Origin of the sequence: Aquiflexum gelatinilyticum, assembly GCF_024813435.1 — a bacterium.
Lineage (GTDB): Bacteria > Bacteroidota > Bacteroidia > Cytophagales > Cyclobacteriaceae > Cognataquiflexum > Cognataquiflexum gelatinilyticum.
Genome location: NZ_JANAEZ010000003.1, coordinates 403700 through 461370, shown reverse-complemented (window position 1 = coordinate 461370; position 57671 = coordinate 403700). Strand labels below are relative to the sequence as shown.

The 57671-nt window shown below is 39.9% G+C and carries 42 protein-coding genes (1 of these 42 cut by a window edge); 24 read left to right on the top strand and 18 right to left on the bottom strand.

The annotated features are described in order from the left end of the window. Positions 1 to 191 precede the first annotated feature (191 nt). From NK987_RS09920 to NK987_RS09900, 5 genes are all read left to right on the top strand, one after another. Positions 192 to 1121, top strand: a complete 930-nt coding sequence (locus NK987_RS09920) for a bile acid:sodium symporter family protein (protein ID WP_258425231.1) — start codon at positions 192 to 194, stop codon at positions 1119 to 1121. Positions 1122 to 1139: 18 nt separating this feature from the next. Then, the gene (locus tag NK987_RS09915; RefSeq protein WP_259263705.1) at positions 1140 to 2147 is read left to right on the top strand and encodes a lysophospholipid acyltransferase family protein; all 1008 of its coding nucleotides are present in this window, start codon (positions 1140 to 1142) and stop codon (positions 2145 to 2147) included. Positions 2148 to 2413: 266 nt separating this feature from the next. Next, on the top strand, positions 2414 to 3508 hold the full coding sequence (gene hppD / locus NK987_RS09910; protein WP_259263704.1) for a 4-hydroxyphenylpyruvate dioxygenase: 1095 nt from the start codon (positions 2414 to 2416) through the stop codon (positions 3506 to 3508). Between the two features lie 184 nt (positions 3509 to 3692). Then, entirely contained in the window at positions 3693 to 5426 is a 1734-nt protein-coding gene (locus NK987_RS09905) for a phospho-sugar mutase (RefSeq protein ID WP_259263703.1), read from the top strand. A gap of 197 nt (positions 5427 to 5623) precedes the next feature. Then, complete coding sequence (locus NK987_RS09900) at positions 5624 to 6187, top strand: hypothetical protein (protein WP_259263702.1); 564 nt, start codon at positions 5624 to 5626, stop codon at positions 6185 to 6187. A gap of 76 nt (positions 6188 to 6263) precedes the next feature. On the opposite strand, the gene NK987_RS09895 is transcribed toward NK987_RS09900, so the two are convergent. After that, entirely contained in the window at positions 6264 to 7202 is a 939-nt protein-coding gene (locus NK987_RS09895; protein ID WP_258425226.1) for a succinylglutamate desuccinylase/aspartoacylase family protein, read from the bottom strand. A gap of 77 nt (positions 7203 to 7279) precedes the next feature. Here NK987_RS09895 and murB point away from each other — a divergent pair, with 77 nt between their 5' ends. Then, positions 7280 to 8293, top strand: a complete 1014-nt coding sequence (gene murB / locus NK987_RS09890; protein ID WP_259263701.1) for a UDP-N-acetylmuramate dehydrogenase — start codon at positions 7280 to 7282, stop codon at positions 8291 to 8293. On the opposite strand, the gene NK987_RS09885 is transcribed toward murB, so the two are convergent. After that, positions 8290 to 8781, bottom strand: coding sequence for a deoxycytidylate deaminase (locus tag NK987_RS09885; RefSeq protein WP_259263700.1), 492 nt, complete (start codon positions 8779 to 8781; stop codon positions 8290 to 8292). The genes murB and NK987_RS09885 overlap by 4 nt on opposite strands. Before the next feature lie 178 nt (positions 8782 to 8959). Here NK987_RS09885 and NK987_RS09880 point away from each other — a divergent pair, with 178 nt between their 5' ends. After that, complete coding sequence (locus NK987_RS09880) at positions 8960 to 9241, top strand: YidH family protein (protein WP_258425223.1); 282 nt, start codon at positions 8960 to 8962, stop codon at positions 9239 to 9241. 152 nt (positions 9242 to 9393) lie between these two features. Then, on the top strand, positions 9394 to 10278 hold the full coding sequence (locus NK987_RS09875) for a Ppx/GppA phosphatase family protein (protein ID WP_259263793.1): 885 nt from the start codon (positions 9394 to 9396) through the stop codon (positions 10276 to 10278). A gap of 43 nt (positions 10279 to 10321) precedes the next feature. On the opposite strand, the gene ppk1 is transcribed toward NK987_RS09875, so the two are convergent. Together ppk1 and gyrB are read right to left on the bottom strand one after the other, a co-directional pair. Then, positions 10322 to 12445, bottom strand: a complete 2124-nt coding sequence (gene ppk1 / locus NK987_RS09870) for a polyphosphate kinase 1 (protein ID WP_258425222.1) — start codon at positions 12443 to 12445, stop codon at positions 10322 to 10324. A gap of 124 nt (positions 12446 to 12569) precedes the next feature. After that, positions 12570 to 14528, bottom strand: a complete 1959-nt coding sequence (gene gyrB, locus NK987_RS09865; RefSeq protein ID WP_258425221.1) for a DNA topoisomerase (ATP-hydrolyzing) subunit B — start codon at positions 14526 to 14528, stop codon at positions 12570 to 12572. A 378-nt stretch (positions 14529 to 14906) separates the two neighbouring features. Between gyrB and NK987_RS09860 the strand changes: the two genes are divergently transcribed. The 3 genes from NK987_RS09860 (at position 14907) to NK987_RS09850 (ending at position 17739) form a co-directional block, all read left to right on the top strand. After that, positions 14907 to 15659: a bacteriorhodopsin-like gene (locus NK987_RS09860; protein ID WP_259263699.1), complete on the top strand. Its 753-nt coding sequence runs from the start codon at positions 14907 to 14909 to the stop codon at positions 15657 to 15659. Between the two features lie 63 nt (positions 15660 to 15722). Then, a complete protein-coding gene (locus NK987_RS09855; protein WP_259263698.1) occupies positions 15723 to 16874 on the top strand; it encodes a lycopene cyclase family protein in 1152 nt (383 codons plus the stop codon). After that, the gene (locus tag NK987_RS09850) at positions 16861 to 17739 is read left to right on the top strand and encodes a Brp/Blh family beta-carotene 15,15'-dioxygenase (protein WP_259263697.1); all 879 of its coding nucleotides are present in this window, start codon (positions 16861 to 16863) and stop codon (positions 17737 to 17739) included. The genes NK987_RS09855 and NK987_RS09850 overlap by 14 nt, the downstream gene beginning before the upstream one ends. Here the strand turns inward: NK987_RS09850 and NK987_RS09845 are convergent. Genes NK987_RS09845 through glsA form a run of 3 tightly spaced genes read right to left on the bottom strand, consistent with a single transcriptional unit; the run spans position 17730 to position 19881 of the window. Beyond that, positions 17730 to 18095, bottom strand: a complete 366-nt coding sequence (locus NK987_RS09845; RefSeq protein WP_259263696.1) for a CoA-binding protein — start codon at positions 18093 to 18095, stop codon at positions 17730 to 17732. The genes NK987_RS09850 and NK987_RS09845 overlap by 10 nt on opposite strands. Before the next feature lie 2 nt (positions 18096 to 18097). Continuing rightward, positions 18098 to 19054, bottom strand: a complete 957-nt coding sequence (gene glsB, locus NK987_RS09840) for a glycine N(alpha)-acyltransferase GlsB (protein ID WP_259263695.1) — start codon at positions 19052 to 19054, stop codon at positions 18098 to 18100. An 11-nt stretch (positions 19055 to 19065) separates the two neighbouring features. After that, positions 19066 to 19881 carry a lyso-glycine lipid O-acyltransferase GlsA gene (gene glsA, locus NK987_RS09835; RefSeq protein WP_259263694.1) on the bottom strand — a complete coding sequence of 272 codons (816 nt, stop codon included), beginning with the start codon at positions 19879 to 19881 and terminating at the stop codon, positions 19066 to 19068. A gap of 231 nt (positions 19882 to 20112) precedes the next feature. Here glsA and NK987_RS09830 point away from each other — a divergent pair, with 231 nt between their 5' ends. After that, a complete protein-coding gene (locus NK987_RS09830; protein WP_259263693.1) occupies positions 20113 to 20946 on the top strand; it encodes an SDR family NAD(P)-dependent oxidoreductase in 834 nt (277 codons plus the stop codon). Positions 20947 to 20995: 49 nt separating this feature from the next. Here NK987_RS09830 and surE read toward each other — a convergent pair whose 3' ends face one another. The 4 genes from surE to dnaG all read right to left on the bottom strand — a co-directional run bounded on the left by surE (position 20996) and on the right by dnaG (position 25776). Continuing rightward, the gene (surE, locus tag NK987_RS09825) at positions 20996 to 21778 is read right to left on the bottom strand and encodes a 5'/3'-nucleotidase SurE (protein ID WP_258425213.1); all 783 of its coding nucleotides are present in this window, start codon (positions 21776 to 21778) and stop codon (positions 20996 to 20998) included. A 5-nt stretch (positions 21779 to 21783) separates the two neighbouring features. Then, the gene (locus NK987_RS09820; RefSeq protein WP_259263692.1) at positions 21784 to 22419 is read right to left on the bottom strand and encodes a hypothetical protein; all 636 of its coding nucleotides are present in this window, start codon (positions 22417 to 22419) and stop codon (positions 21784 to 21786) included. A gap of 110 nt (positions 22420 to 22529) precedes the next feature. Then, positions 22530 to 23753 carry a bifunctional 3,4-dihydroxy-2-butanone-4-phosphate synthase/GTP cyclohydrolase II gene (locus NK987_RS09815; RefSeq protein ID WP_258425211.1) on the bottom strand — a complete coding sequence of 408 codons (1224 nt, stop codon included), beginning with the start codon at positions 23751 to 23753 and terminating at the stop codon, positions 22530 to 22532. An 85-nt stretch (positions 23754 to 23838) separates the two neighbouring features. Further along, positions 23839 to 25776: a DNA primase gene (dnaG, locus tag NK987_RS09810; protein WP_259263691.1), complete on the bottom strand. Its 1938-nt coding sequence runs from the start codon at positions 25774 to 25776 to the stop codon at positions 23839 to 23841. A gap of 187 nt (positions 25777 to 25963) precedes the next feature. Here dnaG and NK987_RS09805 point away from each other — a divergent pair, with 187 nt between their 5' ends. From NK987_RS09805 to NK987_RS09760, 10 genes are all read left to right on the top strand, one after another. Further along, positions 25964 to 27055: an Mrp/NBP35 family ATP-binding protein gene (locus NK987_RS09805; protein ID WP_258425209.1), complete on the top strand. Its 1092-nt coding sequence runs from the start codon at positions 25964 to 25966 to the stop codon at positions 27053 to 27055. An 8-nt stretch (positions 27056 to 27063) separates the two neighbouring features. Further along, the gene (locus NK987_RS09800) at positions 27064 to 27312 is read left to right on the top strand and encodes a NifU family protein (protein ID WP_258425208.1); all 249 of its coding nucleotides are present in this window, start codon (positions 27064 to 27066) and stop codon (positions 27310 to 27312) included. A 10-nt stretch (positions 27313 to 27322) separates the two neighbouring features. After that, a complete protein-coding gene (locus NK987_RS09795; protein WP_259263690.1) occupies positions 27323 to 30379 on the top strand; it encodes a M43 family zinc metalloprotease in 3057 nt (1018 codons plus the stop codon). Positions 30380 to 30630: 251 nt separating this feature from the next. Beyond that, a complete protein-coding gene (locus NK987_RS09790) occupies positions 30631 to 31407 on the top strand; it encodes a PASTA domain-containing protein (RefSeq protein ID WP_258425206.1) in 777 nt (258 codons plus the stop codon). Beyond that, positions 31408 to 33246, top strand: a complete 1839-nt coding sequence (locus NK987_RS09785; RefSeq protein ID WP_258425205.1) for a T9SS type A sorting domain-containing protein — start codon at positions 31408 to 31410, stop codon at positions 33244 to 33246. 7 nt (positions 33247 to 33253) lie between these two features. Then, on the top strand, positions 33254 to 33562 hold the full coding sequence (locus NK987_RS09780; RefSeq protein ID WP_258425204.1) for a rhodanese-like domain-containing protein: 309 nt from the start codon (positions 33254 to 33256) through the stop codon (positions 33560 to 33562). A gap of 188 nt (positions 33563 to 33750) precedes the next feature. After that, positions 33751 to 35229 (top strand): M28 family peptidase, encoded by a 1479-nt coding sequence (locus tag NK987_RS09775; RefSeq protein ID WP_259263689.1) that lies wholly within the window; start codon positions 33751 to 33753, stop codon positions 35227 to 35229. Between the two features lie 468 nt (positions 35230 to 35697). Further along, positions 35698 to 36675, top strand: a complete 978-nt coding sequence (locus NK987_RS09770) for a PorP/SprF family type IX secretion system membrane protein (RefSeq protein ID WP_259263688.1) — start codon at positions 35698 to 35700, stop codon at positions 36673 to 36675. A 586-nt stretch (positions 36676 to 37261) separates the two neighbouring features. Further along, positions 37262 to 47617 carry a DUF7507 domain-containing protein gene (locus tag NK987_RS09765; protein ID WP_259263687.1) on the top strand — a complete coding sequence of 3452 codons (10356 nt, stop codon included), beginning with the start codon at positions 37262 to 37264 and terminating at the stop codon, positions 47615 to 47617. Between the two features lie 51 nt (positions 47618 to 47668). Next, positions 47669 to 50014 (top strand): OmpA family protein, encoded by a 2346-nt coding sequence (locus NK987_RS09760; protein ID WP_259263686.1) that lies wholly within the window; start codon positions 47669 to 47671, stop codon positions 50012 to 50014. 219 nt (positions 50015 to 50233) lie between these two features. Here the strand turns inward: NK987_RS09760 and NK987_RS09755 are convergent, their stop codons facing one another. From NK987_RS09755 to NK987_RS09735, 5 genes are all read right to left on the bottom strand, one after another. Continuing rightward, positions 50234 to 50752, bottom strand: a complete 519-nt coding sequence (locus NK987_RS09755; RefSeq protein WP_259263685.1) for a pyridoxamine 5'-phosphate oxidase family protein — start codon at positions 50750 to 50752, stop codon at positions 50234 to 50236. Between the two features lie 19 nt (positions 50753 to 50771). Next, a complete protein-coding gene (locus NK987_RS09750) occupies positions 50772 to 51389 on the bottom strand; it encodes a DUF4142 domain-containing protein (protein ID WP_259263684.1) in 618 nt (205 codons plus the stop codon). A 74-nt stretch (positions 51390 to 51463) separates the two neighbouring features. Next, positions 51464 to 52027: a hypothetical protein gene (locus tag NK987_RS09745; RefSeq protein WP_259263683.1), complete on the bottom strand. Its 564-nt coding sequence runs from the start codon at positions 52025 to 52027 to the stop codon at positions 51464 to 51466. Between the two features lie 182 nt (positions 52028 to 52209). Next, a complete protein-coding gene (locus NK987_RS09740) occupies positions 52210 to 52785 on the bottom strand; it encodes a YciE/YciF ferroxidase family protein (RefSeq protein ID WP_259263682.1) in 576 nt (191 codons plus the stop codon). A 185-nt stretch (positions 52786 to 52970) separates the two neighbouring features. Next, entirely contained in the window at positions 52971 to 53174 is a 204-nt protein-coding gene (locus NK987_RS09735; protein WP_259263681.1) for a hypothetical protein, read from the bottom strand. A gap of 281 nt (positions 53175 to 53455) precedes the next feature. Here NK987_RS09735 and NK987_RS09730 point away from each other — a divergent pair, with 281 nt between their 5' ends. Then, positions 53456 to 55942, top strand: a complete 2487-nt coding sequence (locus NK987_RS09730) for a S9 family peptidase (RefSeq protein WP_259263680.1) — start codon at positions 53456 to 53458, stop codon at positions 55940 to 55942. A gap of 157 nt (positions 55943 to 56099) precedes the next feature. Continuing rightward, positions 56100 to 56510, top strand: a complete 411-nt coding sequence (locus NK987_RS09725) for an OsmC family protein (RefSeq protein WP_258425313.1) — start codon at positions 56100 to 56102, stop codon at positions 56508 to 56510. Positions 56511 to 56582: 72 nt separating this feature from the next. Here NK987_RS09725 and NK987_RS09720 read toward each other — a convergent pair whose 3' ends face one another. Both NK987_RS09720 and NK987_RS09715 read right to left on the bottom strand, forming a co-directional pair. Beyond that, a complete protein-coding gene (locus tag NK987_RS09720; RefSeq protein ID WP_258425314.1) occupies positions 56583 to 57266 on the bottom strand; it encodes a potassium channel family protein in 684 nt (227 codons plus the stop codon). A gap of 131 nt (positions 57267 to 57397) precedes the next feature. Continuing rightward, positions 57398 to 57671 carry the 3' portion of a phosphoenolpyruvate carboxylase gene (locus tag NK987_RS09715; protein WP_259263679.1) on the bottom strand. Its footprint extends 2282 nt past the window's final position, so the window shows 274 of its 2556 coding nt (coding positions 2283-2556); the start codon falls outside the window, past its right edge — the gene reads right to left on this strand; its stop codon occupies positions 57398 to 57400.

Genomic DNA, 57671 nt, shown 5'->3' with positions numbered 1-57671 from the left:
CAGAAACTTTAGCTATGAATGGGTTATGTATTCAAAAACAATTCATTCAAGTTATATTTTCTGCTAAATCATTGAAAAAATTCTCCGCTTAATCCAAAATCCGAAATTATCCAGATATTTAAAATTGATTTAACGGAGAATCACCCAAACATCTATTTGATTGTTTTCCCATAACCATCCGATTTCAAAAAATGATCGAAGCACTTGACAGCAGCACTTTAAATTTCAATCAGGATTCTCTTTTCCTGCTAAATATTTCACTTGCAATTATCATGTTTGGTGTTGCTTTAGAGCTAAGGATGGTTGACTTCAAGTACATCGCCAAAAACCCAAAGGCATTTTGGTTGGGCATCTTTTCACAATTCTTTTTCTTGCCTTTCCTGACCCTGTTGTTGGTTTATCTAATCAGCCCACCTCCTTCTGTAGCATTGGGAATGTTTTTGGTTGCGGCATGTCCTGGGGGAAATGTTTCCAATTTTCTCACCCACCTTGCAAAAGGAAACACTGCGCTATCCGTGTCACTGACCGCCTTTTCAACAGGATTTTCAATCTTTATCACTCCTTTCAATTTTGCGTTGTGGTCAAGCTTTTATGGCCCTACGGCTAACTTGCTTCAAGAAATCTCTCTTTCCTACTTTGATGTTTTCCAGACAGTTGCATTGATTCTGGGAATTCCCCTGATCTTGGGCATGCTGGTCAACAACAGGTTTCCAAATTGGTCAGCAAAAGCGACTAAAATTCTAAAGCCTGTCAGTATCCTGATTTTTGCTGCATTTGTTGTCATTGCATTTCTAGGGAATTATGATTTGTTTCTTAAGTTCATCGGATTGATTTTTCTTTGGGTTTTGGGACATAATTTTGTAGCCTTTTTTTCAGGTTATTCCATCGCAAAAATCGGCAGGTTGAACCTTGCCGATACCAAAACCTTGACCATTGAAACAGGAATCCAAAATTCAGGCTTGGCATTGGTTCTGATTTTTACCTATTTTGAAGGTTTGGGCGGTATGGCGATCATTGCCGCTTGGTGGGGAATATGGCATATCATTTCAGGAATGAGCTTAGCCATGTTTTGGAAAAGAATAAAAGAAACAAATCCAGTTCCGATTACGCAAAAAGGATAGCCAAGAAAAATCAGATTCATGAAAAACCTTTTCAATGCCGTCCTAAGGCTCATAGTCAAAGTAGCACTTCATGTTTATTTCTCTAAAATCACGGTACACGGAAAGGAAAACATTCCAAAAGGAAAGGCTGTCCTGATCGTATCCAACCATCAGAATGCCTTGATCGACCCGATCCTTATTGCTACTCACACCAACTTAAAGCCTCATTTTTTGACCAGAGCTTCTGTTTTCAAAAAGTCAATCGTTGCAAAATTGCTCGACTTCATCAGAATGATCCCTATCTATAGAGTGAGAGACGGTATCAACAACATGGAAAAAAACAATGAAACCTTTGACAAGAGCGTCAACATACTGTTGGAAAAAGGAAGCATTGTGATCTTTGCTGAAGGCAACCACAGCAACCAAAGGAACCTAAGGCCTTTGAAAAAAGGATTTGCTCGGATTGCCTATCAAACCTTGGAAAAAGAACCTGAACTCGATTTGGTCATCCTCCCAGTGGGAATTAATTACAGTAATCACCGTTATTCAGGTAGTAAGGTCAGCCTGGTATTTGGGAAAACCATCCAACCAAAGGATTACTTTCCCCTCTTTGAACCCCTGATGACATCTGCATTCAGGGCTTTGGAACCATTGGTAAGTTCAATTCCCGAAGAAAATTATGAAAAAGATTTAGAGGCAATCATCCAAAACCGGATTGACCTTACCAAACCAGATCAGGTAAGGGAATTTTTATCCACAAAAAATCACAAAAATCCTGACAAAACCTATTCAAAACCCTATTTTTCAAACAAAGTCATGAAGGTCCTCCATTTTCCTGTTTATTGGATTTGGTTATGGATTCAGCCAAAAATCAAGGATTTGGTCTTTTATGCCACTTTCAAATTTGTAATCGGTCTTGTTATGATTCCGCTTTGGTATGGCTTTCTAATTTTTGGGCTTCCCAAATTAGGCCTTACGCAATGGTCTCTCTCTTGGATATTTTTGGGTATCATTTACCTTTTGGCAAACAGTAACGGTCAGGAGTAGGAATTCGAAAATTGCAAAATTTGAAGAACAGAAAATGGGAAGATTGGAAAACAAATTCCTAAACGGTCTACTGTCAATCATGGATATCCTAATCTATTTTGACTCTTCAACCACAACCGTATCCTGATAACCGTTTCCTGCGACACACACTGTCAACTGATCATTGCCATCTGAAAACTGAAAACTGCTTTCTGAATCCTGCCCGAATTCCTCCCCATTTCCCTATATTTGAGTCAAGAAAAAATAAACCCAAAAACTCTTAGATTATGAACCAGGATTTTCTTCCCATCAACGGGACAGACTATGTTGAACTTTATGTCGGCAATGCAAAGCAATCTTCTCTTTTTTATCAGTATGCGTTTGGTTACGAGCTGATAGCCTATGCCGGGCCTGAGACTGGTATCAGAGACCGAGCCTCTTATGTCTTGAAGCAGGATAAAATAAGGCTCGTTTTGACAACCCCTTTGAAAGAAACACATCCTATCGCGAACCACATCAAAAAACATGGAGATGGTGTCAAGGTATTGGCCCTTTGGGTAGATGATGCTACAAAATCCTTCAACGAAACAGTGACTCGTGGCGCTATTCCGCATGAAGAACCAAAAGTACACAAAGATGAATTTGGCGAGGTAGTCACAGCTTCCATCAAAACTTACGGTGAGACAATCCATACTTTTGTCGAGCGAAAAAATTATAAGGGTGTCTTTTTACCCGGTTATAAACCAAGAACAAGTGAGTATCAAGCAACTCCCATTGGGCTGAAATACATTGACCATTGCGTAGGCAATGTTGGTTGGGGAGAAATGAACAAATGGGTGGATTTTTATGAAAAAGTAATGGGATTCGAATTGCTGATCACATTTGATGACAAAGATATTTCTACAGAATATTCTGCCCTGATGTCCAAGGTGGTCTCAAATGGAAATGGCTTTATCAAATTTCCTATCAACGAACCCGCTGAAGGCAAAAAGAAATCCCAGATTGAAGAATACCTTGACTTCTACAACGGTCCCGGTGTGCAGCACATGGCGATAGCGACAGATGACATCATCCATACAGTTTCAGAATTAAGGAAAAGAGGCGTGGAGTTTTTGGAAGTACCTGCCTCTTATTATGACGATTTATTGGATAGGGTCGGAAAGATTGAAGAAGAGCTGAAGCCGCTAAAGGACCTTAACATTTTGGTGGACAGGGATGAGGAAGGTTATCTCTTACAGATTTTTACAAAGCCTGTTCAAGATCGTCCTACCCTGTTCTTTGAAATCATCCAAAGAAAAGGCGCAAAGTCATTCGGAAAAGGGAATTTCAAGGCATTATTTGAAGCCATCGAAAGAGAACAGGAATTGAGGGGTAATCTTTAAGGGATGGATATTGGCATGACAGACTTATTTTGACTTGTCAGTTACAGCAAAGCAGAAAGTCCCAAGAGAATAGGGAGAGAAATTTTCCCCTTCTTTTTTTAATTAATTCCTGATTTTAACAGAAGGAATGCAGGTAATTTTATTGAAATATTTAAATTAGAAACTCATTCAAAATTTTTCCCAGATGACAACAGTAGATCCGATGATTCTAGCCAAAGCAAGCAGCTGGCTAAACAGTAACATTGACGAAAAGAGTAAAAAAGAAATACATGCTTTGCTTGATTCCCCTGACAAAACCGAATTGATTGATTCTTTTTACAGAGATCTTGAGTTTGGTACAGGAGGTTTGAGAGGCTTAATGGGTGTAGGTTCTAACAGAATGAATGTCTACACCGTAGCAATGGCTACCCAGGGTTTAGCAAATTACTTATTGAAATGCTTTCCAGGTGAAGATATCAAAGTGGCCATTACGCACGATTGCCGAATCAACAACACGCTTTTTGCAGAAACGACAGCCAATGTATTTACAGCCAATGGCATCAAAGTCAAATATTTCCGCGAAATGCGGCCCACCCCGATGCTTTCTTTTGCTATCCGCCATTTTGGATGTAAAAGTGGTGTAATGGTCACGGCATCTCATAATCCAAAGGAATACAACGGCTACAAAGCTTATTGGGATGACGGCGGACAGGTCGTAGCCCCACATGATAAAAATATCATTGATGAAGTTTTGAAAATAACTTCAATGGATGATGTAAACTGGAATAAAAATGACAGTCTTATCGAATATATTGAGGAAGATTTCGATAAAATCTACTTGGATCTGGTCAAAAAGCTAAGCCTTTCCAGAAATGAAATTCAGGCCCAGAAAAACATGCCCATCGTCTTCTCTCCTATTCATGGAGCTTCGGGCAAGATGGTTCCTGCTGCCTTGAAAGCCTTTGGATTTGAAAATGTTCATGTTGTCAAAGAACAGGAACAACCTGACGGAACTTTCCCAACCGTTATTTATCCTAACCCCGAAGAAGCTGAAGCCCTGACCATGGCTATTGATCTTGGCAAAAAAACCGGCGCTGAACTTGTATTGGCTTGCGATCCAGATGGGGACCGCTATGCAGCCTGTGTGCCGGATGGTAAGGGAGGTTATGATTTACTGAATGGAAACCAAACAGGTGCATTGCTGACCTATTATCTACTCAGCAAATGGAAAGAACTTGGAAAACTTGACGGAAACCAATTCATGGTAAATACCATAGTGACCACAGAACTCATAGATGAGATCTGTAAAGGTTTTGGGGTCACCTGCTTTTCGGTTCTTACAGGATTCAAAAACATTGCAGAAATCATCAGAAATCTGGAGGGTAAAAAACAATTTATCGGCGGTGGCGAAGAAAGCTACGGTTATCTCGTCGGCGATTTTGTGAGAGACAAAGACGGAGTTTCCGCCTGTGCAATGGTTTCTGAGATAGTGGCCTACTACAAATCCCAAGGTAAAACTGTCCAAAATGTATTGGCAGAGATATATACCCAGTTTGGCTTCTACAAGGAATCCCTGATCTCTGTTACCAAAAAAGGCAAAGATGGTGCTGAACAGATCCAACATCTAATGGCAGGATTCCGAACGAACAGACCTACCGAAATGAACGGTGTGAAAGTGGTAAAAGTAGTTGACGTCAAAGAAAGCAAAGTGTATGACATCGTCAATGGGACCGAATCGGCTTTAATAATGGATAAATCAAATGTTATCCAATTTTATCTGGCCGATGGAAGCAAGATTTCAGCAAGGCCTTCAGGGACAGAACCGAAGATCAAGTACTACTTCTCAGTAAATGAACCCCTTCCAAACAAAGAAGCTTACAAAGCAGTGGAAGGTTCTTTGGAAAGGAAAATCGAAGGACTTAAGAAGTTTTTTAGTTAAAAAATGAATAACAAAAATCAAATCAAGCCATTCCTGAATCAGGAGTGGCTTTTTTATTGGGATTTGTTTGATTAATGTTAAAAAACCCAATACGAAAATAATTAGGGTACATAAATTTAATTTTTACCTTATTTTTGTGCCTTGCAAAACATCCTCCCCACAAGAATTTCCGTTATTTCAAAAAAATAAACCTCATTATGAAAAATATTGGCTTATCCATCCTATTGCTAATTGCAGTGTTTTCATTTTCTTCCTGTGAAAAAGAAGAACCTAAACCCAATTATTTCTATAGCTTCAAAGTAAATGGTGTTCAGAAAGAATTCAAGGCCAACAACGATGCAGGAATCACCTTCCTTGAAGATGGGCCAAATAGATTTACGCTATTTAACATGGTTACTGGCGATAATTTAAGCAAAAATGCCATGATTATGTCTTTTAGAAATCAAGAACAAATCCAATTGGGACTGACTTATATTATGCAAAATCCAATCATGGTAAACGGAACATTAGCCCCTTCTATAGCCTTGGTCTATTTTGATGAAAATGGCAAGGAATATGGAGCAACTTTGCTACAGAGTTCAAATCCGGGAGCTGCTGATGATTGTTCTTTCAAAATTACAGACTTTACCACCGAAGGTTCGACAGGTGAATTTGAAGGTGTTTTGTTTGACCTGGCAGATCCGCGGCCTCTTGACCAGAGAATTCCACTATTGATCACTGAGGGTAAGTTTTTCTTACCAAATTTTGTTTCAAACCTATAATAATATCTGCCTAAAGGAAAGCCTGCAAATGGATTTTAATCATTTGCAGGCTTTTTTATTTTTAAAATTTATCATTTCAAACCCTGCCTACATGTACCAATGCATCTCCTGAATTGACGACAGGATTATTATTGAGGCCCACCACATGTCCATTATGGGTAGCTTTTACAGGAACTTTGACTTGCCCATATGGGTCTGTGATTTTTGCTAAAATCTGGCCTTTCTTTACTTCATCCCCTAGCTTGACAGTAGAGGTAAAAATCCCTGAAACTTTTGCCCTGACCCATGAGCTTTCAGATATCATAATGGTGGATTTTGGGGTAACATTACCCTCCATCATCCCAAGATGAATAAGCATTCGCTGTGTACCCAAAAGCGCTTCCTCCACAGCATATTCATCCAAACGCATAGACTCTCCCCCTTCATACACCAAAATATGTTTTCGACGCTTATAGGCTTCTTTTCTAAAAGATTTATCAATATGGGGCGAATTCAAGATATAATGGGTACCAAAAGCAGTGGCTAGTTCAAGCCCTTTTTTGTCTTTATAATCCACCCTGATCTGCGGATAGTTGGAAAGCATCCTTCCTCCTGTATGAAAATCAATGCCATAATCAATCAAAGGAATAATCTCATTGGACAAAATGAATGCAATCTGGGATGCCAAAGAACCCTTTTTATTTCCCGGGAAACTTCGGTTCAAATCCCTTCCGTCGGGAAAGGTCCTCGAACTGCTCAAAAAACCATAAACGTTTACCAAGGGCATAAAGATCACCGTCCCCTTCATCAGCGAAATTAGATTTTCCTCTAACATCTTCCTTACTGCCACAATGCCGTTGATCTCATCACCATGTACTCCACCTGATATCAAAACAACAGGCCCATCTTCTTTTGCACGGTTGATAAAAATCGGAAGATCGATCAAAGTATGTGTAGGGAGCCTCGCAATGGCGATGTCAATATTCATGGATTGGCCGGGTCTAACCTTGACCCCGTTGATGACCATTTCTTTCATAGGTGGTGATTCTAAAAGTGTCCAATTCTTTCTATTTGACCAAATTCTTGCTTAATTCGCAGCATCGGATCAGCACCATGAATATACAAGAAAACATTTCTCTATTGCCTTTCAACACTTTTGGAATTGATAAAAATGCAAGATTTTTTGCTATAGCTACCTCCACTGAAGATGTAAAACAACTTATCCAAAAATCGAAGGAAATGAATGTCCCACTCTTCATTCTGGGAGGGGGAAGCAATATTCTTTTGACAAAGAATCTCGAGGCTTTGGTGATTAAAATTGAGATCAAAGGTTTTGAATTGATAGAAGAAGATGAAAACGGGGTTTTGGTAAAAGTGGGTGCAGGAGAAAGCTGGCATGAATTCGTATTGTATTGCATCCAAAAAAACTGGGGCGGAGTGGAAAACCTGTCCTTGATCCCGGGCACAGTAGGCGCGTCTCCTATGCAAAATATCGGGGCTTATGGCATCGAGATCAAGGAAGTTTTTGACCACCTGGAAGCAATAAACAGGAATACCAATGAAGTCAGAAAATTCTACTCCGAGGAATGTAAGTTTGGGTACAGGGAAAGTGTTTTTAAGAATGATTTAAAAGAACAATATGTCATAACCCATGTTGTGTTTCGTCTTTCAAAATCCCCGGTCATCCATGCTGAATATGGGGCCATAAGACAGACTTTGAAAGAAAAAGGAATCGAATCACCTACCATAAAGGATATCAGTGATGCAGTCATTGATATCCGAAGGAGCAAATTGCCCGACCCTGCGCATATAGGCAATGCAGGAAGCTTTTTCAAAAATCCTACGGTTCCAGTTTCAATTTTTGAAAACATAAAATCAGAATTCCCCAATGTTCCGGGATTTCCAAATGAAGAAGGAGTAAAAATCCCTGCTGCCTGGCTCATAGAACAGACAGGATGGAAAGGCAAAAAATTTGAAAACATCGGTGTCCACCAATTTCAGCCTTTGGTTTTGGTAAATTACGGTGGAGGTGAAGGAAATGACATCAAAGAACTGAGCTTAAGGATCCAAGAATCAGTCCTGAATAAATTCAATGTGCCTCTCCAACCGGAAGTCAATTTTCTTTAAATCAGCGGGTCTTCAAAAATCACATCTTTGTCATATTTGAAAACCTCTACACCGAATTTTTTTAGAAATTCCAATCCCTCATCGAAAGGTAAACCTTTGTACTCTGCATAGGAATACATGTATACTACCTTGGCAATTCCCATCGAAAAAATAATCCGGGCACATGCAAGACATGGTGCCAAAGTCACATACAATGTTGATCCTTCCACCGAGGTGCTGTTTTTGACGGCATAAAGAATGGCATTTTGCTCGGCATGCAAAGCTAGTGTGCAGCTTCCTTTACTGTCTCTTGCACAGCCCGTATCCGGAAATTCTTCATCACAATTATGCGTGCCTGCAGGAGGTCCGTTGTATCCGATAGAAATAATTCTTGTGTCCTTGGTCAATACTGCGCCAACATGCTTTTTGATACAGTGAGATCTTTTGGCCAAATTGACCGCCAACTCCATATAAATATCATCAAAATGAGGCCTGTCTGGATTCTTCATTTAATTCTTGTTACCATGGCAATTTATGCCCTTTCTTGTCAATTTTCTTCAAAAGCCAAAAGTAATAAAACCTTGAAATAATTTTTGAAGAATCAATAAATACTGGGTTTGTGTGTAAAATCACGGATATATAAGCTGAAAATAGGCTTTCTTTGCACTCGGAATTATTTAATCAGCAATGGAAAAAGAAAATTTATCAGAACAGGACTTGATTGTAAGGGACTATTTGGCCAGACAAAGAACCTATCTTGCCAATGACCGGACTTTACTATCCTTTATCAGAACATCTCTGTATTTTTTGGTGAGTGGCACTGCCCTGATGGAAGTAAATGCACTGCAACATGTTAGAAATTTGGGATGGGTAGCTTTTGCTTTGAGTTTGGGAACCTTGATTTTGGGGATATACAGTTTTTTCAGAGTCAAGAAAAGGCTCAGGAAACATTATTATCAAAAAATGTGATTTATTCCAAAACCACTCAGATTTGTTTGAGTTCCTATGTATTCGGATAAAAACAAAGTCCCAAAAAATTGAATAGTTTGTAAACTGCCAAGAGTTTTTTGGGTAAATTAGTATTTCGATTCAGAGAGGAATTTGATTTAAGACAACAAGAATTGAGATTAGCAGCAGTTGATATAGGCTCCAATGCCATCAGATTACAAATCACCTACGTCACCCACTACGAAGGAATTGCGAATTTCAAAAAATTAGAATACCTGAGATTTCCGCTTCGATTGGGTCTTGATGTGTTCCATACCCAAAAAATTTCCGACAAAAACCGCCTGAAATTTATCAAATTGATGAAGGCTTTCAAGCTTCTCATTGACCTGTATGAAGTGGATGACTACATGGCCTGCGCAACCTCCGCAATGAGAGAATCCATGAATGGGCGGGAAATATGTGATGAAATAAAAGAGGATATTGGTATGAAAATCAATATCATCGATGGAAACCACGAAGCGGAGTTGATCAATATGGCGCTTGGTGGATCAATTGATGAAAAATCCTACCTGCATATAGATGTAGGAGGAGGAAGCACTGAATTGAATATTTATATCAATAAGGAAAAGATCGCAACCAAATCCTTTAAAATTGGCTCTGTTAGGGCTTTGGATGACAATATTCCAGTATCAGTATGGAAAAGCATGAATAAATTCATCACTGACCATGTGACCAAACAGGATAATATTACCTGTATCGGCACAGGTGGAAACATCAACAAAATACTGGAGCTCACCAATCCAAGGAAAAATGTGCGGAGCTTAGGCATAGAAAAAATCAAAGAAGTACAAGCCTTTCTTGAGTCCTATTCTTATGAAGATAGGATTAACAAACTCAACCTCAATCCTGACAGGGCAGACGTTATAATTCCTGCCACAAAAATCTACCTTGCTGCGATGTCAGCAGCCAATTCCAAAAAAATGATGGTACCTGATGTGGGACTCAAAGATGGGATGATGCAGGTCTTGTACAAAAAAAACAAAAACAAAAGGCTGTGAGCTAACCCACAGCCTTTTGTTTTTTGGAATAAGCAACAATCTGCTAATCGATCAATTTGACTTGTTTGATACTATCTGCATTTAAGTTGAAAAATTCCTTATGGACGTTGAATTCTTCTTCTCCTTCCTTGGGAACCTTTGGCAGGTAATTTCCATCTTCCTGCATGATATAGGCATTGACATTGTCCTTGAGGTTGAAAGAAATAATGTTCATCAACTGCTTTTCGAGGAAAGGATCCTGAATCCTGAATAGAGATTCCAATCTCTTATCAAAACTCCTCACCATCATATCGGCACTTCCGGCATAAGTTCTTGTCTGCCCGTTGTTATGAAAATGGTATATTCTTGAATGTTCAAGGAAATCACCTACCAATGATAAAACCTCAATGTTTTCGCTCAGACCTATCCTTCTTGGACGAAGGCAGCATATTCCCCTGATGATCAGTTTTACAGGTACACCTGACTGAGAAGCCCTGTACAAAGCATAAATAATCTCAGAGTCTTCAAGTGAATTGACTTTAATGAATATTCCTGAAGGAAGTCCTGCCCTTGCGTTATATGCTTCCTGCTCGATGAATTCGACGAGTTGATTCCTCATATCCCGTGGAGCCGTGATCAGATTTTGATAAGTAGAAGGCATAGAATGTCCCGTTATTACATTGAAAAACTCCGACACATCATTTGCCAATGTCTCATTGGTAGTCAATAAACCGATATCGGTATATAGCCTCGCGGTATCTTCATTGTAATTACCTGAACCAAGGTGTACAAAACGCATAACCCTATCCTCATCCTTTTTGACAATAAGCAAAAGTTTGGTATGGGTTTTTAGATTACTGATTCCATAGATCACAAAACAACCGGCTTTTTGGAGTTTTTTAGCTTCCCGGATGTTATTTTCCTCATCAAATCTCGCTTTGACTTCAAAAAGCACCGATACGTGCTTTCCGTTTTCAGCGGCTCTTAGTAGGGCTTTGGTGATTCTGCTTTCCTTTGCCAATCTATAAATGGTCATTTTAATGGCCATTACATTTGGGTCATCAACAGCTTTTTCTATTAATTCAAGTATTGGGTCAATATTATTATAAGGATGGTGCAAAAGAATATCTCTTTCCTTGAGTACCTGGAAAATATCCTCCGATCCTTCCTCAGGATAAGACAAGGGCGGAACAGGCGCCGGAATCTGGGGCAATTTATCCTTAAAACGTCTATTGCCAATCACTTGCCATAGTCCTGTGAAGTCGAGCATGCTGGCACGCTCTACCTTGAAAATACTGTCATCCCCTATATTCCATCGTTCTTTGAGCAAACTTACCATCCATCGGCTGTACCCCTCTTCTATCTCGATTCTTACAACCCTTCCTGTTTTCCGCTCATTGAGTTTTCTTTTGACTTCTTCAAGGAAGTTGGCGTCCATGTCCTCACTTTCTTCTAAAGTAAAGTCACCGTTTCTTGTAATCCTGAAAAGGTTTATGGATTCAATATTTACATTCCGAAATAAAGAAACGATATTTTCTCTTATAACTTCCTCGATGGGAATATAGACGACCATATCTTCTCTTTCGATCTCAAAAAACCTCGGGATGTTAGCCGGAATCTGTACGAAAGAGAGCTTTCTGTTTTCTTTTTTATCGCCGGGTGCCAAAGTGACCACCCCAAAAATCAAAAGCTTATTCATCAATATTGGAAAGGTCCGATAGCCATCAAAAACCATAGGGGTCAGCATCGGATAGACGGCTTTATTGAAATAAGACTTGATATATTCTTGTTCCTCGGACTCGAGATTTCTGACGTTACTGAGAATAAAACCATCCTCAGACATTTTAGGAAGAAGTTCCTTTAGAAAATGCTCTTGTTGACGCTTATGAAATTCCTGACATTCAAGCATCAGTTTCATCTTGAAAGGCTCTTCCCGCAAACCTGAATAGTCTACTCTTTCTTTATCATAATCCAGGTAATTGTATAACGATCCAACCCTGATCATAAAAAACTCATCCAAGTTGGAAGCTGTTATGGCCAAAAACTTCAATTTCTCAAAAATACACCTGCTTTTTTTCTTGGATTGGTCAAGAACACGGTCATTGAACTTCATCCAACTCAAATCTCTGCTGACCAGATCACTGCTCTCAATGATGCTTTCAAATTTATCTCTAGAAGTTACTCTCATGACTATTTGCTGTATGCTACAAATCTAATAATCTGTGGAAATCATTTTTCCCGAAGGGGTGAATAATTCATTAATTAACAAAAAAAAAGGGCTTTTGGCCCTTTTTTAAATGAAATTATCAAAATCACGAATCGATTTTGGCGTATTTGGCATTTTTTTCAATAAAATCCCTTCTTGGAGCAACTTCATCCCCCATCAACATGGAAAACAAATGGTCGGCTTCGGCTGCGGATTCTATTGTAACCTGTTTTAATGTCCTTGTATTTGGATCCATCGTAGTGCTCCAAAGTTGCTCAGGATTCATTTCTCCCAAACCTTTGTATCGCTGGATATTGACACTGTCCTCTTTTCCCTCACCTGCCATTTCACGGGTAAGTCTTTTTCTTTCTTCCTCATTCCAACAATACCTCTCGTCTTTGCCTTTTTTCAACAAATATAATGGGGGCTGGGCGATATAGACATATCCATTTTCAATCAATGGGCGCATGTACCTGAAAAACAATGTCAAAATCAAGGTCCTGATATGTGAACCGTCAATATCAGCATCCGTCATGATAACAATTTTATGGTATCTCAAAGATGACATGTCCAATTCTTTGTCATCATTCAAAGTTCCGAACCGGACACCCAATGCTGTCAAAATATTTTTTATCTCCTCATTGTCATAAATCTTATGTTCATGGGCTTTTTCGACATTTAGGATTTTTCCTTTCAAAGGAAGAATCGCCTGAAAATCTCTGTCTCTGCCTTGTTTGGCTGAGCCTCCAGCAGAGTCCCCTTCGACAAGGTAAAGTTCACAGACAGTTGGATCAGAATTGGCACAATCAGCAAGTTTGCCCGGAAGCCCACCGCCTCCAAGTACGTTTTTCCGCTGCACCATTTCACGGGCTTTGCGGGCTGCATGTCTAGCCTGTGCTGCCAATACGACTTTGCCTACAATAATCTTGGCCTCTTTTGGATGCTCTTCAAGCCAAGATTGTAAAACTTCAGAAACCGCACTGTTCACTGCTCCCTGAACATCAGAATTCCCAAGTTTTGTTTTAGTCTGTCCTTCAAATTGAGGCTCAGCAACTTTTACAGAAATTACTGCTGTCAATCCCTCTCTGAAATCGTCACCCGAAACCTCAAGTTTCAGCTTTTCAAGCATACCGGATTTATCGGCGTAGCTCTTTAGTGTCCTAGTCAACGCCATTCTGAAACCGGAAACGTGAGTCCCGCCTTCATAGGTATTAATGGTATTGACGTAAGATACAACATTTTCAGAATAAGAAGAATTATAGCTCATTGCCACCTGAACAGGCACATTTCCCTTTTCTGACTCTATGTAAATCGGATATTCTATGATCTTTTCTTTGGTTTCATCCAAGTATTGGACAAATTCCACCAATCCACCTTCTGAATAAAATTCATCAGTCCGAGGGGTACCGTCTTCTTCAAGCTCCCTGAAATCTTTCAAGAAAATCCTGATCCCGGCATTCAGAAAAGACATTTCCCTCAACCTAGTCGCAATTGTTTCATACTTAAACTCAGTATGGGTAAAGATTGAAGCATCCGGTTTGAAATGGATAATCGTCCCTCTTTTTTCTGTCACTCCTATTTCCCTAACAGGATATTGAGGAACACCTATTTTGTATTCCTGCTCAAAAACCTTCCCATTTCTATGGACTGTGGCCTTCAAATCAGTAGACAAGGCATTGACGCAAGACACCCCTACACCATGAAGACCTCCGGATACTTTGTAGGTATCCTTGTCAAATTTACCGCCTGCATGCAACACTGTCATCACGACCTCAAGAGCTGATTTTTTCTCTTTCAGGTGCATATCTGTCGGAATACCTCTTCCATTATCTTCTACTGTAACGGAGTTATCTTCGTTGATTGCCACATGAATAGTATCGCAATGACCTGCAAGCGCTTCGTCAATTGAGTTATCAACCACTTCCCAAATAAGGTGATGAAGTCCTTTGACTCCAATATCACCGATATACATAGCAGGTCTTTTTCTAACCGCTTCTAAACCTTCTAAAACCTGGATATTATCTGCTGAATAATCCTGATGATTTCCTTCTTTTTGTTCGCTCATACCTTGTTTAAAACGCCTTTTTTATGAAAAAAAAGAGATTTTTTCATTCTTTAATTAACCCGTAATTATACACAAAAAAATCGAGAGCACCTACCCTAATTTCACCTTAAAACCGCCCTTAATCATTCATTTTTAATCTATTTTTCAAATTCTTAAATCTTCAGAATTTTTTACTGAATTAATTCTAAAATACCGAATTATATAAATTTTTGAATCAGACATTTTACATCTGTTTAAACCTGTTTTTCAACACTTTATTTACAATTGTTTAATATTATATACCAATAATTAAACAAAATTTATTCTGTTTAGCTTATGTACACGAGGTCTCACCCAAATAATATTTCAAAAATCCATTTTAACTAAAATCATTAATCTATGAACACCCTATTGACAGCAGATTTGATTGGTCTTGACAAGATCATCAACAGTGATCCGGTAGCCATAACCTTCTTTATAGGTTATATGGCAATGTTCGCTTCAGCAGTTTTCTTTTTCGTAGAAAGAAGCTCTGTAAGCGACAAATGGAAAACTTCCCTTTTGGTATCCGGTCTGATCACCGGTATTGCCGCAGTACATTATTATTACATGAGAGATTTCTATTTGCAAACAGGTCAGAGCCCAACAGCCTTCAGGTATGTGGATTGGACTTTGACTGTGCCTTTGATGTGCGTAGAATTCTATCTGTTGACCAAGCCATTTGGTGCCAAAACAAGCACCCTAACCAAACTGATTCTTGCTTCCTTGCTGATGCTTGTTACCGGTTATATCGGTGAAACGTCGGGAATTGAGAATAACGTGATGTGGGGAATTATTTCTACAATAGGGTATCTCTACATTGTGTATGAAGTATTTGCAGGTGATGTTGCCAAATTGGCAAAAAGCTCTGACAGCCCTGCCTTGGGTAGAGCAATGTTCTTATTGAAAATATTCATCACATTAGGCTGGTCTATCTATCCTTTGGGTTACATGGTGTTGCCTGGAAACTTATTATCAGGTGCTTTTGAAGTTAGCAGCATTGATTTGTTCTACAATTTGGCTGATGCCATCAACAAAATCGGATTCGGTTTGGTAATTTATTCAGTTGCCATTTCTGAAACCAACAAAAACAAAAAAGTACAACACGCATAATTAAAATAGAAAAGGCCTCTCTTGGACAAGAGAGGCCTTTTTCTTAATTAACCCAAGAGACCCATGATAACCTACGATTACATTATCACAGGACTTGGATGTGCCGGTTTAAGTTTGGTTTATTATTTACTTGACAGCCCACTCAAGGATAAAAAAATCTTACTTATCGACAACTCATCCAAAACTGAAAATGACAGAACGTGGTGCTATTGGGCAGAAAAACCACTCGGAATACATCCAAAAAATACTCCTTTGGTTTATTGGGACTCAATCAGCATTACTGATTCCAAAAAATCGGTTTCAGCTGATCTTCAAAACCTGAAATACTTTCATGTCAAATCTTTAGATTTTTATAAGGAGATAATCGAAAAAATAAAGCTATTTCCCAATGTCTCAATTTTAAAAGACAGTGTGGAAAAAATTGAAAGCATTGTCGAAGGTCCAGTGCAAGTTTTGACTTCCAAATCAGGTGTTTTCAAGTCTAATTTTTTATTTAACAGCATTCCTTTTCCTTCACAAAGGAGCGAAACTCAAATTTTAAAGCAATCATTTGTCGGTTGGAAAGTTTCTTGCAAGAATGATTATTTTGATCCAAGTGCTGTATCCATGATGCATTTTGTCACCGATCAACAAAGCAAAACTGATTTCTTTTATATCCTTCCCTACAATAAGAAAGAGGCGCTCATTGAATACACCCTCTATACCAAAAGTGAGGTAGAAATGTCAGAAATGGAGAAAAAGCTTTCAAGTTATCTGGAACATGAACTTGGAGTGTCCGGCTATGACATCACTTTCAAAGAATCCGGTAGCATTCCGATGACTACACTTGAAATTCCACCTCACCAAGACCCAAAGATCATCCACCTTGGCACATTGGCCGGCTGTTCAAAACCATCTACAGGATATACTTTCTATGATATCCAAAGACACTGCATGTCCATTGTATCTGAATTGAATAAAAATGGAACTGTAAGCTCGAGAAAGTGGAACAGGAAATCAAGATTCAGATTTTATGACAATATCATTTTAAATATAGCTATCAAGTGGCCCGGTGCATTGCCTGATATTTTCAGACAGATGTTTTCAAAAAACCAAGCCAATCTAGTCCTGAAATTCCTTCATGAAGAAACAAGCATTTGGGAAGAAATAGGGCTTCTTTCCAGATTGAAGTTTTCAATTTTTCTTAAATCACTTATGAACTATGAGAGGCATTGAGACTGCGGGGAAAATTATTGGGGCAGCTTTGGGAATCAGCTACCTTTTGTTTTTCGAAGGAAATGAAATGTTTCAATGGATTTGTTTTGCCTTAATCCTGATATCCATCGGAATTCCCCATGGAGCGATTGACCATCTTTTGCTTAACCCTGTTGTAGGTAGAAAAAATCTAATCAGATTCATCTTTAAATATTTGTTAATCATCGCGGTCTATCTCGCAATTTGGCTTATTTTCCCTATTTTGGCTTTGGAAGCGTTTCTTATTATGTCTGCTTTCCACTTTGGACAAAGCCACTTTTTTAAAACCCGATTAAATAAATTTTCTAGCTTAACCTATATTTCTCTCGGATCTTTTATCCTAAGCACCATTTTATGGGGAGATTTTAATTATACCCAATCCATTTTGGCAAATATCATTGATGTAAGAGGTTTACCACAATATGGAATATTTGTAATTGCCTTTTTTTGGGGTCTTTCGGCAACTCTGATTGGAGTTAATTTAGGCGAGAAAGGATTGATTCTGGTTCTGGAGATAAGTTTACTTGGCTTGTTATTGTATCAACTTCCTCTTCTTCTTGGCTTCATCATTTACTTCGGATTTTGGCATTCTTTACCGAGCATGACCGAAGAATTTGAAGCATTGAAAGATTACCTTGAAAATCAAAAATTAAAAAATTTCATCAAAAAACTCTTACCTTTCACATCGATGAGTCTGATTGGGATTGCCCTTATCTTATTATTTTTTTACCAAATGATGGAATTCGACCAACTTACTTTGCTTTTTTTCATCTTGGTATCCTTGATCTCTGCTCCACATATTTGGTATATGAACCTTTTTTTGGAAGCAAGAAAAAATCAATATTGACCGGTACTCAGTAGTACCAAAGTGCAGGCTTCCCATGTTTCTATCCCATTTTTCTTAGCCAATTTTTCAAACTCAGGATTCTCTGTTCCAGGATTGAATATGATCCTTTTTGGCTTAAGTGAAAGAATATAATCATACCATTCAGGTTGATTCTGTGGCCCAAGGTAAAGTGTCACTGTGTCAACATCCTTCACTGCGGGTTTTTCTCTAATGTTCAAAATTTCATTGTCAAACACGACACCTGTTTTGATACCAACAGGCACTACCGGAATCTGACGTTCTGACAACATCTCTGCCGCCAGGTAGGCATACCTTGAAGGGTTGGTGGATGCTCCAATGATTACTGTTTTTTTCATAATTACCCTCTGCTTCCAAAAACCCTATCTCGCTCAAAAGTCTCGATATGCCTTTGTTTTTTACTTTCGAATATATCTTCCAAGGTGATCAAAATCCCTGTTTCCTCCACTGCACCAAACTCATCATTCATTGCCGTACCAAATGACTTCATCGTGGGTGATAAGTTCATATAGGTATTGATCAAGGGTGGAATATTTTCTCCTAAAGCTCTTACTCTACTGTTAAGAACCTTATATCCCTCTTTATAATCCAGCCCCTTAAACTGTTCAGAAAAAGTTGAAATATCGGTTTCGTAAGTTAGGAGCAATTCAGGATGTGGTGAGACTAATTTTTCATGATCAGGAAAATAGTATTGCATAAAATATAGCAAAAAATCCCTTGCTTCCCTGTTGTAATGAGGATACATTGTCACTTTACCAAAAAGATACTTGATGTCAGGATTAAGTTTGACCACAGCCCCCAGACCGTCCCAAAGGTTGTCTAATGAAAAAATACCTTTCCTGTTGTCAAGGCTTGGCTGGTATTGCGGTTGGACAAAAGAGCGTCCAAGCTCAATGGTGTAAGGAATATATTCTTGGATAAATTTATCAGAAAATGCAAATAAATGGGCCGTTGATAAGTTGATATTGCCATCTTTATCCATTCCTGCTTCTTTACATTTGATCAAGCGGTATCCTGCCACAATCTCCTCATCTTCAGGATTCCAAGTGATGAGTTGCTGGTAACAATTTGGAAGAATATCATTGTCATCAATGTCCACCTCAAGACCTGTACCTCCACCTGCATGTCTAAACGTCAATTCCCTCAAACGACCGATTTCCCTCATGGTATTTGGGGCATTGTGATGATTGACAAGATAGATTAAATTGTTTCCGTTGTTTGAATAACGCAAAAACCTTTCTGGAGTGAGTTCCTTTTTAATTGATTCTCTGTCTACTGCAGGGATTACTGCTTGCATAAATCTATCATTTAGGCCATTTTATATACAATCTGCTTTACTTCCTCGGCCCATTCACTTTCACTTTTTGACTTATCAAAATAACTGTAAGGAATCGGTTTTCCTATATGAATGATGACTTTTTTGCCTCTTTGAGAAAACATTTCATCGGGTAAATAAAACATTTCAATATTTGTTTTGATACCGATTCGCTTCCTAAGGTTGGCGAAGTTATAGAAGAAATTTGAATTTCTTCCCTCAATGTAGACTGGTACAATATCCTTTTGGTACTTTTTTGATTTGCTGATAAAACTTTTTTTCCATTCCAAATCTTTGATTCCAACAGGTTGCTTTCGTGACACCAACCCGGCAGGAAAAACCAAAACGGCATAATTTCCGGCATAGGTCTCCTCTATCAATTTGGATACATCACGGCTGTTTGACCCTAGCTTATTGACAGGTACAAACAGCGGCTCAAAGTTTTTGATGTTGGTCAGGATGTCATTTACCAAAAACCTGAGGTCGGTTCTGTATTTGCCTAATGCATACATAAATGCTATTCCATCCATTCCTCCCAAAGGGTGGTTGGAAGCAAAAATCACAGGCTTGTCCAAAGGGATATTTTCCGCTCCCGTCAAAGTCACTTCCACCCCAAATTCTCTGATGAGGGCATTAACAAATTCCATTCCCTGCAAATGGCCTATATTGGCCATGACTTTGTTAATTTCATTTTCATGGACAACTTTTTTGACATAATTGATAACGAATCCCGGAAGCCACCTATGTAGGTTGGGATTTTTGTTTTTGAAAACTTGATCTATGTCAATAAATGGCTTTTGTTGTTCCACTTTGTATCAGTGAGGTCGATCGATGAATAAGCAGGTTTCTTATAACTTCCTAGATACCAACGTGAACGGAAAATCATTGGCATTGAAAGTTTCTTTTTATGTAATTTTCTGAAAATCACATGGCTAAAAATACAAATTTTTTAATTTGTGAGGGTTAAAATTTAATATCAATAAAATTAGTTTTCTTGAACCATATGAGGTTTTAATTGTTTTAGAAAAAACAAGAAACAAATGAAACTTGCTATCACAGGGCCTACTTCAGGAATTGGAGAAGTTGCTTTCTCCAAGCTTACCCCCTATTTCAATGAAGTTTTTTTATTAGCCCGAAATGAATCGAAAGCCAATAAACTGATACAATCTCTATCATCCTCTGATCAAAAAAAGGTCAGATTTATCTATTGTGACCTTGCTGACATGGCCTCAGTGGTTGCGGCTGCAAAAAGTATCCTTGAAAAAACATCCACTTTGGATGTCTTGATCAATAATGCCGGTGGGATTTTTCAGAACAAAGAAGTAACGAAAGATGGATTTGAGTTGGGGCTTTCAACAAATCATTTAGGCCATTTTCTTTTGACCCATAATTTGATGCCAATCCTTTTAAATTCAAAAGGTGCGAAGGTAATCAATGTAAGTTCAGAAGGACACAGGGCCGCAAAGGTGGATTTTGATGACCTAAATTATGAAAAGAAAAAATTCAGTTCATTTGTTTCCTATGCCAATGTAAAACTTTTCAACATTTTGTTTACCAAATCTTTAGCTGATAAATATGGAGAAAAAGGTTTGAATGCCTATGCGCTACATCCCGGTGTGGTGAAAACCAATTTTGGAAAAGAAACTTCTGGAGTTTTTAGTTTCTTTTGGAAATTGGCCTCTCCTTTTATGATTACTGCCGAGGAAGGTGCCAAAACGACTATTTTTCTTGCAAAAACAAAAATAGATTCATTGAAAAATGGCTATTACTTTAAGAAAAGTAAACCTTTAAAACCATCTTCAGAAGCCAATTCGAAGAAAATGAGGGAAAGGTTATGGAAAGAAAGTGAAGCCTTGCTAAAAAGCTGGCTTTGAATTTAATCCGGTTATTAACAAAAAGGGAGGAAAATTATCCTCCCTTTTTTTATAATTCATCCCAATTCCATTCCTCGTTGATCTGACTCATCGCGTGATGCGCAGTCAAGTCATATTGGCAGGGGACAATTGAAACATAATTGTTTGCTATCGCCCATTCATCATTGTCTTCGCCTTTGTCAAAATTAACAAAGTTACCAGCCATCCAATAGTATTTCCTTCCATTAGGATCAAATCTTTCTGAAAACTCTTCCTGCCATTTGGCATGGGCCTGTCGACATACTTTTACCCCACGAATCGGTTCGTTTCTTTTTGGTGGGAAATTCACATTCAATGCCACTCCTTTTGAAATTCCATTTTCCAAAACTTGTTTGGAAATTTTATATACATATTCTTCGACATGGCTAAAATCAGCTTTTGAAGAATAATCACATAGACTAAATCCAATCGAGGGAAGGCCTTCCAATGCACCTTCAATGGCAGCAGACATTGTCCCAGAGTACAAAACGGATATTGAGGTATTGCTTCCATGGTTAATTCCGCTTACCACAAGATCCGGCTGCCGGTCTTTCATTACATGGTGTTTTGCAAGTTTGACACAATCTGCAGGTGTGCCACTGGATTTGTAAGCGATAACATCTTCAAAAATATCTTCTTCGTAAAGTCTCAGAGTCTCACCGATGGTGATGGCATGTCCCATTCCGGATTGGGGACTGTCAGGTGCCACCACGACTACATCCCCTAGTTTTTTCATTACATTTACCAATACCCTGATGCCTTTGGAAGTAATTCCATCATCATTGGAAACCAAAATCAATGGTTTTTTTGACATAAAAATTATTTTATTTGATTGTAGTAAGCTGTAATTCGCAGCAAATCACCGCGCTGGTCATGAGTAAGCCTGTTTTTTCTCATATAAAGTTCAACTTCATCAGACCTATCATCAAGAATGTCCAACAGTTCCTTTTTCTTTTGGGAATATTTCTGAATTGCTCCGTCTTTGAGAAAATAAAAGTTGAAAGCTAGTCTGTATGCACCTGACAAAGGTGGACCCCAAATCGGATTCATTACCATGGGAGAATACATTCCCATACCCCTATTGTCAGTAGTGATATATTCCCTGCATAATAACACAATGTTGTTACCTTCCGTCAAAATCTCAAAGAATATGGGAGATTCATAGTCGCCCGAAAGGGAATAAGGCAATGAATAGAAGGTCCTGATTCCGCCATATTGTTCATCAAAGATTTCAAACCTTTCCACATTCGACGCACTAAAAGTTTCGATCCCACTGTTTTGGAGTTGAACAAGGTTGTTTTCAAGGTCGTATTTCAAACTCCCCTGAAAAACCTGACCGTTTGTCGTTATGATCTGGCCTTTATGCCATAACTGAGATGGAAACTGACCGCTTTGAGCTTTTGCCGAAAGGTTAAATATTAATAAGAAGACCAATGTAAGTTGTATGTACCTCATCTCATTCAGTAATTGGGTTCAAGTCAATAACGAATCCTAAATTGAATTGGTTGATACAATTTATATTATGTTATGCAAAATATCGAATTTTAAGCCAACAATTGCTTCCACTACTTGACGTTTTTAAGAATGGTATGTCCCATCTTATCTCGTTTTGTGGTCAAATATTTTTCGTTATGAGGATTTGGCGCTATTTCAATGGGAATTTGCTCCACGATTTGTAAACCATATCCAAGAAGACCGACTCTTTTTGTTGGGTTATTGGAAATCAGCCTGATTTTGCTCACACCCAAATCCCTCAAAATCTGTGCACCGACACCGTAATCTCTTTTATCCATCGGTAATCCAAGCGCAAGATTGGCCTGAACGGTATCCATTCCCTGTTCTTGAAGTTTATAGGCCTTTAGTTTATTCAATAATCCGATTCCTCTCCCTTCCTGATTCATGTAAAGGACTATTCCTTTACCTTCTTTTTCCACCATTTCCATGGCTTTGTGAAGCTGGGGGCCACAATCACATCTGCAACTGCCAAAAATATCTCCGGTGATGCAAGAAGAATGTACCCTGACCATAATGGGCTCATCGATAGTCCAAGAGCCTTTTATCAATGCTAGATGAAGGTCATCTGTGTTGGTTTGTCTAAATGCAATCAGGTCAAAATCCCCCAAGCTAGTAGGCAAGTCAACACCTATCTCCCTTTTGATAAGGCTTTCGTTTTTCAACCTGTAGGCAATCAAATCTTTGATAGACACCAATTTGAGATTAAATCGCTTGGCTACTTCAACCAAGTCCGGCAATCTCGCCATGGTACCGTCTTCATTCATAATTTCGACAAGTACGCCCGCGGGAGACAATCCAGCCAATCTCGCAAAATCAATGGCAGCCTCAGTATGACCTGATCTTCTGAGGACTCCTCCCCTTTTTGCTTTCAAAGGAAAAATATGTCCAGGCTTACCCAATTCATCGGGATGAATACTGTCATCAATCAAGGCACGGATGGTTTTGGCTCGGTCGCTGGCAGAAATACCAGTGGTACAGCCATGACCAATCAGGTCAACAGATACGGTAAAGGGAGTTTCAAATGCTGCTGTATTATTTCCGACCATGAGCTGCAAGCCCAATTGGTCGCACCTGTCTTCAATAAGCGGTGCACAGATCAATCCACGGCCATGGGTAGCCATAAAGTTTATGATTTCGGGAGTTACTTTTTCTGCTGCACAGACAAAATCCCCTTCATTTTCCCTGTCTTCATCATCTACAACAATGATTACCTCACCGTTTTTTATTGCTAATACTGCCTCCTCTATTGAATCGAGTTGAATTGAATTTGACATGGTTGATTTTTGAATGCTGAATAATTTGGTGACAAAATTAGTACCCTTTGCTTTACAAAACAGGATTTCACCAATTAAAGTTTGGTCAATAACTGACGACTATTCCTAATTGTCTGTCGATTTCAACTTGGAACTTTTTGAGTTCCATGTAGATTTCTAGCCTTTGGCTAATTACTTCTACATCCAGTTTCTCCTCATCAGCTTCTTTGATTTTATGTTTTGCTTCTTCCAGCAATTTTTTTATTACTTTTTTCTTCAAATGCAAAACATTGTCATAAACAGTCTTGGCCAAGTCATCGGCTTCGTGATGTGTGAAAATCTGAAACCTTGTTTCCCAAAGTGTGGAAAGTTCATATTTTCTTGTAATCAGATGAATAACCTCGTTTTTTACCTCATGGTCACCGAAGTTCAAAAAATATTCAGGTTGGGGTAATATGCCTTCTGACAAAGCATTTTTATAAATAGTGAGAATTTTATTAAAAACTGCTGTCTCGAAGTTGAGTTCGGATGTCTCCTGAAGCAGGTATTCACAAACCCTTGTTTCCTCAGAAACCATTTCAAAACCGTAACTGACCAAAAGGCGCATCATTTCCCTTTCCTGAATATAAATAAGCGAAGAGGAAGACGCAGGCGTTTCTTTGGTGGGAAGTAAGTCTTCAAAATTGGTTTCTTGTTCCGAATCCCTTTGTTCACGGAAGTGTTTTTCCTTTTCAGTCTTGACAAAGATCTTATTCAATTCGGTCTGAATGATGTCTTCATCTATATCGAGAAGATTTGCAGACTGTTTGATATAGACAGACCTGATGATCGGATCCGGAATTTTCCCCAAGCTACTTACAACCTGTTTTATGAGATCTGCTTGCTTGATGGGATCTTTAGCAGCTTCCTCGGCATAAAGACCGATTTTGAAGGCAATAAAATCCTGTGCCTTTTCCTCAAGATATTCTTTGAAAATGTTTGATCCGACTTTTCTGGAATAACTGTCAGGATCTTCACCCTGCGGAAACACCACAGCTTTGACATTCAAGCCCCCTTCCAAAATCATATCAATCCCCCGGAGAGAAGCTTTGATGCCTGCAGCGTCTCCGTCATAGAGGACGGTGATGTTATCTGTAAACCGTTTGATCAGTTTGATCTGATTTTCGGTAAGGGAAGTACCTGAAGAAGCCACCACGTTTTCTATGCCTGCAAGATGCATCGAAACCACATCTGTGTAGCCTTCTACGAGGTAGCAGTTATCTTTTTCCCGGATGGATTTCTTGGCTTGGAAGATTCCGTAAAGGATATCACTTTTGTGGTAAACCTCTGTTTCAGGGGAATTGATGTATTTGGGTTGCTTTTTATCCTGCGTCAGGATTCTAGCGCCAAATCCGATCGGTTTTCCTCCAAGGTTGTGGATAGTAAAAGTCACCCTTCCTCTAAACCTGTCATAAAGTCTTTCAGGTTCTCCTTCTTTTTGAAGAATCAAACCCGCTTTCAGCAAGATATCTTCAGAATGGCCTGCTTCCTTAGCAGTTTTGAGCAAATTGTCCCATCCGTCCAAAGCATACCCCAAATCAAATTTTTCAATAATAGAAGGGTTGAATCCCCTTTCCTTGAAGTAACTCAGACCGATTGCTTTCCCCTCTTCCTTTTGAAGGTTTTGTACAAAAAATTCCTTGGCAAAATTCAAAGCAATATATAAGCTTTCCTTTTCATTAAATGCCTGAACAGCCTCTGGAGTAACTTGCTTGTCCTCCTCGATTTCTATACCGTATTTCTGCGCCAATTGCCGGATAGCCTCATTGAAACCTATTCCTTCAATATCCATTACAAATTGGATAGGATCCCCTGCCTTTCCGCAGCCAAAACATTTATATATCTGCTTGGCAGGTGAGACAGAGAATGAAGGAGTACTCTCATTATGAAAAGGACAACAAGCCCAAAGATTTTGCCCCTTTTTTTTCAATGGCACATAATCATTGACCACCTCCTCGATGTCCACCCTTTCCCTGACCTTGTCTGTGGTATTTCTGCTTATCACTTATTTTTAAATTTTGGGAATCAAAGATAAAAAGTATTCCATCAAAAACAGGACAGATTAAATACGAAACTTATTGCTAGGGAAGAAAGTTAATGATTTTGAAATATTTCGTGCTTGATGTATCATATAGGTTTTTCAATTGCTATAATTATAGCCTATTTTGCAGTCGGGTTTACCTCATTAAAAAATGAAAATAGAAAAAAACGACATTCTTAAAGCGCTTTCCAAGGTACAGGATCCTGATTTAAAAAAGGATTTGGTGACATTGGGAATGATTCAGAATCTTGATGTGGCAGAAAATAAAATCAGTTTTAAGGTAGTGCTCACTACCCCTGCTTGTCCGCTCAAAGAAGTTATCAAAAATAATTGCATAGAAGTCTTGGAAGAGACATTTGGAAGGAATATCGTTTTGGATATTCACATGACTTCCAATGTGACGAGCAGTAGGGCAAATGCTCCTTTGCTGCCACAGGTAAAAAACATAATTGCCATTGCCTCAGGCAAAGGTGGGGTCGGAAAATCCACTACTGCTTCTAATCTAGCGGTCGCACTTGCAAAAATGGGAGCTAAAGTTGGATTGATAGATGCTGACATTTCAGGTCCTTCGATCCCTATTATGTTCAATGTAGAAGCCGAGCAACCGTCAGTAAAACAGGTAGAAGGAAAAAACATCATCATACCCATAGAACAATATGGTGTCAAATTGATGTCCATTGGTTTCTTGACTCCTGCTGACTCAGCGGTGGTTTGGCGGGGACCAATGGCTAGTTCTGCCTTGAAGCAATTTATAGGCGATGTGGAATGGGGTGATTTGGATTACCTGCTTATCGATTTGCCACCGGGTACCTCTGACATTCACCTGACTATGGTCCAGACAGTTCCTGTCACCGGGGTGGTCATTGTCACTACTCCACAAAAAGTGGCTTTAGGGGATGCAACAAAAGGTTTGACTATGTTTAGACAGCCCCAAATAAACGTTCCCATCTTAGGTGTTGTGGAAAATATGGCCTATTTTTCGCCAGAGGAATTGCCTGAAAACAAGTATTACTTGTTTGGCAAAGAGGGAGGAAAAAGACTTGCAGAGAGATTTGATGTTCCTCTGCTTGGTGAAATCCCGATCGTTCAAAGCATCCGGGAAAGCGGCGATTCTGGATTTCCTGCCGTATTGAAATCAGGAATTACCGAAAAAGCCTTCTCAGCATTGGCAGAGGCAGTAGCCAGACAGGTTGCCATAAGGAATGCTGAAAAAAATAAAACTGAAGTTGTACAAGTAAATTAAAAAAATAAATGAGTTTACCTCTTAGTGAAAGAATTGAAGCAGCATTGGACAGCATCAGGCCATATTTGGAGGCTGATGGAGGAAATGTAAGAATTGTGGAAGTTACAGATGATTTTATTCTGAGATTAGAATTGACCGGAACCTGTAGTTCCTGCCCAATGTCAACCATGACCCTAAAGGCCGGCGTTGAAGAAGCAATCAAAAGGTCAGTTCCTGAGATTACCAAGGTTGAAGCTGTAAATGTTTTAGTTGCTTAATTTAACACGGATGAAATTAAAGTCTTTTGGTAAAGGAATAAGATATGCCTTATTCCTTTTGTTTTCCCTGACAAATCTCAAAGTTGAGGCCCAGAATTTTTTTGGCCAACCCTATCAGCATATTCATGATGAGAAATGTGCACATGTGCTCATGGAAAAAATGCAAGAGGATAAGCTGGGTATTTATGGCAGCAGAGAGTATTTCGAATCATGGATTACAAAAGAAATCAACCAAAAGAAGAAAAATTTTAACCCCCAACAAAGAGTACAGGCAGAAAAAAGGGTAATACCTGTGGTTGTACATGTCCTTCACAACGGTACCCCAGAAGGAGCATCCACAAATATTCCATTTTCTCAGATTGAAAGCCAGATTCGTATTTTGAATGAGGACTTCAGAAGACTCAATGCAGATACGATTTTTACTCCCGAAGAATTTTTGGGGGTTGTTGCAGATGCAAATGTTGAATTTGTCTTGGCCAAACAAGATCCTAATGGTTTGCCTACTACAGGGGTTGTCAGGGTTTTGAGTCCTAAGACCTCATTTAATCCAAACAGTTCAAGTGATGTCGAATTGATAAGCCAGACGTCTCTTTGGCCACCTGAAGATTATCTTAACATTTGGGTAGTAACTTTAGTGTCTCCGTTTATAGGTTATGCTTCATTTCCGGTTTCGAACTTACCCGGACTCAACTTTCCTCCCAATTCAAGAGAAACTGACGGTGTAACCATAGATTACCGTTATTTTGGAGAAGGGGGTAATGCTGTCTCAGGTTCAAAAGGACGGACTACAACCCATGAAGTCGGACATTTTTTCGGATTGCGTCATATTTGGGGAGATGGAGATTGTTCTGTTGACGACTTTGTGGAAGATACACCCCTCCAAAGTGGCTCAAACAATGCTTGTAGAACTTCAAATCCAAGATTTACCTGTAATACTAGAGACCTTGTGGAAAACTACATGGACTATACTCCGGACAACTGCATGAATAACTTCACTTTTGGTCAAGTCGCAAGAATGGATGTTGTCTTGGCAGAAAGTCCAAGAAGGGCCTCCCTGGTAAATGGTAGAGGGACTATTGCTCCTGAGCTCTTTTCAAGTGACCTCGCTTTACAAAAGATAGTGGAACCTCAGGACTTAATTTGTGATTTGAACCTGACCCCGGTTTTGGAAATTTTGAATAGAGGTAGTAATGTGATTACTTCTGCGACGATAGAAATTAGAAACAACGGAACACTTCTACAATCAAAGAACTTTAATTTAAACTTGAATACAGGTCAAGAAACTACTGTATCTTTTGACCCGATCAGTTTAAATTCTTCAGGAAATAATTTTGTCGCCACGATAAGACTTGTAAACGGTACCGCAGATCAAAACCCTTCAAATAATACGATTCAATCGAGTCCAAGCATTCAACCCGTTGTTCCACTTCCATACGCATTCAGTTTTGATGATATCGGAAATAAGTGGGTAATCGATAATCCTGATGGTTTATTTACTTGGCAAGCAACCCAAGTGGTGTTAGACGGACAAGCTGAACAGGCATTGTTTATCAGGAATTATGAATATGAGGCATTCGGAGAATTGGATTATTTCATATCTCCTCAGATAGATCTCAGTACTTTCCAAAATGCACAGTTAACGTTCAATATGGCCTATGGTCCATTCAACAACAACTCGTTTGGGGATTACTTGTTGGTAGCGGTATCTACAGATTGCGGCAATACATTCGATATCATAAATGCTCCTTATGATAAGGATTTTAATTTCCTTCGCACTTCGACACCTACCCTTGATGAATTTATACCTACTAGTAATTCCCAGTTCAGAAGGGAAATTGTCAACTTAAGTCAATTTGCAGGTTTTGGAAATGTCCGTGTGGCATTTATCGGAAGAAATGGCTTCGGAAATAATCTATACATAAAAGATATAGAAATCCTCCAAGAGGAGACCTTCAAGTATGACCTTAAGCTCGAAGAATTGATCAGTCCAACACCAATTGGATCCAATAATCATGAAAGTGAAGTGATTTCTGTAACCAATACCGGAAATCTACCTATTTCGGGATTTATATTCAGGAGGATTTCAGGTGGATCAAACCAAGGTTTCATTGCAAGAGCAGAACCATTGGCTGCAGGAGAAACAGCCAACATAAACCTTCCAAAATCGACCAGCCTAGGAATCAACACTTTATCTTATACAATACTATTTCCAAATTTTGACCAAAATGCTCGGGAAGAAATTACTTTAAGTCGATTTGTCCACATGGATACCGAAAAAACAAGGGCTCCCTTAAGACAAAACTTCAACGGAACTTCTACCATTGGGCCATGGATCAGCATCAATCCTGAAAACCAGTTTCCTTCTTGGATTATTTCTCCCCTTCAATCAGGAAGCATAGGGAGCAATGTCAGTAAGGTAGAAATCACACCAACAGAAAATAGCTTCTGGTTGGGTTCTCCAATATTGGATCTGTCAATCAGTCCTCAAGCAAGTGTTTTCTTTGACAGGGCTGCTGGTATTGTGAATCCAAATACAGTGTTAAAAGTAATGGCAAGCGATAATGGCGGAGATACTTACACTGAAGTATACAGAAAAACAGGTGCGGAAATAACGACCGTTCAAGCCGCAAATGCAAATCCAAACAATGCTTCTGAATTTGTAAGGGACTTCGTGGATTTGACACCTTTTGCCGGTACAAACAAGAAAAATTCAAGAATAGCTTTCGTAATTGAAAACAGTGATGAGGAAAGCAGTTCGGTTTACCTAGATAATATTGAGCTATTTATATCAGCAAACCCTGAACCTGTAGTACCTGAACTTGGGGAAATTTCCCTTTATCCAAACCCTGCAGTAGAATACTTCAATGTTGCTTTCAATTTTGCAAATTATGAATCGGTAAACATCCAGATATTCTCCTCTACAGGTGCCCTTCTGCATGATGTGGATTACGCCAATACCTTGAACCAAACTTATACTTTTGCTTCCCAGCAATTTTCAAAAGGGTTGTTTATCGTGAAGATCACAAGTAGATCAGTATCGGAAACCAGAAAACTATTTATTCAATAAACCTTAAACCCTTCCGTTCAAAATTCGGAAAAGATAATTGTATAGATGGTTCAATTGATGAATCTCGTTTTCGATTCAGAAAAACAAAAAATGACACATCTAAGAAAAAAGTCGAGTTACCTGGTTTTGGGTATTCGACTTTTTTCTTTTGGGATTACCTGCCGATAAAGACTCGAATTGATGATATTTGTTGTTTAGAAAGCAAATATAATTTTACCTTTATACGTTAGCATAAAGATTACATCTGATTCATGGGGAATACAAAAGACTCAATTAAGAAAATTGCCATCCACCTAGGTTTGGTTTTCCTGACCATTACAATTCTATCCTTTATTTTTCTGAAGATTTACCTTCCTTCATACACCAATCATGGACAGACTGTGACTGTTCCTAATCTAGAAGGATTTGAGGTAGGAGAACTAGAGAAATTTCTTTCAGATAGAGATCTTACTTATGAAGTAAATATTGATAGCGGTTATAGCGTAGAAGCCAAACCTTTCTCTGTACTTAAGCAAAATCCCGGTCCTGACAGCAAAGTCAAAAAAGGCAGGAAGATCTATGTCACCCTCAATGCCCGAAATGCACCATTGATAAAAATGCCAAATCTGGTAAACAGCCTTTTGAAAAATGCCCAGGAAATTCTTGGAAATATAGGTTTGGTCCGTGGGGAAATCATCTATGTACCTGATATCGGGATCAACGTAGTTTTGGAACAAAAATATAGAGGTAGAAACATAGACGAAGGTTTTGAAATCCCAAAAGGATCTCAAATTGACTTGGTTGTTGGAGATGGTTTAGGAAACCAAATCCTGGAAGTACCGTCTCTGACTGGTCTGGATGAAATAGACGCAGAGTTTTTGATCATCGGATCAGGTTTAAGAATGGGTAATATCAACTATGTCGAAACCGACAGTGTTGCTCCAGGAATTATTATAAGGCAAATGCCTCCTGCGGGAGTATCAGTCAAAACCGGTGAACCCATAGAAATCTGGATTTCTGAAGGAAAAAAAGGAACAAACAATTTTTAAATGGGATTATTGAAACCAATATTTCTTCAAATTTTTATTCTGGTACTTATATTAAGTCCTTACTCTTCCATTGCCCAGTTTCAACAGCTTCCAACCCCGATTCAAGCACCACAAAAATCTGATTCCTTTGCAAATAAAAGAATCAAAGCTGAGAGGCTAACGCTTCCATTTTGGGATGATTTTTCAGGCCCCCAATTGGATACAAACAAATGGATCAGTGAAGGCGCAACCCAGTCAACAACAGTTGCCAATGCCGCTCCGACAATAGGAACCTTGCTTCTAGATGGAATAGACGAAGCAGGCAGGCCTTATTCGACAGTACAGTTTGAACAAGGACTGACTGATAAAATCACTTCATTTCCTATCGATTTATCCGGATTAAGCACTTCGGAGGCAAATTCTGTTTATTTAAGTTTTTTTTGGCAGCCGGGTGGAAAAGCAGAAATGCCCGATCCGAATGATTTTCTTTCCCTTCAATTTTTGGATCAAGATAGCTTATGGGTCAATGTCTGGGAAAAATCAGGAGGGCTTACCGCAGAAGAATTTTTCTTTACCCAGGAGACCATCAAGGTCCTTCCTAAATTCTTACATGATAAATTCCAATTCAGGTTTCAGATCCAGGGCAGAAGTTCCGGCCCATTTGACAGTTGGATTTTGGATTATGTATTCCTCCATAAAAACCGAACTGAGACCGATCTATCATTTCCGGATAGAGCGCTTACACTTTCTAATTCAAGGCCATTCGAAAAATATTCTGCCATTCCACTTTTTATTTTACAAAAAGACCAGGATACATTTTGGAATACAACTTCAAACGAATTCAAAAATCTTGACAATGGTTTCAGAGCAATGGAATACACATTTGAAATCCGTGAAAAAGCTAATCAGAATGTAGTCAAGACGATCAACAGCAACACTCCATTCAATCCTGTACCTGTAGGGCAAGAAAGAAGAACATTCGGAAGCAATACCATTTCTAATGTTCCACTACCTGATGAAGAAATGGATTATGAACTTATCAGCTACTTGGTGACAGGTGATGGCTTATTGAATGGTGTTGAAAATGGGATACCAATCACCTATCCTGAAGTGGATTTCAGGATCAATGACACAGTCAGAACAACACTTCCTATTCGCGATTTTTTGGCTTATGATGATGGAAGCGTGGATTATTCTGCAGGAATCAATCAAAGATCAGGAATGCTTGCTGTAAGGTACGAGGTAAGCAGTACTGTTTATTTAAAAGGTATCAGCATCAACTTTACAAACTTCACCCAATTGGGGGGAGTTATAGACCTGATGGTTTGGAAGGAACTGGAAGAAGAACCTATCTTCAAAAAAGAAGTATTTATCCCAACAAAAACTTCCCTGAATGAATTTGCCTACTTTGAAGTAGATCAAAATGTAGCAATCGATGGTTCATTTTATATTGGGTTTACCCAATTTACAAATGACTTCCTATACGTGGGATTAGACAAAACATATGATAATGGTGGTGAGATATTTTTTAATGCCACCGGATCTTGGGTTCAGAATGAGACAGTCGAAGGTTCTCTTATGATCAGGGCTCATCTATTGGGAACACCCCCCTTTGAAAGTGAGTCAGAGGCTTCAGTTCCTTTAAAAATTTACCCCAATCCTGTGGTAGGTTCATTATTGATAGAAGGCAAAGTGGATACCATCAATGTATATGATCCAATGGGAAGAAATATTATACTTCCCATATCAGATTATGATAAAGGGAAAAATGTTAATTTTGAGGGAATGCAAAGCGGTATATATGTAGTCAAAACCACCATTGGGAAAGAACAAAAGTCATTTAGAATACTGGTAAAATAAATAAATCATGGAAGATATTACTGTAGAAGAGCTAAAAAAGAAATTGGATGACAAAGAAGACTTTGTATTTATAGATGTCAGAGAAGAATGGGAATATGAAGAAGATAACCTTGGGGCACTCAATATTCCAATGGGGCAATTGGCACATCAACTTAATGAAATCAAAGATTTCAAGGATAAAGAAATTGTAATGCAATGCAGATCAGGAGCAAGAAGTGGGAATGCAAAAAGATTCCTTGAAACCCAAGGATTTAATAAAGTTAGGAACTTGCTTGGCGGAATACTTGCATACCGTGAAATGGAAGAAAACCTTTGATCATTCAAAAAAATCCTAAAAAAAGGATCTCAAATGAAACAGTCACTTAGACTGTTTTTTTTTTGTCAAAATTTAACCTTAAGGTCTGACTTTTATTGATTTCATTTTTATTGAATAGGTCTAAGTTTATGGATTCTTTGTACTCAGCAATAATTATAATATATTCAGCCACAAACATAATTACCACCATGTCAAAAAGGAAAACACTATTGTTGGCACTATCGGCACTTGCATTTCAAGTACAGGCCCAAAAAAGCAGCATTGAAAAAGAGTTTAACGAAAAGGAAGCCATTTCCCATTTCAGGTATTTGGCATCAGATGAATTAATGGGAAGGGACCCAATTCGACCTGAAATAGACGCTGCAGCAAGATATATTTCAGAGCAGTTTTGGAAATACGGCGCACATCAAATTGAAGGTGCCAATGGATATTACCAAAATATTCCTTTTAGATTATCCTCTCCCCCATCAAAAGGAACTGTTTCCTTGGGGAAGAATATTTTTGAACAAGGAGATGGACTTTTGGTATTAGATGGTCCATCTTTATCCGGTAAATTTGGATTGGTAGTAGTCGGATATGGACAGGAGGCTGATTTTGAAGGTAAAGATGTCAAAGGAAAAATTGTGGTGACCAATGTAGGAGCACCCAACAGATTAAGTCCTGCAGATCTATTCAGTGCAGGAAGAGACAAAATTGCTTTGGCAAAATCAAAAGGTGCCATCGCCTTAATTGAAATGTATAATGTCCCCTCTGTACCTTGGAATCTTGTTGCCAACTATCTGAACAGACCGCAATTGACAGTAGATAATTCCAAAGGGGAAGAAACTATTCCTTATATATGGTTGAAAGATTTAAACAATGAATCAATCAATGCAATTGGGAAAGGAGAGTATTCGACAACAGAAGTCCAAATACAAGGAAAAATCAATAGAAAAATCACAGGAAAAAATGTGGTTGCCATAATTGAAGGGACAGATCCAAAGCTTAAAAATGAGTATATCATGCTTTCTGCACATTATGACCATGTCGGTGTGGGAAAACCCAATGCAGAAGGGGATTCCATATATAACGGCGCAAGGGATAATGCAGTAGGAACGGTGGCCGTAATCAATGCTGCAAAATACTTTGCAAAAAACCCTCCCAAGCGGTCAATATTACTTTGTGCATGGACAGCTGAGGAAAAGGGCTTATTGGGCTCTGCATATTTCTCTGAAAATCCTTTAATCCCGCTTAATCAAATTATTTTCAACCTAAATATTGACAATGGTGGATACAATGATACATCCATCATAACTGTTATTGGATTGGGCAGAACTTCAGCCGATCCATTAATCGAAGTCGCAGCTACAGAATTCGGACTGAAAGCTACCACAGATCCTTCTCCTGAACAGGGATTATATGACAGGTCGGATAATGTGAATTTTGCCAGAAAGGGTATCCCTGCTCCAACTTTCAGTTTGGGTTTTACAGCTTTTGATGATGAAATCAATAAATATTACCACCAGCCGGGAGACCAAGTCGATAACTTTGACTTAGACTATGCTTTGCTTTATTGGAAGTCCTATATTTTGGCTGCACAAAACATAGCTAATTGGAACGAGAGACCTGTCTGGAAGTCTGGCGATAAATATGAGGCTGTCAGCAAAGAATTGTATAAAAAGGAATAATTAAATTCCTTACACCGAAATATTTTGAATTTAAATTGGCTGCCGAAAAATTCGGTGGCCAATTTTTTTTACTTTTTTTCCTTTTCTGATTTTTATTGAAAAAATGACTTTAAAGTCATTTTTTCCATTTTATAAATCTCAAATTCTACATTTCGGAAATCAAAAACAGCCAAATTTCAATTTAAATGCACTTTTTTGGTGATTCAGAGATTTTTGAATAATAATTTTTTAGCATTTTAGGCTAGAGTGATTTAATAACAAACACACATAAAAATCATTTTTAAATGTTAAAAAATGCATTTTGTAAAATTATTTTTAAAATAAATTTGGATGTGAAATACATTTTATACTATATTTACATCATAATAATGTATTTGAATCCTTTCATAACGATTTAGATCATTTTTAAAAACTCTAAACAAATAATCTTCTCGCAATCAGGTCACCCGGCCGTAAACTTTAAAAGTTATGAAAACAACATTTAGATTACTCGCAATCATTTTATTGGTTTCTTCTTTGAATTTTTCTGAATCAACCGCACAACAATTACCTCAGTTTAGCCAATACATTTTTAATGGACTGCATATCAACCCAGCATATGCCGGATATAAAAATGAAGGATATGTCCAAAGCACTTATAGAAGTCAGTGGGTTGGCTTCGAAGGCGCACCCGAAACATTCACTTTAACTGCAGATTTTAGTGCCAATGAAGGCATGATGGGTTTTGGAGCTACTGTTTTATCGGACAAAATCGGCCCGACCAAGACCACTTCTGCTATGTTGACTTATGCTTACAGGATACAGACAGGAAGAGAATCATTCTTTGGCTTAGGAGCCAGTGCAGGTATAGGCCAATACAGTATTAATGGAGATATGCTTAAAGCACTTCACGATAATGATCCTGAAATTCCTACAGGCACGATAAATATGATGACGCCAAATGCAAATCTTGGCTTGTTTTTCCACAACAATAAATTTTATGCAGGACTTAGTGCCTACAACCTAATAGGAAAGGGTTCCTTAGAAAAAGAAGACATCGCCTTAGCTTATCATGACATTCACTTCTACCTTACTGCCGGCGCTTTGTTGGATGTTTCTCAGAACGTAAAATTCAAACCATCTTTCCTTGTCAAGCAAGTAAAAGGATCACCTACCACTTATGATTTGAATGGCATGATGCTTTTTATGGATAGACTTTGGTTAGGAGCTTCTTACAGATCAAATCTAAATATCATGAGTGAAAATCCGGAAGCGGGTTCCTTAAGCAAAAGAAATGCAGTTGCCTTTATAGGTGAGATCTTCGCCACTCCAAACCTTAGAATTGGATACGCTTATGACCAAAATCTTAACGTACTTCAAAACATGAGAGCTAACTCACATGAAATCTCTGTCGGATACTACCTTTCAGCAAGAAAAGTTACCATGAAAAACCCCAGATGGTTTTAATAACTCTCAATTAACGGGAGTAAATCCCGAAAGAAATTAAATTTTGTTGCACTTTTTAATGTTTAGAGTCTATTTATCAAAAAGGCTGCTTGGGACTAATCCTCTTACAGGTAGCTTTTTTTTGTTTTAACCACCGAACACTTTTTGAAGAACCATAATTGGAAATATTCATTTCAATTATGGAAAAAATGCTCTCTTTAGGTAAAAAGGCTTTTAAACTACATGATTGGTTTAACGAAAATCCGAATAAAAAAGTAAATAAAGCGCACAATTTTGCTTTGTAAAACACAAGTTTTCTTTTTCTCAATAAAATTGAAACTTTTGAATTGAAGTTAAGATCAACAAATCACCCTATTCTTAAGATTTTGACTTTCCAAAGGTTTTTAGTAGTTGTTATTCAATTTTAAAGCTTTACAAAAACACCCATTTGTAAATCTTAATCTTTTAACCTAGCCAAAGCCTTAATAAAATATAAGGCAGAAAGCTTAGCACTAATTACTCGGAAATCAGATTCCACTTAGGTTTTGATTTTTGAAAATAATTTTCGGTGAGCAATCACCACACTCTTCAATTAATAGTAGTAATTATGAGAAAATTCAAAACTACTATAGCCTATTTGGCTATATTTTTCGTTTGGTTGTTGGGGATAATCCCCACAGAAACTCATGCACAGAACCAGCCAAATCTCATAGACTTGAGAGGCTGTGGAAGCTCATGTTCGTCAAATAATTTTACCATCAAGCAGGTTTATCTGAGTGATGCTTCAGGGGTACCTTTGTCAGATTCCTTCGCCACTTGTACTCCAGGTGTTCAACAAACCGCTTATATTTCTATCGTTTACAATTCGAACTCTGGATCAAGTACAAGTAATACCCGACTTTTTGCTGACTTATCTATCGGAGGATCGACTCAGTTCATAAATATTTGGCTGGGCGTCCTACCATCTGCAAAATCAGGAGACAAAATCGTCACCCTTAACCATTCATTTACTTGGTCATGTGGTGCACAAGTAAAGTTACTAAACCCACTTTTGGCTTGGACTACTTCAGGTTCAGCAAATCTTTTTTCAAGTTATCAATGTAATGACTATCCAAGTGCTCAATGTCAATTTGGATCTGACATAACAGTAGACGCTCCATTAGCTGTGCAGTTTGATTATACAGCCTGTACACAAAACGGTTCGACTAGTGTAAAATTCATATCTACCACAAATGGAGGTAGCGTACCCTACCGTTACAACTGGACTTTTGGTCCAAATGCAAGTCCGTCCACTTCTACTTTGGCTGATCCAACCGTTACCTATTCTTCAAACGGTACTGCCACTTTGGTTGTCACAGATTCAAAGGGAGTCACCAATACTTTTACAAAAACCATTACGCCACCAAGTGAATTGGCTATTTCCTCATCGGTGAGTCAACCTACTCCCGGGACCAATAATGGATCTATTTCATTGACGGTCAATGGTGGCACAGGTACAAAAACAGTAACATGGAACGATGGAACAACGGGATTAAACCGAACCAATTTACCTGCCGGAACATATATAGCTACTGTTACAGATGAATTTAACTGTCAAAAGACAGAAACTTTCATCATGACATCGCCTTTACCAAATATCAGTCTCATCAAATCAGGCCTCTATGTAGATTTAAATGGAGACGGTATACAAAATGTTGGAGACAGAATTAATTACACATTCTTGGTTACCAATACCGGGAATTTTCCACTTTCAAATGTAACGGTAACAGATCCGACTATTACCCTTAATGGATCTGCCTTTTCTTTAGCTGTTGGAGCTTCCAATAATACTGGTTTTACAGGATTTTATGATATAAAACAGGAAGACATAGATGCGGGATTTTTTACAAACAATGCATCAGTTTTTGCTTCCGCGGGCAATATTAATGTCTCAGCAACTGATTCTCATACTGAAACACTCATCCAGGCCCCCAATTTATTGGTGACAAAAACCCAGATTGGTGGCCCTAATCCGGTTACCGCAGCCGGCCAAAAACTTGATTATGAAATCACTGTCACCAATACGGGAAATATCAGTGTTACAAATTTAACTACCACGGATTTTTTACCTGGAACCACTTCGGGAATCAATCTCACAGTTTTGAGCGGAGATGTTACAGAACCAGGTATCCTGAACGTAGATGAAACATGGGTTTACAATGTTTCTTATACTGTAACACAGGCAGTTTTTGACCTTGGAGACAATCTTATAAATGTGGTCAATGTCACAAGCAATCAAGTTCCAGGGCCGGTTGTTGCTTCAGCAATCACCCCAGTAACGATCAGCCCGGCACTTTCCATCACCAAGACAGCAACCGAGTCAACCTTTGCCGCTGTCGGAGATGTATTGAACTACACCATCGTAGTGACCAACACAGGTAACGTTACTTTGAGCAATGTGGCTGTAAGCGATCCTTTGACAGGTTTGAATGTTTCTATTCCAAGCCTTGCTCCGGGTGCGGTTGAATCAATCCCGACTTCTTATACCGTAACACAATCGGATATCGATGCAGGAAAAGTGGACAATACCGCTTCGGCTGTTGTCGGAGCAGTAAATGTTTCCGCTTCCGAGTCTGTACCTGCAACCCAAAGCCCTGCGCTTTCCATTACTAAAACAGCAACCGAGTCAAACTTTGCCGCTGTCGGTGAGGTATTGAATTACACCATTGTTGTGACCAACACGGGTAACGTCACTTTGAGCAATATTGCTGTAAGCGATCCATTGACAGGTTTGAACACCTCTATTCCAAGTCTTGCTCCTGGATCAAGTGAATCCATTCCGACATCTTATACTGTAACACAGGCTGATATCGATGCGGGAAAAGTTGACAACACCGCTTCTGCAGCTATAGGTACAGTGAATGTTTCCGCTTCCGAGTCAGTTTCCGCAACACAAAGCCCTGCGCTTTCCATTACCAAGACAGCAACTGAGTCAACCTTTGCCGCTGTCGGTGATGTATTGAACTACACCATTGTTGTGACCAATACTGGTAACGTGACTTTGAGCAATGTTGCAGTTTCAGATCCTTTGACAGGATTGAATGTTTCTATTCCAAGTCTTGCACCATTGGCTTCTGAATCAATCGCTACTTCTTATACAGTCACCCAAAGTGATATTGATGCAGGAAAAGTCGACAACACAGCTTCCGCTGCTGTCGGTGCCGTCAATGTATCAGCTTCCGAGTCGGTTTCCGCAACACAGAGCCCTGCCCTATCCATCACCAAAACAGCAACTGAATCAAGCTTTGCCGCTGTGGGCGATGTATTGAACTATACCATTGTCGTGACCAACACGGGTAACGTGACTTTAAGCAATGTTGCTGTAAGCGATCCTTTGACAGGATTGAACACTTCTATTCCAAGTCTTGCACCTGGATCAAGTGAATCCATTCCGACATCTTATACTGTAACACAGGCTGATATCGATGCGGGAAAAGTTGACAACACCGCTTCTGCAGCTGTAGGTACAGTGAATGTTTCCGCTTCCGAGTCGGTTTCCGCAACACAGAACCCTGCGCTTTCCATTACCAAGACAGCAACTGAGTCAACCTTTGCCGCTGTCGGAGATGTACTGAACTATACCATTGTCGTGACCAATACAGGTAACGTGACTTTGAGCAATGTTGCAGTTTCAGATCCTTTGACAGGATTGAATGTTTCTATTCCAAGTCTTGCACCATTGGCTTCTGAATCAATCGCTACTTCTTATATAGTCATTCAAAGTGACATCGATTTAGGAAAAGTGGACAACACCGCTTCGGCTGCTGTAGGTGCAGTCAATGTCTCTGCTTCCGAGTCTGTAACTGCAACACAAAGCCCTGCGCTTTCCATCACCAAGACAGCAACCGAGTCAACCTTTGCCGCTGTCGGAGATGTATTGAACTACACCATCGTAGTGACCAACACAGGTAACGTTACTTTGAGCAATGTTGCAGTTTCAGATCCTTTGACAGGATTGAATGTTTCTATTCCAAGTCTTGCACCATTGGCCTCTGAGTCAATCCCGACTTCTTATACAGTCACCCAAAGTGACATCGATGCAGGAAAAGTGGACAACACAGCTTCCGCTGCTGTCGGTGCTGTCAATGTATCAGCTTCCGAGTCGGTTTCCGCAACACAGAGCCCTGCCCTATCCATCACCAAAACAGCAACTGAGTCAACTTTTGCCGCTGTCGGAGATGTACTGAACTATACCATTGTCGTGACCAATACAGGTAACGTGACTTTGAGCAATGTTGCAGTTTCAGATCCTTTGACAGGATTGAATGTTTCTATTCCAAGTCTTGCACCATTGGCTTCTGAATCAATCGCTACTTCTTATATAGTCATTCAAAGTGACATCGATTTAGGAAAAGTGGACAACACCGCTTCGGCTGCTGTAGGTGCAGTCAATGTCCCTGCTTCCGAGTCTGTAACTGCAACACAAAGCCCTGCGCTTTCCATCACCAAAACAGCTACTGAATCAAGCTTTGCCGCTGTCGGAGATGTACTGAACTATACCATTGTCGTGACCAATACAGGTAACGTGACTTTGAGCAATGTTGCAGTTTCAGATCCTTTGACAGGATTGAATGTTTCTATTCCAAGTCTTGCACCATTGGCCTCTGAGTCAATCCCGACTTCTTATACAGTCACCCAAAGTGACATCGATGCAGGAAAAGTGGACAACACAGCTTCCGCTGCTGTCGGTGCTGTCAATGTATCAGCTTCCGAGTCGGTTTCCGCAACACAAAGCCCTGCCCTATCCATCACCAAAACAGCAACTGAGTCAACCTTTGCCACTGTAGGCGATGTATTGAATTACACCATTGTCGTGACCAACACGGGTAACGTGACTTTAAGCAATGTTGCTGTAAGCGATCCTTTGACAGGATTGAACACTTCTATTCCAAGTCTTGCACCTGGATCAAGTGAATCCATTCCGACATCTTATACTGTAACACAGGCTGATATCGATGCGGGAAAAGTGGACAACACCGCTTCGGCTGCTGTCGGTGCAGTCAATGTCTCTGCTTCCGAGTCTGTAACTGCAACACAAAGCCCTGCGCTTTCCATTACCAAGACAGCAACTGAGTCAACCTTTGCCGCTGTCGGAGATGTACTGAACTATACCATTGTCGTGACCAACACGGGTAACGTGACTTTGAGCAATGTTGCTGTAAGTGATCCTTTGACAGGTTTGAATACAACAATTGCTTCCTTGGCGCCTTTGGCCTCTGAGTCAATAACGACTTCTTATACAGTAACACAATCGGATATCGATGCAGGAAAAGTCGACAACACAGCTTCCGCTGCTGTCGGTGCTGTCAATGTATCAGCTTCGGAGTCGGTTTCTGCAACACAATTACCTGCCCTATCAATCACCAAAACGGCCACTGAGTCAACCTTTGCCGCTGTCGGGGATGTATTGAACTACACCATTGTTGTGACCAATACAGGAAACGTGACTTTGAGCAATGTTGCAGTTTCAGATCCTTTGACAGGTTTGAACGTTTCTATTCCAAGCCTTGCTCCGGGTGCGGTTGAATCAATCCCGACTTCTTATACCGTAACACAATCGGATATCGATGCAGGAAAAGTGGACAATACTGCTTCGGCTTCTGTTGGTGCTGTCAATGTATCCGCTTCGGAATCTGTTTCCGCAACACAAAGCCCTGCGCTTTCAATCACCAAGACTGCGACTGAGTCAACCTTTGCAGCCGTAGGAGATGTATTGAACTATACCATTGTCGTGACCAACACGGGTAACGTGACTTTGAGCAATTTTGCTGTAAGCGATCCTTTGACAGGATTGAACACTTCTATTCCAAGTCTTTCGCCTGGATCGAGTGAATCCATTCCGACATCTTATACTGTAACACAGGCTGATATCGATGCGGGAAAAGTGGACAACACTGCTTCTGCTGTTGTCGGTTCTGTGAATGTTTCCGCTTCGGAATCAGTTTCTGCATCACAAACTCCTGCCCTATCCATCACCAAAACAGCCACTGAGTCAACATTTGCCGCTGTAGGAGATGTATTGAACTATACCATTGTTGTGACCAACACAGGTAACGTGACTTTGAGCAATGTTGCTGTAAGTGATCCTTTGACAGGTTTGAACGTTTCTATTCCAAGCCTTGCTCCGGGTGCGGTTGAATCAATCCCGACTTCTTATACCGTAACACAATCGGATATCGATGCAGGAAAAGTGGACAATACCGCTTCGGCTTCTGTTGGTGCTGTCAATGTATCCGCTTCGGAATCAGTTTCTGCAACACAAAGCCCTGCACTTTCCATCACCAAGACTGCCGCTGAGTCAACCTTTGCCACTGTAGGCGATGTATTGAATTACACCATTGTCGTGACCAATACAGGTAATGTGACTTTGAGCAATGTTGCTGTAAGCGATCCATTGACCGGTCTGAATACAACAATCGCAACTTTGGCTCCTGCTGCTTCACAGTCAATACCGACTTCTTATACAGTCACCCAAAGTGACATCGATGCAGGAAAAGTCGACAACACCGCTTCTGCAGCTGTCGGTTCGGTCAATGTCTCTGCTTCGGAGTCTGTTTCTGCTACACAAAGCCCTGCGCTTTCAATCACCAAAACAGCCACTGAATCAAGCTTTGCCGCTGTGGGCGATGTATTGAACTATACCATTGTCGTGACCAACACGGGTAACGTGACTTTAAGCAATGTTGCTGTAAGCGATCCTTTGACAGGATTGAACACTTCTATTCCAAGTCTTGCACCTGGATCAAGTGAATCCATTCCGACATCTTATACTGTAACACAGGCTGATATCGATGCGGGAAAAGTGGACAACACTGCTTCTGCAGCTGTAGGTACAGTGAATGTTTCCGCTTCCGAGTCGGTTTCCGCAACACAAAGCCCGGCGCTTTCCATCACCAAGACAGCCACTGAATCAACCTTTGCCGCTGTCGGTGATGTATTGAACTACACCATTGTTGTGACCAATACTGGTAATGTCACTTTGAATAACATCTCGGTTTCTGATCCTTTGACGGGATTGAATACAACAATCGCTTCTTTGGCTCCTTTGGCTTCTGAGTCAATCGCTACTTCTTATACAGTCACCCAAAGTGATATCGATGCAGGAAAAGTGGACAACACCGCTTCCGCTGCTGTCGGTTCAGTAAATGTCTCGGCTTCCGAATCTGTTTCCGCAACACAGTCACCCTCACTTTCCATCACTAAGACTGCAACTGAAAACACATTTGCCGCTATCGGTAATGTATTGAACTATACCATTGTCGTGACCAATACAGGTAACGTGACTTTAAGCAATGTTTCCGTAAGCGATCCTCTGACAGGTCTCAATACGGTCATTGCTTCTTTGGCGCCTTTGGCCTCTGAGTCAATCCCGACTTCTTATACAGTCACCCAAAGTGACATCGATGCAGGAAAAGTAGACAACACCGCTTCTGCAGCTGTAGGTACAGTGAATGTTTCCGCTTCGGAATCAGTTTCCGCAACACAAAGCCCTGCGCTTTCCATTACCAAGACAGCAACTGAGTCAACCTTTGCCGCTGTCGGGGATGTTTTGAACTACATCATTGTCGTGACAAATACGGGTAACGTGACTTTGAGCAATATTGCTGTAAGTGATCCTTTGACAGGATTGAATACAACAATTGCTACTTTGGCACCAGCAGCTTCGCAGTCAATCCCGACTTCTTACACTGTAACACAGACGGATATCGATGCAGGAAAAGTGGACAACACCGCTTCGGCTGCTGTAGGTACAGTGAATGTTTCCGCTTCCGAGTCGGTTTCCGCAACACAAAGCCCTGCGCTTTCCATTACCAAGACAGCAACTGAATCAAGCTTTGCTTCTGTCGGAGATGTATTGAACTACACCATTGTCGTGACCAATACCGGGAACGTGACTTTGAGCAATGTTGCTGTAAGCGATCCATTGACAGGTCTCAATACAACAATCGCTTCTTTGGCGCCTTTGGCTTCGCAGTCAATCTCGACTTCTTATACCGTCACCCAAAGTGACATCGATGCAGGAAAAGTCGACAACACAGCTTCCGCTGCTGTCGGTGCTGTCAATGTCTCTGCTTCGGAGTCGGTTTCTGCAACACAATTACCTGCCCTATCCATCACCAAAACAGCCACTGAGTCAACCTTTGCCGCTGTAGGAGATGTATTGAACTATACCATTGTTGTGACCAACACAGGTAACGTGACTTTAAGCAATGTTGCTGTAAGTGATCCTCTGACAGGATTGAACACTTCTATTCCAAGTCTTGCCCCCGGATCAAGTGAATCCATTCCGACTGCTTATACAATCACTCAAAGTGACATCGATGCAGGAAAAGTCGACAACACAGCTTCCGCTGCTGTCGGTGCTGTCAATGTATCAGCTTCGGAGTCGGTTTCTGCAACACAATTACCTGCCCTATCCATCACCAAAACAGCCACTGAGTCAACCTTTGCCGCTGTCGGTGATGTATTGAACTACACCATTGTTGTGACCAATACAGGAAACGTGACTTTGAGCAATGTTGCTGTAAGTGATCCTTTGACAGGTTTGAACGTTTCTATTCCAAGCCTTGCCCCCGGATCAAGTGAATCTATTCCTACTTCTTACACTGTAACACAGACGGATATCGATGCAGGAAAAGTGGACAACACCGCTTCGGCTGCTGTAGGTTCAGTCAATGTCTCTGCTTCGGAGTCGGTTTCTGCAACACAAAGCCCTGCGCTTTCAATCACCAAGACTGCGACTGAGTCAACCTTTGCAGCCGTAGGAGATGTATTGAACTATACCATTGTCGTGACCAATACAGGTAACGTGACTTTGAGCAATGTTGCTGTAAGTGATCCTTTGACAGGTTTGAATAATTCTATTTCAAGTCTTGCTCCGGGTGCGGTTGAATCAATCCCGACTTCTTATACCGTAACACAATCGGATATCGATGCGGGAAAAGTGGACAACACCGCTTCGGCTGCTGTCGGTGCTGTGAATGTTTCTGCTTCGGAATCAGTTTCCGCAACACAAAGCCCTGCGCTTTCCATTACCAAGACAGCAACTGAGTCAACCTTTGCCGCTGTCGGGGATGTTTTGAACTACATCATTGTCGTGACAAATACGGGTAACGTGACTTTGAGCAATATTGCTGTAAGTGATCCTTTGACGGGATTGAATACAACAATCGCTTCTTTGGCGCCTTTGGCCTCTGAGTCAATAACGACTTCTTATACAGTAACACAATCGGATATCGATGCAGGTAAAGTGGACAATACCGCTTCCGTAGCCGTAGGCGCTGTTAATGTTTCAGCTTCTGAATCGGTAACTGCAACCCAAAGCCCTGCGCTTTCCATCACCAAGACTGCAACCGAGTCAAGCTTTGCTTCTGTCGGAGATGTATTGAACTACACCATTGTCGTGACCAATACCGGGAACGTGACTTTGAGCAATGTTGCTGTAAGCGATCCTTTGACGGGATTGAATACAACAATCGCTTCTTTGGCGCCTTTGGCCTCTGAGTCAATCCCGACTTCTTATACAGTCACTCAGGCTGATTTGGATAGGGGTTTTGTAACAAATAGAGCAACTGCCTCCGGCGTTTCTATAAACGATGACCCTGCAGAAGATAGTGATGAAATCACCATAAATGCTTCGGAAAATCCAGGAATTGAAGTCACAAAAACTGCAAATACAGCTACTTTCTCTGAAATAGGTCAAGTAATAACCTATACCATCACGGTTAAAAACACAGGAAATATCACCCTGACCAACCTTGTGGTAAATGATCCATTGACCGGTCTGACTCAGGTAATCCCAATTATTGCCCCAGGTCAAACGATCGCCATCACCACAGAATATGTCGTCCAACTTAAAGACCTTACTGCCGGCTCGATTACAAACAATGTGTCCGTAACAGGCAAATCTAAAGACGGTAATGATGTGGGAGGAGATGATTCTGTGACCATCGGCGCATCTTCTACCCCTATAGATGCAATTGATGACGATATGGGTGAATACCCTGTAGATTTTGGAGGAATAATAGGTAACCTACTGATCAATGACCTATTGAACAATCAACCGGTAACCTTCACTGATGTCAACTTCGAATTCACTGAATTAGACGGCATCGTAGGTTTACTGATAGAAGAAAACGGTGAACTTAGCCTTATCCCCGGACTCAATGAAGCTCGTGAATACAGGTTAAAATACACCCTTCGTGAGGCATTGAACCCTAACAACAGTGATGAAGCATTTGTGGTGTTCGAACTTTTGGAAAATGACGTTGACCTAGCTGTAACCAAAACTTCAAATGGTATTGAAATCTATGAAGGTGATGAATTCGAGTATGAAATCGAAGTCAACAACATTGGGGAGACAGATGCCAAAAATGTGGTCATTGTCGATGACTTGCCAAACGGCCTTTCTTACATCTCTACAACAATCGCTGAAAGCAGTCCTTCGATAGAAGTTGGGACCTCAGTAAATGGCTCTAAAATCACCTACACGATTCCACTTTTCCCTGCAGGATCTAAATTATTGATCGAAGTAAGGGTAAAGGCAAATGCAATCAACAGCGAGAAAGCACTTCAGATTACAAATATTGTGAGGGTTTCATCTGATGGAGAGGATACCAATATGGAAGACAACAATGATTCCGACGTCAACCAGATCAATCCTTTCTTTATCCCTACAGTCATCACACCAAATGGTGATGGCCTAAACGACAGATTTGAAATCATGGGTCTCGGTAAATTTGAAACCAATGACATTGTCATCTTCAATAGAAATGGAGACCACGTATTTGAAAGAAAAAATTATGAAAATGATTGGTCTGCAGAAGGACTTGTTGCAGGAACCTACTTCTTCGTTATGAAATCAACAGATCGACAAGGAAAACTTCACGAATTCCAAGGTTGGATCCAAGTAATAAAAAGATAAGCCCTAGTATTTATTTAATTAAAACATCAAACAATCGAAATGAATCTGATTATGAGAAAATTTTTGATAATAACAGTTTTTGCAATGCTGACGGGCTTATCCGCATTTCCTGTGCATGCTCAAAACTCATTGCTAAGGTATGCAGAAAAACAATTTGAGTTGGAAAACTTCAGTCATGCAGCTGCCTTATATGAGCAAGCCCATGAGCGAAAGGCCACATATGCAAATGCACAAAAAGCCGCCATGTCCTACCAAAACATTCAGGAATATGACAAAAGCTTTGAATGGTGGAAGACTACAATCAGTTATGAAGAAGCCACAAGAGAGGATTTTTCAAATTACCTGTTGTCAGCGATGAAGGCTGAAAACGGAATGACATCCCAAGACCTACTTGCGGGAAGTCCATTCAAAGAATCGGCTTTCCCGGAAATAAACTTCGAAAAAATCAGGGAGATCAACAACAAAAAGGCAAATGTCAAATTGGTTCAACCAAAAGGTATCAATAGTGACGGTTCTGATTTCAGGATCACAGAAGATGTAATCGGAAACAAATATTTCACCAGTGACAGAGGCCCAGTATTTCCTTCAGAAAAACCTGCGGTAAGGTTAGATGCCAAAAGCAATGTCTTCAGTGAGGAAAAAAGTGATCTGAATGATCGTGAATTTTTTGGAATATACCGGTATACCAACAGTGATGCCCTTGAAAAATTGGCATTTGATGTACCGGGTGGTCTGGTTTACTCAGACCCAACATTGATGGAAAGCAAGAACCTTCTTTTTTATACCACTTTTAGAAATATCAGGAAGGTAAAGAAAACAAGGGAATATGAAGTCCATCCTGAGATTTTCTTCAGCACCATTTCTGCCGAAGGTACCCTCACTGACACCAAAGCTTTCCCGATCAATGATGCTACCAAGTATGGCGTCATGCATCCTTTTATTGATGAAAATGGAAAGAAAATCTATTTCGCATCTGATATGCCAGGAGGATTGGGTGGTTTTGATCTTTACTATATCTCCTATGATGATGCTTTGAATTTTGGAAGTCCGGTCAATCTTGGTCCTGTCATCAATACCTCTGAGGATGAAAGCCATCCATTTATCATGGAAGGAAAATTCTTTTTTTCATCAAAAGGGCATGCAGGACTTGGTGGAATGGATATCTTTAACTCAACCATCTCCAACGGAGATTTTGGCAATGTCGAGAATATGGGTGTTCCTTTCAATTCTCCAAGAGATGATTTTGGATACTATATCACATCCAAAGGTAAAAGATACCTGTCTTCAGACAGAAAAGGTGGAATGGGAATGGATGATATTTACCTCATTGAGGATTTGAATAAATTCCTACTTGCCAGGGTAATTGATTGTAACGGAAATATCATTTCGGAAGATTTTGAAACGACTTTGACAATCAAAAATCAAAATGAAAACCTGCCTACTAGAAGAGGAACGAAATCTGAGCTATTAGGAGACCTTCTTCCCGAAACAGATTATTCTTTGACGATCAGCAAGAAGGGATATTTCAGAATCCATGACCATGACATCACCACAAAAGGATTGCAGGGAGATACTTTGAAAAGGGAATACAGACTTGCCCCAATTCCTTACAATATGCCTGTATTTGTCGATATAGTCTATTACGACCTTGACAAATCCCAAATCAGAACCAATGCACAGCCGACTCTGGACAAAATCGCGGAGCTGATGAAAAAGTATAGCTTCATAGACCTCAAAGTCGGTTCTCATACAGATGCTCGCGCCAGCAAAGAATATAATGAGGCATTGTCGGAAAGACGTGCTGATGCTGTCAGAGAATACCTAGCCAAATACAACATACCCGAAAGCAGGGTGAAACTAGATTGGTTTGGTGAAGAAAAACGCACCAATGATTGTGGTGATGGGGTACCATGTCCTGAAACAGAACACCAGCTGAACAGGAGAAGTGAGTTGATCTTGGAAGCATTCCCGGACAAAAATATCGATTACGAAATGCCTGCTGAACTGATGGGTAAAGACATCTGCGATCCAGCAGCTTTATTTTCAGCACTGAACCATGATATTCCTACCATCTATTTTGACTTTGACAAATCTACACTCCGACCAGTCCATAAAACCGAGTTGGAACGTCTTGCCCTTCTCCTTCAAAGGATGGCAGGCATGAATCTTCAAATCGAAGGCCACACAGATCAACGTGGCAATGAGGCATACAATATGAAACTTTCAGAACGCAGGGCAAAAGCTGTCATGGAATACCTTACCAAAAGAGGTGTTGAGGTGGACAGGATGAGCAGCGAATGGCTTGGAAAAACAAAACCTGTCAATGATTGTGGTGCGGTGCCTTGCACAGAAGCCATGCATCAAATGAACAGAAGAACGGAATTACATCTAAGGTAAATTATACAGGATCTTATTTTTTTAACTTTAATTGAAGAGTTATTCGATAGAAAAAGAGTCTCCTTCTGGGAGACTTTTTTTGTTTTCCCCTATGCTATCAAAAAAAAGTGAATCCAACAATCCTACGATTACCGGATTCACCCTTATTCCCCTATCTAAATGTGGATGTTTGCACCACAGGCAATTACAGGGGTGTCAAAAAAAATATTTTCCAAAGGATTACAAACTATTCAATATCAAAGTGCCTTCATTGCCATCTACCAGGTTTTTACCTGTTGTGGCCGAAGCCAACATTTTGAAGAAATTGACCATTTTGTTTCCTTCCGTATCCCAATAGTAAGCAGTAGTAGGTATGACTTTCACGACGGAAATATTCGGGTCTTCTTTCCCGTCAGGAAACCAAGCATTGAGAACTGGTGACCAAAGTTCTTCGATCTTTTCTTTGTCGTAAATCAACTCGGCCACACCATTTACGATGAGGAAGCTATCTTTTCCCGGATGGGAATAGAAAAGCTGGACATTTTCATCTTGTTTTATTTCCTTGTTTTTATCGCTATCCGAGTTGCTGAAAAACCAGATATTACCTTCCTCACAAACTTTCTGTGTGCTCATGGGTCTACAAGATGCGCCATCATCTATTTTCAGGTTGGTGCAAAACATACAGATATCGATGGATTCAGCAAGTTCCTTTAATTTGAGAATTGCCTCTTCGTTTCCAAGATTTTTTATTCCGATCATTTTCTTCTGGTTTAATAATTTAAGAATCCATTTTATCACATTCCTCTTTACAGGCTTTTGCGTGTTCAAGATGGGTTCTCATGGTTGGAAGTTTCTGTGCTGCCCAAGCTTTGATTTCAGCATCTTCTGAATCGGTAGCTGCTTTTTCAAACAATTCAATGGCATCCTCATGATGCTCCACCATCAAGTCACTGTAAGCTTTTCCAAAATCATTCCCTGTTTTGTCTACAAGATCTTCGTATGTTTCCTTAGAATCTTCTGTGATCATTGTTGGAATCGAAACTGACTTCGATTGAGATAATGCCTGAAGTTCAGAAAGAGTTTTTGTATGGTCTGCTTCCATCATTTTACCCAATTCCTTTACATGCGTGGAATTACCGTTTTGTTGGGCTAATTTTCCCAAACTGATTTCTTCTAATTGCATTTCTGCTGCGGCCATCAAAAATTTCACGCCATTGTCATTGTCGATAACAACCATTGTTTCGTCGTCACTGGTAAGTCTAGAGACATTTTCTTCTTCAGCAACTTCCATTGAATCGGTTGTTTTGGTTTCTGAACAAGATGATGCAAAGAACACGGTGCCTGCGACACAAATCGTATGCAGCACAATGGATTTAATATTGATTTGAGTTTTCATAGTATAGTTTGGTTAAGTTTTATAAAAGATGCAAGGGACCTGTTATAGCCCCTCGCATAGGGTAATGTGGAGTTCTACCAGTGAATTTCTTCACCACGGTTGGTTCTCCAATTATTTTCCAAATACTTGGCGTCTTCAGCATTTCTTGGAGTCACAGAAATAACTACATTGCCTTCTTCGATTCCTGATTCGTACAATTTTGCCCTGGCTTCAGGTATACCTGAACCTACCAAAGCACCGATTACACCTCCTGCAAGTCCACCTGCACCAGCTCCGGCCAGTCCTGCAGCAATTGGTCCCTCGATTAATATCCCAAGTCCGGGAATAGCGACACTAGTGCCAATAGCAGCAATTACACCCACGATGGCCCCTAAAGTACCTCCGATAGCGGAACCTTTGCCGGCATGCTCTGCAGCTTTGGTCCCAATCTCCGTTTCTTCTGAAGCATCATCAGAATAATGAGTTTTACGAGTCTTATCAGACATAATCAAGTTGATGTCATCTTTTGAATAGCCTCTTTCATTAAGTGCATTGTAAGCATTTTCTGTGCTTTCGCGGTCACTGAACATGCCAGTTAAAATTCTTTTTTCCGAGGTCCCATTATGTAGAACTTCTCTCTCATTGCGTTGATTTTCCATTGTAAATTAAATTGGTTTAGTTTATTTGATTATGATTCTGCTTTTACACGATTAGGTGCATTGACCCAAAAGAAAGTATATGATGACAAAAACGACGATTGTTCCAAGGCATCCACCTCCCATTTTTTTTGCGCCATAGCCTGCGATCAGGCCTTTGAAAATATTATTCATTCTTTTTCAGATTATGATACTTCTTCAGCCGCCTCGATATTGACTGCGTCCATCGCAACATCAGATAATTTTAGATCGGCTTCCTTCTCTTCTTGAAGGGTACTTTCCAATAGTTCTGCGACCTTTTCCAATCCCAAGGTTTCGGCAAACTGTCTAAGCGTGCCATAAGTCGCTATTTCATAATGCTCCACTTTCTGTGCAGCGGAAATAATACCCGCATCCCGCATTGAACCTTTCTCACAATCTTCCATTATACCGGAAGCTTCTTCAATCAGCCCTTCCATGGCATCACATTTTTTTCCTTCAGCTTTAACTTTGATCAAAGAGAAAACCTCCACCAACCTACTTAAATGGCCTTTGGTCTCTTCAAGGTGTGATGTCAACGCTAGGTTCAAATCTTCCGAAGTGGCATTTTTGACCATCTTTGGAATTGCTTTTATCAATGCATTTTCCGCCCAATAGATATCTTTCAATTGGTCTTCAAACAATTTCATTAATTGTGATGATTGCATGGCTGATTTTTTTCCTGACCCGGCGCTTTCTGATCCTGATGCAGACTTTGGTGATGTGTTTTTCTTGTTTTCCATTCTTTTGTGGTTTTTTGGTTTTGGTTATATTTTGATTTTTGAAGGCCTTTGAACCTACCTTTCCTATTTTGAAGAAATGTTGCTTTCTTGAAGCTTCGATTTTTCTGTATCCTGGTACACAGACCAACTCATGATGCCATTCTTAGGAGCTGTGGCATTGTCAACTGTTTGCTTCCTTTCTGCACTCAATTCTTTATTTGCAGATTGGACAGATTTTTCTGTACGCTCAGTTCCTTTGGCTTTTTCATTTCAGGCTCATCGTTCATCTCGCCTATGATTCCTTTTTTTCTATCAGAGTTCTCTGTTTTTTCCTTTTGGTCAGGATTGTCGTTTAACTTTGATAAGATTCCATTATTATGCTTAGGTTCTTTTTTTGAGGGCTTTTTCATACTATTGTTTTATGTATTTATTGAATTTAAACAGTACAAAAATGAGGATTTATATCTTGGAATAATTACTGATTATTGTGAATATATTATATAATTCACTTTTTTAAATCCTGAAAAAAAAACTTTTAGCTAGCTTATTCACTGCCCAATTCAAGTAAAAAACCATCTTACTTTCCATCCTGAGCAATTATTTTCAAAAAATCACCTCCTATTTTTCCACCGACGGTTATCTAAAAAAATCCCTTTTTAGTTAGTTTCGAATTCATAAACCAAATTGACTAATGAGAAAAATTTACCTGATATGTTCCCTTTTTATAATGGTGAATTCCGCCATTGGACAGGAGCTTCCCACAAAAGGCAACTATGAGCTTGCGTCGAGATTTTCGCCGGAAAAGCTAAAAAAAATGATTTTTTCCACCGAAGTAGACGCACATTGGCTTAAGAGATCCGATCGCTTTTGGTATCAATATGAAACTACTTCAGGCAAAAACTGGTACATCGTCAACCCTGTAACCAAATCAAAAACCCAACTTTTTGACAAAGACAAGTTGGCTGCTGAAATCACCAAAATAGTCAAGGACCCTTTTGACGGACAGCACCTTGATATCAGCAATATGAAATTTTTGGAGGACGAAAACACCATCCAATTCAAGATCAAAAGCACACAGGATATACTGAAAAAAGATTGGGAAGAAATCAAAGCCAAAAACAAAAGCGCAAAGGATTCTTTAGAGAAGAAAACATTTGTTTTTCGCTACAACCTAAACAGCCAACAGCTTATAGAAGTAAAGGACCCTGAAGAGGAGGCTAAAAGATTGGCCTGGGCCAACATCGCTCCGGACTCTTCCAAAATCGTGTTTGTAAAAAATGAAAACCTCTATTGGATGGACAAAGCCAATTTCAAAAAAGCCATCAAGGATGAAAAAGACAGCACTATCGTCGAAACACAACTGACAACTGACGGGGAAAAAGACTTTGGATACGGTAGTGGTTTTGGACGGGGTGATGACAATGTCGAGGAAGAAAAGAAGAAAAATGACAGAAAGCGGGCAAATATCCTTTGGTCAGCAAATTCAAATGAATTTATCCTGACCAAAACCGACCAAAGAAAAGTAAAAGACCTATGGGTAATACACAACACCCGCGATCCAAGACCGACCTTGGAAACCTACAAATATTCCATGCCTGGAGAAAAGGAACAACCTATCTCCTACCTGCTCCATTATTCTTTTGGAAAGGGAAAAATGTCTAACCTGGAAACGGCTACCTTCAAAGACCAGACTTTGGGACTATGGTCAGAAAGCTTCGCAGCATCTGCCAGAGATGATGAATTTAAGCCTGTCAAATGGCTGGGTGATGAGAACTTCTTCTATTTTTCAATTACCTCAAGGGATTTGAAAAAAATAGATATCTGCAGGTGGAACATCAAAGAAGGGAATAAAGAGGTCCTCATCGAGGAGCGAAGCAATACCTATATCGACATCGCCAAACCGGAAATTATTGCCAGCGGCACTGAAATCATCCATTGGTCAGAGCGTGACGGTTGGGGACATTTTTATCTCTATGACATGAAAGGAAACCTGAAGAGACAACTGACTTCGGGCCCTTTCCACTCAGAAAATATCGTCCGGGTGGATGAAAAAGGCCGATTCCTTTATTTCATGGCCAATGGCAAAGAAAAAGGAGAAGACCCTTATTATGAACATTTATACAAAGTCAGTCTCAACGGTGGCGCCATTTCCTTGATGAATCCGGGGGATTTCAACCACAGTACGTCGATGAATGACAAAGCCACTTTCTTTGTCAACAATTACTCAAGGGTGAATACTGTCCCTGCCTCAGGGCTTTATGATGCCTTGGGCAAGAAAGTAATGGACTTGGAAACAGCGGACTTGAGTTCACTTTTTGCGGCAGGATACCAATTCCCGGAACCATTTAAAGTGAAGGCAGATGATGGCATTACAGACCTATTTGGAGTAATGTACAAGCCGTTTGATTTTGACAGTACCAAGTCTTATCCCATCATTGAATATGTGTATCCTGGTCCTCAGACTGAAGCCGTCAACAAATCATTTGGAAGAGGATTGGACAGAACAGACCGTTTGGCGCAGTTTGGATTTGTAGTGGTCACGGTCGGCAACCGTGGAGGACATCCTGGCAGGTCAAAGTGGTACCACAACTATGGCTACGGCAATCTTAGAGATTATGGTCTTGCAGACAAAAAAGCGACAATAGAACAATTGGCAGACAGACATGCCTTCATTGACAAATCAAAGGTTGGGATTCATGGACATTCAGGCGGAGGATTCATGTCCACTGCCGCGATGTTGGTGTATCCTGATTTCTTCAAAGTCGCGGTGTCTAGTGCAGGTAACCACGAAAACAACATTTATAACCGTTGGTGGTCAGAGAAACATCATGGTGTCAAAGAACAGATTTCACCAAAAGGAGACACCACTTTCGTCTATCAGATCGAAAAAAATCCAGACCTAGCCAAAAACCTGAAAGGAAAATTACTCTTGGTCACCGGTGATGTGGACAACAACGTCCATCCTGCCAATACCATCCGCATGGCCAATGCCCTGATCAAAGCCAACAAGAGGTTTGACTTTATTATCCTTCCCGGTCAGCGCCATGGATTTGGGGATATGACCGAATATTTCTTCTGGAGAATGGGAGATTATTTCGTCCAACACTTATTGGGAGACAATACTCCTCCACCTGTAGACATGTTGGAAGTACAGAGAGAAAAGGCACTAACCAAATAGCATACTATTAAGCCTAATTAAAAGCCAAGAAATCAGAATGATCCTGAATTTCTTGGCTTTTTTTTAAATAATATTAAAAATCACAAACCTAATGACCCGTTTTTGGTGTTAGGTGAAAATACATTTTATACTTTTAAATACTTTAAACCAAACTAACATGAAAAGAAAAGCGACGGCCGTATGGCAAGGTACAGGAAAAGAAGGCAAAGGTCATCTGACAACCCAAACAGGCGTTTTGGACAAAACACAATATTCATTTTCTTCAAGATTTGAAGAAGGTATCGGAACCAATCCTGAAGAATTGGTAGCCGCAGCCCATGCAGGATGCTTTGCCATGAAATTGAGTTTTAACCTGACAGGAGCCGAATTTCCTCCTCAGGAACTTCACGTGGAAGGTGTAATTACTTTTGAAGAAGGTACCATCAAGCAGTCTAAGCTGATCCTGACAGCAAAAGTGGATGGCATTTCTGAAGAAAAATTCGCAGAATTGGTAAAGGATGCCGAGAAAAATTGCCCGATTTCAAAATTGCTCAATACAGAAATCGTAGTAGAATATACCCTGAATTGATAAGGGATTCAAAAATCTTAATCCCGCATTTTCCTCAATTTCAAATTTGAAAAAATAGGGATATGCGGGATTTTATAGAACTTTTTCTCTTTGGGGTGAAGAGGATACCAATTTTGCAATGACGACGGCAGGATACAAAATCCCAAAAGTCGAAAGGAATACAGACAACATTTTTGCACCGATACTGACAGGAAGCATGTCTCCAAATCCAACCGTGGTAACACTAACCAAACTAAAATAAATATAATTGCCAAAATCACGGTCTCTACCTTCAAAAGTCATGTCTCCCGATATCGCGTTTCCATTTGATAATTGCATCAATTCAAATCCGAATGAACCCATAAGCGCCACAAGCAAATATACATTGATGGCTCCAATGACGCGGTAAAGATTGACTTCGCTGTTTCTAAACAACAACCTGAAATTGATGATAGAAAATACAAGCAGGTTGAGCAGAATAACTATTCTTTCTTCAAAGTAAAATTCATAAGGATTGTCGCTGAATCTGATCATCCTCAGTACCAAATGGATCACAACCAAAGTTGCTGCTATGGTAAAAAACAGTCTTTCCCTTGCAGAAAACATCCCGATTACAAATAGCATGATAAACATGGTATTTAGAAAATAGGTTGAATCTTCCTTGTGGTGGATCAATATTGGCAGAAAAAAAACTGTAAATAAAAGCATTACTAATAAAGTGATAAAGGAGGCATCTGATTCCCAATATCTCTTTGACTTCTGAAGAATTCCTTTCATTAATGTTGGTTGTTTCTTGGACGGGCAACAAAATTTAGCTGATATTATTGGAATTTCAAAAGTGGAAATCAATAAAGACAAAAGCTTAAATCCATAAAAAAATCCCGGACTTTCGACCGGGATTTTGAATTTTATGCTGCATTCCTTGCCGCATTGATGATGCCAAACATTGTCCGCAAAATCAGCTTTTGCAACACGGGATCATCTTCTCCTTTGTCTAACATGGTCTGTATCGCATATTGCTGGATGGTGATCACAGGCAAAACGATTTTCTCCCGGATGGCTATGGATTCTTTGGAGGTGAGGTTGTCCTGAAGCAAAGTATCCATGCCCGAAACTTCAAGAAGCATCTGAATGGATCTTTGGTATTCTTCAAACATCAAGGTCCAAAGGTCACTGTATTTT

What these genes read in the sequence shown, in the direction of transcription:
- NK987_RS09920 (WP_258425231.1), top strand. Translation starts at nt 192, where the DNA reads ATGATCGAAGCACTTGACAGCAGCACTTTAAATTTCAATCAGGATTCT.
- NK987_RS09915 (WP_259263705.1), top strand. Translation starts at nt 1,140, where the DNA reads ATGAAAAACCTTTTCAATGCCGTCCTAAGGCTCATAGTCAAAGTAGCA.
- hppD (WP_259263704.1), top strand. Translation starts at nt 2,414, where the DNA reads ATGAACCAGGATTTTCTTCCCATCAACGGGACAGACTATGTTGAACTT.
- NK987_RS09905 (WP_259263703.1), top strand. Translation starts at nt 3,693, where the DNA reads ATGACAACAGTAGATCCGATGATTCTAGCCAAAGCAAGCAGCTGGCTA.
- NK987_RS09900 (WP_259263702.1), top strand. Translation starts at nt 5,624, where the DNA reads ATGAAAAATATTGGCTTATCCATCCTATTGCTAATTGCAGTGTTTTCA.
- NK987_RS09895 (WP_258425226.1), bottom strand. Translation starts at nt 7,202, where the DNA reads ATGAAAGAAATGGTCATCAACGGGGTCAAGGTTAGACCCGGCCAATCC.
- murB (WP_259263701.1), top strand. Translation starts at nt 7,280, where the DNA reads ATGAATATACAAGAAAACATTTCTCTATTGCCTTTCAACACTTTTGGA.
- NK987_RS09885 (WP_259263700.1), bottom strand. Translation starts at nt 8,781, where the DNA reads ATGAAGAATCCAGACAGGCCTCATTTTGATGATATTTATATGGAGTTG.
- NK987_RS09880 (WP_258425223.1), top strand. Translation starts at nt 8,960, where the DNA reads ATGGAAAAAGAAAATTTATCAGAACAGGACTTGATTGTAAGGGACTAT.
- ppk1 (WP_258425222.1), bottom strand. Translation starts at nt 12,445, where the DNA reads ATGAGAGTAACTTCTAGAGATAAATTTGAAAGCATCATTGAGAGCAGT.
- gyrB (WP_258425221.1), bottom strand. Translation starts at nt 14,528, where the DNA reads ATGAGCGAACAAAAAGAAGGAAATCATCAGGATTATTCAGCAGATAAT.
- NK987_RS09860 (WP_259263699.1), top strand. Translation starts at nt 14,907, where the DNA reads ATGAACACCCTATTGACAGCAGATTTGATTGGTCTTGACAAGATCATC.
- NK987_RS09855 (WP_259263698.1), top strand. Translation starts at nt 15,723, where the DNA reads ATGATAACCTACGATTACATTATCACAGGACTTGGATGTGCCGGTTTA.
- NK987_RS09850 (WP_259263697.1), top strand. Translation starts at nt 16,861, where the DNA reads ATGAGAGGCATTGAGACTGCGGGGAAAATTATTGGGGCAGCTTTGGGA.
- NK987_RS09845 (WP_259263696.1), bottom strand. Translation starts at nt 18,095, where the DNA reads ATGAAAAAAACAGTAATCATTGGAGCATCCACCAACCCTTCAAGGTAT.
- glsB (WP_259263695.1), bottom strand. Translation starts at nt 19,054, where the DNA reads ATGCAAGCAGTAATCCCTGCAGTAGACAGAGAATCAATTAAAAAGGAA.
- NK987_RS09830 (WP_259263693.1), top strand. Translation starts at nt 20,113, where the DNA reads ATGAAACTTGCTATCACAGGGCCTACTTCAGGAATTGGAGAAGTTGCT.
- surE (WP_258425213.1), bottom strand. Translation starts at nt 21,778, where the DNA reads ATGTCAAAAAAACCATTGATTTTGGTTTCCAATGATGATGGAATTACT.
- NK987_RS09820 (WP_259263692.1), bottom strand. Translation starts at nt 22,419, where the DNA reads ATGAGGTACATACAACTTACATTGGTCTTCTTATTAATATTTAACCTT.
- NK987_RS09815 (WP_258425211.1), bottom strand. Translation starts at nt 23,753, where the DNA reads ATGTCAAATTCAATTCAACTCGATTCAATAGAGGAGGCAGTATTAGCA.
- NK987_RS09805 (WP_258425209.1), top strand. Translation starts at nt 25,964, where the DNA reads ATGAAAATAGAAAAAAACGACATTCTTAAAGCGCTTTCCAAGGTACAG.
- NK987_RS09800 (WP_258425208.1), top strand. Translation starts at nt 27,064, where the DNA reads ATGAGTTTACCTCTTAGTGAAAGAATTGAAGCAGCATTGGACAGCATC.
- NK987_RS09795 (WP_259263690.1), top strand. Translation starts at nt 27,323, where the DNA reads ATGAAATTAAAGTCTTTTGGTAAAGGAATAAGATATGCCTTATTCCTT.
- NK987_RS09790 (WP_258425206.1), top strand. Translation starts at nt 30,631, where the DNA reads ATGGGGAATACAAAAGACTCAATTAAGAAAATTGCCATCCACCTAGGT.
- NK987_RS09785 (WP_258425205.1), top strand. Translation starts at nt 31,408, where the DNA reads ATGGGATTATTGAAACCAATATTTCTTCAAATTTTTATTCTGGTACTT.
- NK987_RS09780 (WP_258425204.1), top strand. Translation starts at nt 33,254, where the DNA reads ATGGAAGATATTACTGTAGAAGAGCTAAAAAAGAAATTGGATGACAAA.
- NK987_RS09775 (WP_259263689.1), top strand. Translation starts at nt 33,751, where the DNA reads ATGTCAAAAAGGAAAACACTATTGTTGGCACTATCGGCACTTGCATTT.
- NK987_RS09770 (WP_259263688.1), top strand. Translation starts at nt 35,698, where the DNA reads ATGAAAACAACATTTAGATTACTCGCAATCATTTTATTGGTTTCTTCT.
- NK987_RS09765 (WP_259263687.1), top strand. Translation starts at nt 37,262, where the DNA reads ATGAGAAAATTCAAAACTACTATAGCCTATTTGGCTATATTTTTCGTT.
- NK987_RS09760 (WP_259263686.1), top strand. Translation starts at nt 47,669, where the DNA reads ATGAGAAAATTTTTGATAATAACAGTTTTTGCAATGCTGACGGGCTTA.
- NK987_RS09755 (WP_259263685.1), bottom strand. Translation starts at nt 50,752, where the DNA reads ATGATCGGAATAAAAAATCTTGGAAACGAAGAGGCAATTCTCAAATTA.
- NK987_RS09750 (WP_259263684.1), bottom strand. Translation starts at nt 51,389, where the DNA reads ATGAAAACTCAAATCAATATTAAATCCATTGTGCTGCATACGATTTGT.
- NK987_RS09745 (WP_259263683.1), bottom strand. Translation starts at nt 52,027, where the DNA reads ATGGAAAATCAACGCAATGAGAGAGAAGTTCTACATAATGGGACCTCG.
- NK987_RS09740 (WP_259263682.1), bottom strand. Translation starts at nt 52,785, where the DNA reads ATGGAAAACAAGAAAAACACATCACCAAAGTCTGCATCAGGATCAGAA.
- NK987_RS09735 (WP_259263681.1), bottom strand. Translation starts at nt 53,174, where the DNA reads ATGAAAAAGCCCTCAAAAAAAGAACCTAAGCATAATAATGGAATCTTA.
- NK987_RS09730 (WP_259263680.1), top strand. Translation starts at nt 53,456, where the DNA reads ATGAGAAAAATTTACCTGATATGTTCCCTTTTTATAATGGTGAATTCC.
- NK987_RS09725 (WP_258425313.1), top strand. Translation starts at nt 56,100, where the DNA reads ATGAAAAGAAAAGCGACGGCCGTATGGCAAGGTACAGGAAAAGAAGGC.
- NK987_RS09720 (WP_258425314.1), bottom strand. Translation starts at nt 57,266, where the DNA reads ATGAAAGGAATTCTTCAGAAGTCAAAGAGATATTGGGAATCAGATGCC.